The sequence below is a fragment of the Bacillus sp. GW823-FHT06A11 genome (genome assembly GCF_058795355.1).
Window position 1 is genome coordinate 1 of record NZ_JBXAHS010000002.1, and the last position, 46,568, is coordinate 46,568.

Genomic DNA, 46,568 nt, shown 5'->3' on the forward strand with positions numbered 1-46,568 from the left:
AACCTTTCCACCTATAACGATGGCGCCTTAGAACTGTTAGAAGGCTGCCAGCAGGATAGAGCCTATGCTATCTATACGTCAGGAAGCACTGGACATCCTAAGGGTGTTGTGATCACCCATGAAGCAGTAGTGAATACATTATTAGATATTAATGAGAAATTCCAAGTAAATAGCGAAGATAAAATCATTGCCCTATCATCGATGAGCTTTGATTTATCCGTCTATGATATTTTTGGAGCACTCATTAGCGGAGCTCAGTTAGTATTAATTCCAGATCTTTTAGATATGGCCAGTATTCATCAGATCATGATCGAAGAAGAAATCACGATATGGAATTCGGTTCCGGCAATTATGGATATATATCTAGAAAGCACAAAGCAAGACACGGTGCATAGCACTTCAGCAGAGCGCTTACGTATGGTAATGCTAAGTGGAGACTGGATTTCTCTTGGTTTGCCAGCGAAAATCAAAACAAGAATGCCAAAAGCACAAGTCATCGGGTTAGGTGGAGCAACGGAAGGCTCTATATGGTCCATATATTTCCCAATCACAGAAGTGAAGCCAGAATGGAAAAGTATCCCTTACGGATATCCGCTGAAAAATCAACAAATTTACGTACTGGATGAATGTGGGGAAGAATGCCCAGTAGGCGTACCAGGAGAACTGCATATTGGTGGAAAAGGAGTCGCCGTAGGTTATCTCAATGAAGAAGAGAAGACGAAGGCCGCCTTTATCAACCATAGATTAGGTTATCTGTACAAAACAGGTGATTATGGTGTCATGCGTCCGGAAGGATATGTAGAATTCCTGGGAAGAAAAGATAGTCAAGTTAAGATACGTGGACATCGTGTGGAACTAGGAGAAATAGAACACTGTATCAATCATTTGCCACGTATTCACCAGTCCGTCGTCGCTGATTACAGTGATTCACATGGAGAGAAGCAATTGTGTGGGTATATTGTTGCAGATGAGACCGTAGAATTGGCAGAAATAAAAAGAGAGTTAGCCAAACATCTGCCTGATTATATGATCCCGGCACAATTCATACAGGTAGATGAGATTCCACTATCTGCAAATGGTAAAGTAGATCGTAAATTATTGCCGAACCCGGAACAGTTTATTGAAGAAACTAAGATGATAAGGGGTTATGAGGCACCAAAGACCCAGACGGAAAAATTGGTAGTAGAGGCATTTGAACATGTACTTGGTATGGAAAGAGTAAGTGTAAATGACAATTTCTTTGATTTGGGTGGATACTCGCTTAATGTAATCCGGCTGTGTAATGAATTAGAGAAGAGCACAGGGGTAAGGTTACCACTTAGAGAAATTTTTGATTTAGTTACACCAAAAAATATTGCAGAACAAATAAAAAACTCAAAGGAGAATACGTTTGAAGAAATACCAGAAATAGCAGAAGCAGAAAGCTATTCTATAAGTTCAGCTCAAAAGAGACTTTATCTTTTGGACCAACTAACAGGCCCTGGTATAACTTATAATATTCCTTTAGTAATCAAGCTTAAAGTTAAACCAGACAATGAGCGACTTCAGAGGGCATTGGATCAATTAGTAGAGCATGAGGAAATTTTAAGGACAAGTTTCCATATCGTGAATGGTGAACCAATTCAAAAAATTTCTTCAGATGCAAGAATTGTGCTGGAGCACAGTGAAGTAAAGACAGCAGATTCACAGTATATCCAAGATGAATATAATACTTTCGTCCAACCATTTGACCTGTCAAAATCACCACTAATGCGTGCAAAAATACTGAATACTCCAAGTGATTCATATTTATTCCTGGATATTCACCATATTTTATGTGATGCAGGAAGCATGCCAGTTATGCTTTACAAAATACAAGAGTTATATGAAGGAAGAGAATTGTTAACACCACGAGTACAGTATAAAGGCTTTTCTGCTTGGCAAAATGCTAGAGATATCACAGAACAGGCAGCGTACTGGAAGAAAGAATTCTCCGGTGATATACCAGTCCTGGATTTAATCATGGATTATCCACGCCCTCATAAACAAAGCTTTAGAGGTGCTAATTTCCGAACACAGGTAGAAGAAAAAACGAGTATTAAAGTAAAAGAGTTAGCGAAGAAGTATGGTGCAACGGAGTTTATGGTGTTGTTATCCACCTTTTTCTCTATGTTAGGAAAATACAGTCGACAGGAAGAAATTATAGTAGGAACGCCAATATCGGGCCGAAACCATACGGATACCCAAAATATGTTGGGCATGTTTGTAAACACTCTGGCAATCAAAGGGAATGTGTGCGCTGATGATACATTTGAGGATGTATTATTACGTACAAAAGAGAAATGTTTACAGGCATACGATAACAAGGATTATCAGTTCGAGGATTTAGTTGAAGCAGTGGGAGTAAAGAGAGATTTCTCAAGAAACCCAGTATTTGATGTGATGTTTGTATTGCAGGACGATGAGAGAGAGAGTTATTCGGATCGTATTCATATTGGAACAAGGGAATCCGTTGAAGGTAGTATTTCTAAATTTGATCTTACCTTAACCATGATAAGTGATTCAGAAGGCTATAAGATTGATTTTGAATATTCTACAGACTTATTCAAACCAGAAACGATCGAGTACATGGCAAAACACTTCTTAACATTAATTGAAGGAGTTTTAATGTCTCCGGAAAAGAAGCTGCAGGAGCATGCCATGGTAGATCTGTACGAAGAAGCAAAAATATTGGATGAGTTCAATATGACGGATGCAGAATTCCCTCAAAATATGACGATTGTGCAGTTACTTGAAGAGCAGGCCGCCAGAATACCTAATAGTATAGCCATCACATTTAATGGACAACAGATGACCTATGCACAATTAAATGAACGGGCGAATGCTCTGGCAAGAAAGCTTCGAGAGGACTATAACATTCAACCCAATGACTTTGTGGTGATCTCAACAGAGAAGTGTTTGGAGATGGTGGTGGGTATATACGCTATTTTAAAGGCTGGAGCAGCTTACGTACCGGTTGATCCATCTTATCCAGAGGAAAGAATTAATTATATCATTAATGACTGTAAACCAAAGGTCGTATTATGCAGTACAAAAGAACCTGAAGTTGACATTCCTGTCATGCATCTTCATGATGAGGCAAATTATCAAATGGAATGCAGTAACCTTGTTCATGTAAATCACTCAAGTGATTTGATGTATGTTATTTATACCTCAGGTACGACGGGCCGGCCAAAAGGTGTTATGGTTCAGCATGTAAATGTAGTGCGATTACTCAAGAATGACAAGTTTAAGCTTGATTTATATGAAAATGATATTTGGGTTCAATTCCATTCTTATTGTTTTGATGTTTCGGTTTGGGAAATATTCGGAAGTCTATTGAATGGAGCAAAGCTTGTAATACCTTCTGAGGATACAGTAAAAGATGGATATGCCTTCGGAGAGCTGCTCCAAAAAGAAGCGGTAACCATCTTATGCCAGGTACCTTCACCATTCTATGCGTTGATCGATGCAACGACAGGACAAACCATAAATAGTTTACGATATGTTATTTTTGCAGGGGAGGCACTTTATCCAGCACATTTGAAGAAATGGCATGAGAACAATAGACATTGTCGTCTGGTTAATATGTACGGGCCAACAGAAACGACGGTATACGCTACTTATCGCGATATTGATGCTGAAGCCATCGAGAGAGGAATTAGCGATATAGGAATGCCACTTCCAACATTAAAGATTTATATATTAAATGGAAATGAACTTTGTGGAATTGGAGTTCCGGGTGAGGTATGTATAACAGGTGAGGGTGTATCTCAAGGATATTTAAATCGACAAGACTTGACAGACGAGAAGTTTGTACACAACCCATTTGGATCCGGAAAGATGTATCGGACAGGTGATTTGGCACGTTGGTTACCTAACGGAAACATTGAATATATTGGACGGATGGATGACCAAGCAAAAATCAGAGGATATCGTATTGAACCACGAGAAGTAGAAAGCCGTTTATTGGAGCTTGAAGGCATAAATGAAGCTGTAGTCATAGTGCGAGAAGACAAAAGGAATGAGAAATTCCTGTGTGCCTATGTAATAACTGAGACAGAAATAGAAGAAAAGGACGTTAAGATCAAGTTAAGTAAAGTATTACCAGATTACATGGTGCCTGCACATATTATTTCGGTTGATGCGATTCCACTTACAAGTAATGGGAAACTTGACAAAGCCTCATTACCACAGCCGCAGTATAAGTCAAAGGAATATATTGCACCACGAAATGAATATGAAACTCTGATCGTGCAGGCATTTGAGAACATTCTAGATATTGAAAAAGTCAGTGTAACTGATAGCTTCTTTGATCTAGGGGGATCGTCACTGAAAGCAGTGCTCTTGTGCAATGAATTGGAGAAGGCCATAGGAGTAAGATTGTCAATTAGAGATGTTTTTACTTTGGGTACGCCCGAGCAGATAGCGGGAAATATCGAGTCGATTGAGAGCGAGATGTTTGTGGCAATAGAACAAGCTTCAGCAGCTGAATACTACCCTACAAGTTCAGCTCAGAAACGACTCTATCTTCTGGACGAGATGACCGGACCTAATATTAACTACAACGTATCGGACGTTTATGCTTATGAAGAACCGCTAGATAAAGAAAGATTACAGAAGGCTTTGGATAAGCTGTTAAAGCAAGAAGAAATCTTGCGAACTAGTTTCCATGTTGTGGACGGTGAGCCTATTCAAACGATTTCTCCAGACGCAAGGGTTTTAATAGACTACAGCGAAGTGGACGAAATAGATATACAAACAGAATACGATAAATTTATACAACCGTTTGTTTTATCCGAAGCACCGTTGATGCGTGTGAAATTAATGAAGACAACAACGGCCTCCTATCTATTTGTTGATATTCATCACATTATATGTGATGGAGAAAGCCTGCCAGTTATACTGCAACAAGTGAACGAATTTTATGAAAATGATGGAACTGATCATGAATAAGAGGAGAACTTATGAATAAAAATTCTAACCGTGTTCAATATAAAGATTTCAGTGTATGGCAGAATTTTTATGACATCTCAAAACAGGAAGAGTATTGGAAGAGGGAATTCGCTGGTGAAATTGCTAGGGTGGATTTGAAGACGGATTTCCTCCGTCCTCAAATCCAGTCTTTCAGGGGAGACAATGTTGTAGCAAAGGTAAAGGAGCCATTAAGCTCAGGGGTTAAAAATCTAGCCCTAAAGCATGGTGCTACTGAATTTATGGTTACCCTATCTGTGTTCATTTTATTATTAGCCAAATATAGTCGCCAAAAGGATATTATTGTAGGAACTACCGTGTCAGGCCGAGTTCATGCAGATACTAAGGGTATGTTGGGGATGTTTGTCAATACTCTGGTGATCAAGGGAGAAGTTAGTCCGGATGAGACCTTTGAGCATTTGATATTAGCTGTGAAGGAGAAGTGTCTGCAGGCTTATGATAACCAAGAATACCAATTTGAAGATTTAGTTGAAGCCGTAGAGAAGAAAAGAGATCTCTCAAGAAATCCAATTTTTGATTTTATGTTCGGATTAAAAGAAAAGAAAAAACCGACGGAAATGCAAGGCCTATTGGGCGGAAAAAGTGCATTCATTAAAAGAAATGTCTCAAAGTTTGACTTATCCGTTCTGGTTGAATGTATGCCAGAAGGGTATGAGATAGATTTTGAGTATTGCACAGATTTATTCAAACAAGAAACGATTGAATATATGGCAAGGCATTATGTAACGCTGCTTGAGGAAGCCATAACACATCCAGGCAAAAAACTTAAAGATCTGCATATGCTTGATCTCAGAGAACAAGAGAAGATCTTGGTTGATTTCAATGCAACGAATGTAGAATACTCTCGAGAACAAACAGCTGTCAGCTTATTTGAGAATCAGGTAGAGAAAACAGCAGGAAATATTGCACTTAAATTTGATGATAATAAGATGACATATGCCGAGCTGAATGAAAGAGCAAATCAGTTGGCGCGAACTCTTCGGGATTTAGGAGTGGCTCCAAACGATCTAGTGGCTCTAGTGACAGAACGCAGCATGGAAATGATTGTAGGGATATTAGCCATCATCAAGGCAGGGGGAGCTTATGTACCCATCAATCCTGAATATCCAGATAATAGAATTCACTATATGCTGGAGGACAGTAGTCCAAAGATTGTATTGACGTATAAGAATAAGCTGCCAGGGAAGGTAGAGATACCAGTATTAGATTTAGAAGATGAGAATAATTATGCTAATGAAACGGACAATCTTTTGCACGTTAACAGGTCTAATGATTTAGTGTATTGTATCTACACCTCGGGTACAACTGGAAATCCTAAAGGAGTTTTAATTGAACATCGAAATGTGGTCAATATGTGGGTCACATATCAGGAGACATTTGCACTAAGCGACAAGGATACGGTGCTGCAATTTGCAAATATATCTTTTGACCAAGCGGTGGGAGATATCTTCCCTGCACTATGCAATGGTGCGGCATTATGCATTGTACCAAAACATTTAACCTATGATATGGAGCAACTACAAAAATATATCGATCGAAATAATGTTACAACAGCTTCATTGACACCTAAGTTAATAGACGGGTTGTGTGTTGACGCATTACCGACGCTTCGTTTGCTGGAGTCAGGTGGAGAGGCAGGTAGTCTAGAAAGCTTAAAAAAATGGGCGGAAAGAGTAGAAGTGCTTAACACATATGGGCCTACGGAGTCTACTGTAAATGCAACTAGTTTTAGAGTGAATACAGACTCTACTTCAATTTCCATTGGACGTCCGATTGCAAATACAAAGGTATATCTTCTAAATGAAATGGAGCTATGCGGGATTGGAATACCTGGTGAGTTGTGTATTGCAGGAGATGGTTTAGCAAGAGGTTATTTAAATCAGCCAGAATTGACAGATAAGAAGTTTATTAAGAATCCCTTCGGTGAAGGAAAACTGTACCGTACAGGAGATTTAGCACGTTGGCAGCCAGATGGAAATATAGAGTATTTAGGTCGAATAGATGAACAAGTGAAAGTCCGTGGTTACAGGATAGAGTTAGGTGAAATTGAAAGTGTATTAAGAAAGCAGAGTAATATTGCAGATGCTGTCGTTATTGTAAAAGAAGTTGGAAATGATGATATTCTCTGTGCATATCTCATTGCAGAAAAGGGGCAGGAACTAAGTATACCCCAAATTAAAGAAGCGGTAAGAGAAGAAGTAACAGAGTATATGATTCCTGCCTTTATGATCCAGATCGATGAATTTCCAATAACCATAAATGGGAAGCTGGATAAAACTAGGCTGCCAGAGCCAGATATGTTAGAAAGTTTGAACTACGTACCACCAAGTAATAAGACGGAGCAGGCAATCGTAGATGTATTTGGGGAAATTCTAGGAATATCTCCAGTCGGCATAGAGGATAGTTTCTTTGAACTGGGAGGACATTCGTTAAAAGCGACGGCAGCCATTAATGCCATCGAGAAGAAGACAGGGATTCGTTTGCCAGTCAAAGATATATTTAGTTCACCAACTCCTGTCATGTTGGCGAGAAAGATTGAGGCCGCGGGAGAAGGCGAATATAGTCCAATACCACAAGCAGAACAGAGAGAAGCTTATCCAGCATCCTCTACACAGAAACGATTGTTTATTCTGGATCAGATGGAAGGCAACAGTACTGCATATAACATGGCGTCAGCGCTAGAAGTAACGGGTAACCTTGATTTAGAAAAAATACAACAAGCCATAGATCGTCTGATTAAGCGTCATGAGTCGCTGCGAACAAGTTTTGTAATGACCGAAGAAGGAGCATATCAAGTCATTGCAGACGAGGTATTCTACCAAGTGGAATATGAAGAGACCGACAGCTACAGTGACGCTGACAGGGAACAATTTGTACGCCCGTTTGACATCGGAACAGCACCGCTCATGCGTTTTAAAGTAGTCAAAGAAAGAAATCAGAACAACTATATTTTACTATTTGATATGCACCATATTATTTCCGATCATCAGACGCTAAATATATTAATCGAAGATTTCTCACGATTGTATAACGGTGAAGAATTACAACCACTTGAAATCCAATACAAGGATTATAGTGAATGGATGCGTGGCAGAAACCTGGAGAGTCAGAGAAACTATTGGAAAGAAGTATTCAAAGAAGAGGCACCGGTTTTGGATTTGGTGACGGACTATCCACGTCCCAAAATCCAAAGCTACAAAGGAGCCCAAGTGTCTGTTCAGCTTAGCCAAGAGCAGAAAGCTGGCATTCAAAATATAAATAAACAACAGGGAACGACAGATTACATGACCTTACTGGCTGTATTTATGATAGAACTGCATAAATACAGCAGGCAACAAGATATCGTGGTAGGAACACCCATCTCAGGCCGAGTGCATCAGGACACCGAGACAATAGCCGGCATGTTTGTCAATACGCTGGCAATGAGAGGGTATCCAAGGGCTGAAAAAACGTTCTTAGAATTTTTAAGCGAGATCAAAGAGTTGGCATTGAATGCATATGAGAATCAAGAATACCCGTTTGAAGAATTGGTAGAGGAAGTAGAAGTACGCCGTGATCTGTCACGCAATCCGCTGTTTGACGTGATGTTTACCATGCAGAATAACGAGGAAATCCATCTTACGATGGGCGAAGCACAGGTAGAGATGCTGGGCATTCCTTTCATTGATGCCAAATTTGATTTGGATTTACAAGCTACAGCGTATGAAGAGGGGTACGCTTTAGATCTGGTATATTGCAGTGATTTATTTACCGAGACTTCAGCACAGGTCATACTGGAGCATTTTAAGGTGTTGCTGGACAGGGTGATTGCTAACCCTGAAATGAAATTGTCTGAACTCCACATGGTCAGTGAGGTAGAGCAACAAAGAATACTAACGGTTTTCAATAATACCCATACGGAGTATGCACAGCATCATACGGCAGTGGAACGATTCGAGAAACATGCGGAACAGACACCCGAGAAGACGGTAATCGAATACGAAACGGGAGTACTTCGTTATGGAGAAGTCAACCGCAAGGCCAATGCATTGGCATGGGAACTGATTTCGTTAGGTATTCAGCCCAATGATCGAGTGGCCATCATGACTACCCTGGAAGCGGAAACGATCATTGGCATTTTGGGCGTGCTAAAGAGTGGAGCCGCCTATGTCCCGATTGATCCAGCAACACCGAAGGAACGAATAGAGCATATCTTAAACGATGCAGCACCCAAGGTCATTTTAACAAGAGAGAAGACTATGGAAACGGAAGTCCCATTCATCTCGATGAATCTTGAAGATCTGGGTGAGAAGGAGACAAATCCAGCGTGTGCTGTTGAAAAAAGTGACATAGCCTATGTGATTTACACATCAGGAACGACAGGAAAGCCCAAAGGTGTGGCGGTGACACGAGGCAATCTGGATCATTACTTGTCGTATGCAGATCAAGAATACCAGAAGGAAGCTTGTACGACGGTATTAATTACAAGCTTAAGTTTCGACCTTTCCGTAACGTCCTTGTTCTTACCGCTGATTAGTGGTGGATCTCTTCTATTAAAGGGAGGAGACGCGGAGGAAAGGCTGCGTGCAGCATTCAAAGATAACAGGGTAACCTTCCTTAAACTTACCCCTACCCATCTAAAAATGCTGGAAACCTATGCAGACGGCGTAGATGTCCCAAATTTAGAAGCGCTAATTGTCGGTGGAGAGGAGTTCACCACAGATACGGCGTGGAAAACGCAGAAGCTATTAGGAGACAGGGTCAAGATTCATAACGAATATGGCCCTACAGAGACTACCGTAGGATGCTGTGACTATGTCTATTCCAGCGAAAAAGATAAGGGTTTAAGTGTAGGAATCGGACATCCCATTGCCAATATGCAGCTATATATACTGAATGAGATGGAGTTATGTGGTGTAGGCGTTCCTGGTGAGCTATGCATCGCAGGAGACGGAGTAGCCAAAGGCTATCTAAACCAGCCTGAATTAACAGCGGAGAAGTTTATCGACAATCCATATGGCGAAGGGAAGTTATACCGCTCTGGAGATTTGGCGAGATGGCTGCCTAACGGAGAGATGGAATACCTGGGAAGAATAGATGAACAGGTTAAAATCCGAGGATATCGGATCGAGTTGTACGAGATCGAGAGCGTTCTAAGGAATCAGCCGGGTATATCAAATGCGGCAGTCATTGCGTTGGAAACGAGAGGTGGCAAGAGCTTATGCGCATACCTAGTAGCGACAGACGGAACTCAGCAACTGGACATTTCTAAAATCAGGGGTGGGCTGAGAAAAGAACTGCCGGATTATATGATACCAGCATTCATGATGCAGATTGAGACAATACCACTGAACCAGAACGGGAAGCTGGACAGGAAAGCATTGCCTGAACCGGATGTTTTGGCGGGACGTGAATATATAGCACCTAGAACTAAAAAAGAGCAAGCAGTAGTCGAGGTATACGAAGAGATTCTGGGCGTGTCACCCATCAGCATTGAAGACAGCTTCTTTGAACTGGGAGGAGACTCAATCAAAGCAATTAGGGTGGTTTCAAAGTTGCGGCAACAAGGCTATGAAATTTCTGTTGCGGATTTAATGAATCAACAGACAGCAAGGCTGATCTGTGAAAATATGAAGGTGAGCAAAGTAAGTCAAGTGTATGAACAAGGAGAAGTCAATGGGGAAATTCCATTAATTCCGATACAACATGAATTTTTCAGCAAGAATCATGCGGTTTCAGGTCATTTCAATCAAGCGTTAATGTTAAAAAGTAAGGAAAGGTTTTATGTACCTTACTTGAAAGAGGCAATTGCTGAGGTCGTTAAACATCATGATGTGCTGAGGAATGTGTACCACGGACAGCGTCAAATCACGCTACCGATAGAAAAAAGCAAGTTGTACGACTGGTACGAGAATGATTATACCAACACAGAAGATGTAGCGAAAGAGATAAAGTGTGCAAGTAACAAAATACAGGCAAGCATAGATCTTGCGGAAGGCCCTCTGGTGAAAATAGGGTTGTTCCATACAGATAGTAGTGATCATTTACTGATCTGTGTACACCATCTGGTAATAGATGGAGTGTCATGGAGGATTATACTGGCAGATTTGTTTACCGGATATCGGCAGATGCAGGAAACGGGGAAAATCACATTGCCAAAGAAAACTGCTTCGTTCAAAGACTGGGCGGAGGCTCTGACGCAATATGCTGAGAGTGAAACACTCTTGGATGAGGCTGAATATTGGGGGAATATAGCAAAAAAATCGGAGAACACCGAGGCACTGAGCATTGGAACAGCGAGTGGCCGATACAAAACCAAAGTAGTGGAAATTAATTCTGAAACGACGAGGAAGTTGCTGTTTGAAGCAGGGAAGACATACGGAACAGAAATAAATGACTTACTATTGGCATCACTGGCAGTTGCGGTAAATCGATGGAAAAACACAAAACAGATAACCATAGAAATGGAAGGGCACGGTAGAGAGGCAATAGATAAAGAGATAGCCATAGACCGCACGGTTGGATGGTTTACGAGTGTATATTATGTGGTCTTGAAGACAGGGGCAACGGTAGAAGAAACAATCATTGAGACAAAAGAAGCCTTGCGTCAGGTTCCAAACCACGGACTTGGATATGGGGTATTGAAACATCTGGGTAACAAGGAAATACTTAGTATGAGTGCGGAAATAATGTTCAATTATCTCGGAGCACTGGATAACGAACTTGATAGCTATGAAGGTATATCAATGTCGGAAATGTCATTAGGCCGAAATATATCTGAAAAAAATTCAGAAAAAACAGGACTGTCTCTGAATGGAGCTATTTTGAATGGGCGATTAAGATTTGATTTGACATATGATATGGGACTGTATGCAGAAGAAGACGTTCAGGCATTTGTGTTGGCTTATGAAAGAGCGATTATGGATGTTGTCGAGACGAGTTTATCAAAACAAGGTGTGGTAAAAACACCATCGGATTATGGAATACCCGATATGTCATATAGGGAATTGAAAGAACTTGCGGTGACTGGTGAAATTGAAAAAATATACGGAATGACGCCACTACAGGAAGGAATTTTATTCCATAAATTGGTTGATAAAAGTGCGACAAGCTATGTGCTGCAGACAGTACTTAATATCCATAAAAATCTCAATATGGAAAATATGAGGACAAGTCTTGATATTCTAGCAGGAAAATATGAGGTATTGCGGACGAAAATATTGACAGATAGGGCTGAAAGGCCTTTGCAGGTAGTCGTACGGGATCGGCCCATAGAACTCCGTGAAATCAATGTTTACAGTCTGGAAGAAAAAGAAGTGTTAAAGAAGGCGGATATCGCACGCGGGTTTGATTTAACAGAAGATAGCTTACTGCGGCTTACAGTTTTGCGTATGGGGGAAAACCAATGTACGCTTTTGTGGACAAAACATCACATCATTATGGATGGATGGTGTACGTCACTACTGTTTCGGGACTTTATCAAGTATTACGAGCTGATAAACGGTGGTGCCAGCAGGGTACAGATGGAAAAGCTGTTGGAAGCAGAAAAGAAACAAATTTTACCATACAGCGAGTATATCAGATGGTTTGAGAAACAAAACAAAAAAGAAGCTCTTATGTATTGGAACAGGTTGCTGGAAGATTACAACTCCGTGATAACAGTCCCACCGTTGGGAATCGAGAATAATCAAGAAGCTGAATCTCGACTTGAGGAATTGGCGGTGTCGGGAGAAACAACAAAGGCGATAGAGAAAATGGCTAGTCAACTGAATGTAACGGTAAGTACTGTGGTTGAGGCGGCATGGGGGCTGTTGTTACAGAAATATAATGGAAGCAGAGACGTTGTTTTTGGTAAGGTTGTCTCGGGAAGGAACGCTAATCTACTAGGGATTGATCAAGCGGTAGGGTTGTTCATTAATACAATTCCTTCGCGTATAACGAGTAAGGATGGGCAAACAGTGAGCGAACTACTCAAGGGGATGCAGGCACAGGCAATCGAGAGCATGAAATACGAGTACAGTTCACTGACAGAAATGCAGAGCAGTAGTAGGATTGGAAACAATTTGATACAAACGCTGTTTGTATTCGAGAATTATTATGTTGACAAATCGGCATATGACGGAATATCTGGATTTAATATAGAACTGGAGAGTGAAAGGGAGGAGGTCAATTATGATATATCCATGACTGCGTTTATACAGGGAACTTTACAACTTGCTGTAATGTATAATTCGGGGAAATATGCATTAGACGAGGTAAGATGCCTTCTTGTTCGGATGTCGACTTTGCTTAAAATAATGGCAGCTAACCCCGAAATGAAATTGTCTGATTTAAACATGGTCAGTGAGGAAGAACAACAAAGAATATTAACCGCTTTCAATGATACACATACGGAGTATGCACAGAATCATACGGTAGTAGAGTTATTCGAGACACATACAGAACAGACACCCGAGAAGACGGTAATCGAATACGAAACGGGAGTACTTAGTTATGGAGAAGTAAATCGAAAGGCAAATGCATTGGCATGGGAACTGATTTCGTTAGGTGTCCAGCCCAATGATAGAGTTGCCATCATGACTTCACTGGAAGTGGAAACGATTATTGGAATTTTAGGCGTGCTAAAGAGTGGAGCCTCCTATGTCCCGATTGATCCAGCAACACCGAAGGAACGAATAGAGCATATCCTTAACGATGCAGCACCCAAAGTCATATTAACAAGAGAGAAGAATCTGGAAACAGAAATCCCATTCATCTCTATGAATCTTGAAGATCTGGGTGAGAAGGAGAAAAATCCAGAGCGTGCCGTTGAAAAAGACGACATAGCCTATGTGATTTACACATCAGGAACTACAGGAAAGCCCAAAGGAGTGGCGGTTACACGAGGTAACTTGGATCATTACCTGTCATATGCGAATAAAGAGTACCTGAAAGAAGCTTGTACGACGGTATTAATTACAAGCTTAAGTTTCGACCTCTCAATAACTTCCTTGTATTTACCGCTTATCAGTGGTGGATGTCTTCTACTAAAGGGAGGAGACACGGAGGAAAGGTTAAGGGCAGCATTAAAAGATAACAGGGTAACCTTCCTGAAGCTTACCCCTTCTCATTTAAAGATGCTGGAAACCTATGCAGACGGCGTAGATGTACCGAATTTAGAAACACTGATTGTCGGTGGAGAAGAGTTAACAACAGATACTGCATGGAAAACGCAGAAGCTATTGGGAGACAGCGTAAAGATTCATAACGAATATGGCCCTACAGAGACTACCGTAGGATGCTGTGACTATGTCTATTCCAGCGAAAAAGATAAGGGTTTAAGTGTAGGAATCGGACATCCCATTGCCAATATACAGCTATATATACTGAATGAGATGGAGTTATGTGGCGTAGGGATTCCTGGTGAGCTATGCATCGCAGGAGACGGAGTAGCCAAAGGATATCTAAACCAGCCTGAATTAACAGCGCAGAAGTTTATCGACAATCCCTATGGAGAGGGGAAGTTATACCGCTCCGGAGATTTGGCGAGATGGCTGCCTAACGGGGATATAGAATACCTGGGAAGAATAGATGAGCAGGTTAAAATCCGAGGATATCGGATAGAGTTGTACGAGATAGAGAGCGTTCTAAGGAATCAGCCGGGTATATCAAATGTGGCAGTCATTGCGTTGGAAGCGAGAGGTGGCAAGAGCTTATGCGCATACCTAGTAGCGACAGACGGAACTCAGCAACTGGACATTTCTAAAATCAGGGATGAGCTGAGAAAAGAACTGCCGGATTATATGATACCAGCATTCATGATGCAGATTGAGACAATACCACTGAACCAGAACGGGAAGCTGAACAGGAAAGCATTGCCTGAACCGGATGTTTTGGCGGGACGTGAATATATAGCACCTAGAACTAAAAAAGAGCAAGCAGTAGTCGAGGTATACGAAGAGATTCTGGGCGTGTCACCCATCAGCATTGAAGACAGCTTCTTTGAACTGGGAGGAGACTCAATCAAAGCAATTAGGGTGGTTTCAAAGTTGCGGCAACAAGGCTATGAACTTTCTGTTGCGGATTTAATGAATCAACAGACAGCAAGGCTGATCTGTGAAAATATTAAGGAAGTAGCAAGAACTTCAGCGGATGTAACATATACCGATAATAATTGGCTTGAGGATAACCGTGACAGTGATTTGAGGATCGCCATCCAGAAGGAATTGAATCATTATGGAAACAATTATCTTAAAGCACGTTGTTTTTCAAATTGCCAATTACTAGCGGGTCAGGAAGTGTTTTTACGTCAAGATACTGAGGCTATCACTAACATAATAAGCATAGAAAGCAGTGCGAGAAGTGTTTATTTAGCAATAAAGAAGATAATTTCCATGCATGGTGCATTAAGAACAAAGCTCAATCAGAAAATGCGTTATTTAGAAGAATACGAATATACTGATGATTGGGAAATTCCAATTATGAAAGGTAGTTTAGGGTTATTATCTGTTGGAAATCTCCAAAAAATTGTTAATGAATTAGATTTTCTGGCAGATGGCAAGCTATTATCTAGATTTTTGATTTGTGAAATAGATGAGAATAATTGCTTGGTACTTAGTGCGATTCATCATCTTGTATGGGACGGATTTTCGCAAGATTTGTTACAGACTATGATTTATGAAGCTTTAACGAACAGATTTAACACGCAAAAAGAGTATTCTTATATAAATTATTGCAAAATAATTCAAAATCAAGTTAAGAGTTTAGAAATCTCTGGGGAGCAAGAGATGGAGATTGAAAAATATCTTGAAGTTGCTAAGAAGGCATCTAGGTTGAACTCTCGAAGAGATTCTAAAATAGTTACAAAAATTGATATAAAACTAAATGATTTACAAATCCAGAAATTTAACGAATATCCCAATGAAACAGCAATGGAATTCTTATCAGGGCTTATGTACAGTGATTTATTTGAAAAATTACCTAGAATACCATTTGCCATTATGGAACATAACAGAAACGATCTAAACAAGAAAATGTTGGGATTATCTTTAAATTTGGATTATTTGACATTTGATATTAATACCAAAACGCAAGCGCAAGTTCTATTAGCATTAGGCAAAAATAGTGTTGATAAACGTGCAATTACAGAGAAGCTGTTGCTCATATCGCAAAAGTATGGTGTTGATTACATGATAAATCTAATTCCAATCATTAACTATCAAGGAATACTTCATAAATATGCAAGTAAAGATAGCATATTATCAGAGGAGATTTCTTTAGAAACAATGGTTGTAGATGGTGAAGACCTCGGAGTTGGAATGCACTTTTACACTCATAACGATATTCTGAGTGCCCGTGTTTCGGGTATTACAATTGAAGAAGAGCTCCTTAAGGATGTCATGAAGAATATTTAATGATGCCGGATCATGTGCTTATGCTCGTGGCGACCCCATCCAAAATATCTGAAAGGGGAAAGTACGCTATATATTCGAGAGCAATAAGCACATGATCTAGCAATAAACAATTGGAGTGTTAATTAAACATGCTCTAATTGAAATTAGAAACAAGAAGAGGGCTTATAGTATGAATGAAAAAATTTCAAAAAGCATATACAAAAAGAATATAGGCTTATTTATTTTTTCCTGCTTACTTGGTATCATGACATCTATTCTGTTTATTGCATTGGCAATTATACTACAAAAGTTTATTGATTATTCTATTAATAAAGATATTGACAATATCATTAAGGTGACTACTGTTTCCGTTATTTTATTGCCTTTAGGTGCAGTGGGAATGTATGTGGGGTATGCTGTTAAAAATTTATATACAAAAAGGGCAACGTTAAACCTGAAAAATACCCTTGTTGAAAATATTTTGCGGTTAGATATGAGAAGTTTCAACAAGGAGAGTAATGGAACCTACATATCACGATTGTCAAATGATATAACGGTAATTCAAAACGATTATATAAAAGGGACCGTGGAAATATTTGTTCAGCTAGCTATGCTTGTAGGTGGAGTGCTTGCGATGTTTATCATTAATTCATTCCTTGCATTGAGTATATTACTCACTTGTATCATTCCACTTGTAGTTTCGAGTATATTTAATAATCGTATGCAAAAAGCACAAGGTGAAGTGGCTGAGCAAAATAAAAATTATGTATCTTTCATTAAAGATATATTGTCTGGAAATCAGGTTGTTAAGAGCTTTAACATCGAAAAGGAGATTTTTGAAAGGGCAAAGGCAAAGGCGAACAAGCAGGAAAAAGCAAAAATGGTATACGAAAATCTGTTGTCACTCATTATGTCACTTACTGATATTTCAACTTTTCTTGTTGCTGTAGTCATATTTATTGTGGGTACTCAGCAGCTAATGAAAGGAGAAATTACAGTAGGAGAGATTATGGCTTTTATTCAATTGTTAAATTGCGTAACAGTTCCCATTAATAGACTCATAACCGGTTTTACCAAAAGGCAGGCCAGTCGGGCTTTATTAATGAATTTCAATAAAATTGGAGAGGCAAAAACGGATCAAACTCAAAGAATTGATATCCCTAAATTCAGTAATAAAATTTCTCTAAATGGGCTTTCGTTAAGCGTAGATGGGAAAAAAATTTTAGATGATATTAATTTTGAATTTGAATATGGAAAGTCTTATGCCATTGTAGGAACAAGTGGGAGTGGAAAGACAACCTTATTAAAGATGTTGACTGGGTTTTATGATGGGTATGAAGGAAATATCAGGTATGACGGGGTTGATCTTGAGAAAATAAGTGATCAGTCCATTTTCCAAAATGTTAGTTTTATTCATCAGGACTGTTTTATCTTTGATGATACGATTGAACAAAATATTAAATTGTTTCGTGAATGTGACACAGATGAGTTTGAGCAAGTAATAAAGAAGAGTATGTTACAGAAATTGATTCATGACAGAGGCGGCTTTGATGTATTATGTGGAGAAAATGGAATCCATTTTTCAGGTGGGGAAAAACAGAGAATTTCTATAGCAAGAGCACTCCTGAGAAAATCACCTATATTACTTATGGACGAGGCGACTTCAGCGTTGGACAATCAAACAGCTAGTGACCTTGAGTGTATGTTAAGTGAAATGCAGGGCATTACGAGAATTTCCATTACTCATAGGCTGGATGAATCAATTCTTAGTGGATATGATGAAATTGTCTTATTGAATAATGGGAAAATTGAAGAACACGGCACGTATCATAAATTAATGGAAGCCAAACAAAGATTTTATGCATTGAGTATGTTGAGTAGACATAATAATGATCTTTTAATAGAGAAAGGTATAACTAGTCTTGTATTTTAAATCTTGTATAAGATGAAAGGGGTGTCGTACGGATGGAGCAAATCGCAGTTGTTGGGTGTGGCGGAATGATCGGTGAAGTCATCTGTAAGAACTTATGTAAAGACTTTATTGTTAAGGGCGGACAGCGGCGTGAACCTACAGCATTAATGAACCTTAATAATTTTAACTACCAATTCCTGGATTTTTCTGACTGGGAGAACTTGATTGCGTTCTGTACTGATTGTACGGTTGTCATTAATTGTGCAGGGCCTGAATTTATAATTAAAGATAGAGTTGCTCAGGCAGCTATGGAAGTAGGAGCAAAATATGTCGATGCTTCCAATGCTTTATTATTGAGTCAGGAGCAAATAGAGCTTAAAGCTAACGGTGTAAATTACATAGGAGCTGGTTTTTGTCCTGGAATTACAGGTCTGCTATTAAAACGAGTAATAAATCATTTATTAGACGAAACGAAGTATGTGAATTGTTATATTGGTGGTGCGGAACATTATACGAAAACTTCTATCTCAGATATATTAATGAGTGGCCATAGTGTAATTGGAAAAACAGATTCTTATTGGAGTGATCATTGTGTTAAAACGGAAAATATAAATATGATGAAGAAAGAATTTGTACCTGAAGTGGATGTCCCTGTCTATAAGAAACCGTATTTAAGTCAAGAGATCATTGATATTCTGGAAGTTAGTTCGGTACAAGAACTCCACTGGTACAATATAGCAGCAAATGATAATATTTTTCGTTTAGCAATGCAATTTTATCAAATGCAACTTGAGTCTTCGGTTGAAGAAGCCCTGAAAAAACTAGACATTAGTTTAGAGGAGCAACCTAAAGAGGAATGGATAGCTTTAGTCATTGATGCTACAGGAGTGAAAAATGGAAAGGATGTTAGGTGCAGATTGAATTTACAAATGGAAACGAGTTCAGAGTTAACGGGTACAGTGGCTGCTGAAATCGCCCGACAAGTTATTTCAAGTAATAGACCTAATGGTACCTACTGGGCTTATGAAGTACTTCCTATAGATTTTATGAATCAATATGTTTTTTCTAATAAGCATGATTTTTATGAGGAAAAGTATGTTGAAATAAAGAAATGATATGACTAGGTTACATGGCGTACATCCGATATTTATTGGATAGGGGGAGTACATTATAAAAAAGTTTTTACTTAAGAGATTACCGTTGATCTCACTTGGAGTTATAGCTTACATACTGACAAAATACGCGCAGAACCATCAGGATTGGGCGGAAAAATACAGTAGGTCTGTATATCCGTTATTGTCAAAAATAGTAGGATTTGTACCTTCTTGGGTCAAGTTTTCTGTTAGTGAATGGCTCGTCGTGTTGGTTGTGTTACTTTTTCTATTTTATATCGTTTATTATGTGCGCAAGGTTATCATGAGTAAAGGTGTACGTAGGATGGTAGTTTATCGTGGTGCTCTAGGAATAGTTACGATCTGTAGCGTGATATATTTTTGTTATACTATTTTGGGTGGAATAAACTATCACAGATATTCTTTTTTGTCTTATACCGAATATAAAGAAGAGAACTACAGCAAGGAGGAACTGGTCAAATTGAGTAAGTCGCTTGCCGTTGAAATGGAGTTGGCAAGGGAAAAGTTAGCGGACACTGATCTTTTGGCTCAAGTACCAGAGGCTTTTGATTATTATGCACAACACGCAGTGTTCTCGATGCAAATGTTATCAAAGGAATATCCTATTTTGGAGCATTCTTTATACTCAACACCAAAACCAGTTGTGATGTCAAAGCTAATGTCGCATGCAGGGATAAATGGTATCTTTGTCCCTTTTACTTATGAATCCAATATCAATGTTAATGTGCCCGTTTTCTTGGTGCCTGCTACTATGGCACATGAATTGGCACATCAGAGTGGTTTCATGCATGAGGATGAGGCAAATTTTATAGCATATCTGGCATGTAAGCAGCAGGATGATCCAATGATACTTTACAGTGGTTTTTTTCTAGCATTTGATTATTCTATATCTGAGCTAAAGAAAGTGGATCCAGATCAGGCGTCTGATATAATGTCCAGTCTGTCCAAGGCGGTGCAGCATGATATAGAACAAAATGAGCAGTACCGGGATAAGTATGAGGGTGTTATTTCAAGTATTTCAAGAAATGTAAATGATGTATATCTGAAGGCAAATAATCAGACAGACGGTTTGAATAGCTATAGTGATATGGTGAATTTGTTGCTGGCAGAGCAGCGAGAGATAGAGAAGTACAATTAAATGTATCTTGAATACTTATAGGTTTATATAGTAATGATAGTGGGCCCAAGTTGAACATAGGAGTGAGTGAAATAAATAAAATAAAAGTATTTCCTATTCCATATGCTGGAGCGTCGGTAAATGCATATTATGAATGGAAAAAACTACTGCCGGATAGATATGAATTGTGTATATGTGAATTGGCTGGAAGAGGAACTCGATTCACAGAGCCTTGTTACCAGTCTGTTGGTGAAGCAAGTGAAGATATCGCCAAAAGAATAAGTGAACAATTAGAATATGACGATGAATATGTTATATTTGGACACAGCATGGGAGCCTTATTGACTTATGAGATATATTATAAACTTAAGCAAATGGGAACTAAGGAACCAAGGCATCTGTTTTTTTCTGGGCGAGATGCTCCACATATTTTTGAAAAGAGAGAAGACATTGAAAATATGACTAATGAAACTTTCTTGACAAAGGTGGAACAATATGGGGGAATACCAGAGGAGTTTTATACAAAAGAGATTATGGATATGTTTCTTCCGATTTTGCGAGCAGATTTTATAATTTTGGACAATTATAAGTTTCAGCCCAAAGCAGAAAAAATAAGTTGTGGAGTAAGCGTTTTTTATGCGGATAGCGATTTTTCGACTCATATCAATGAAATGCATAAATGGAGTGAAGTTGTTGAAGGAAACGTGAAATTTCATAAGTTTAAAGGAGAACATTTTTTTTTGAATCGGTATCCTAATGATATTGTAAATACTATTGTTAAAGATACAGAGACTCAAAATATTTACCAGGCCACCCACCTGGATCGCCTGGAAATACGGGGGTAATCTCCCCCATTAATTCTATTTTGAATTAATTCAAATGAGAGAAACGTTAAAGTCTCAAGTAGTGGTGTAAAAAAGAACTGTGCCTTTTGACAAGGGAAGCCACGGTATGATTCTACTAAAGTGACGCGACTCAACTTTAGAAGGAGGATCAAAACCGTGGCTTCTATAGATAGAATCTCACTTTTGGAGCTGTTACGCAAGAGCGGAAATGAAGGCAATGTCGATTTTTTAAGAGAAGCAATGCAAGTGCTGGTGCAACCCCAGATGGAGGCGGAAGTAGTTCAAGACATTGGGGCAGAACGCTATGAGCGGAATACAGAACGTGTGAATCAGCGTAATGCATACCGCGAACGCCGGTGGGATACACGGGTGGGGACAAGTGAAATTCATGGCCGGAAGTGCTTACAATTGACTTTTAGTATAAGTATAACGGAGGATATAGTAATGGAAGAACAATTATTAAGACAAATTGAAAGTATTGTTAAAAACAAAAAAATACATTTGAAAGTGAAGTGACAGATATTTTAGAATCTATTACTTTTATTAAAATTATTGTAGCGATCGAAAAAACATGTGGTTTTGAATTTGATGATGATATGTTGCTATTATCGGAATTCCCTACTATTGGGTCATTAATAAATTATGTAGTCTCTAAAGTTGAGAGTTTAAACGTACAGATTAAAAATGTGTAAATTATATTTTGCTAGTGTAACAGATAGAATAGATAATCCAAAGTTTGAATTAATGCAAACGTTTGTGTCTAATGAAAAACAAGAAAAAATTAAACGTTATAGGTTTGATATAGATAAAAAATTAAGTCTATATGCCGAATTGCTTACAAGAACTATAATATGCCGTAATATGGATATTGAGAACAAAGATATTGTTTTTGATATAACTTACTATGGTAAACCTATGTTAAGAAGTGTTTCTAAATTTGAATTTAATATATCTCATACGAGAAATGCTATTGCTGTAGCTATTTCAGACTATCCAATAGGAGTAGATATAGAATTAATAAAAAATGCAGAGCTAAATATAGCAGAAAGATTTTTCAACAATAATGAGATTTCATATATTACTGAGAACACTTCTTATCAGGATAAGCGATTTTATGAAATTTGGACCAAAAAGGAAGCCTACATAAAGTGTATTGGAAAGGGATTATCAATGAACTTAAACTCTTTTAATTCATTAGATCATAAGATTCCCTCTTATTTTTACAATGTTAATCGAGCAGAATATGTGATTTCTGTTTGCAATGGTATGCGAGAAATCGAATTAATTGAATTATCAGAGCGAGATATAGAAGACCAGTCTTTATCTGTTTTATTATAAGGGGCTTGTTTGTAATGGCTCAATCATTTTTTCTTTAGTTTTATGTAAAGCCACGTCTGTTGATTATCTAAATTCTACCAAAAAATGAATGCAAAAGAGAGATTCCTCTTGTACAATGTAAGTTACCACCCCAACATTGACGAAACGAGGAATCTCTCATGAACAAGAATACCACGTCCCACACATTGATTCAAAACTTTTTTTCAGAAGCAGAGCTCCAGGCGATTTTAATGGAGTTCAACCACACCGATACAGCCCGAAAATGCACGGTTTCTACTGTTATTTCTTATTTGATTAGTGCTGCGACAAATGAATGGAAAAGCTTGCGTCACGCAGCCGATGTTGGTCCGAGTGTTGGACTCATTTCCGTCGATCATTCATCCTTGTCAAAACACATGAAAGCGCTAGATTACGCCATTATGAAACGTATTTTCGAAGTTATTGTTGGCAAGTTAAATCGAGCTACACGTCGAACGCTAAAGATGCCGAGAACGCTTCTTTCAATTGATTCGACGACTATTACTGTCGGTAAAACACGTTTACCATGGGCCGTTTATCACGGCGAACGTTCGGGCATAAAACTGTATGTCAGCTTCACAAACGAAACAGTGATGCCTCTTCAAATCGTTGAAACAACAGGGCTCAAACATGACGGTCCCATCGGCGTAAGCCTTGAGGATAAACGCTTTATTCTCGTTTGTGATCGCGCGTATTTTTCAATTGATAAAGTGGATCGCTACGTGACTGAAAAAGAAAAGCAACATTTTGTTATCCGATTAAAAGACAATGTTCAATTGAATCGCAAGAAATCACTAAAAGGCACACGTCCCACGGATTCAAATGTGACAGCTGATTTCACGTGCACAATCGGTACGCCACAAAAACAGACGAAAAAACGCCATCGTGTCGTGACCAGTTTGATGAACGTGACAGCTGAAGAAATCGCCGCCATGTACAAATCGCGTTGGGCCATCGAGTCCTTTTTCCGCTGGATTAAGCAGAATTTGAACGTTCCCGTGCTATTTGGCACAACATCAAATGCGGTGTTCAATCAGTTGTTCGTAGCTATGATTGCCTACGTTTTACTAAAATTTCTTCACGTAAAAGGTAGTAAGAAAAAACATATCAAACCGTTGTCATTCGCAGGTTTCACACGCCTGTTTCTTTGTGATACTCTGCCGTTTGATTGGAGAATTTATTTGACAGAAATACTAGCATTCTATCGGCAAATAAACCAAATAAATACTGTATAATTTTGGTTAATCAACACGTGTGACTACGTATAAAAGATTTAGTGTAATTATGTTCCTTGTATTATTCCTCAGCTTGTTTATTAGCACGGCAATGAAATTTCATTTTGTAGTAGGTATTCTATGGATACTGTGTACATGCACTTTATTGTTGTATATCCCGCTGCGTTTTCAACATGAAGTGACGGCTTTTCAAAAGTATGTAGCGTGGATTAAACGTGGGAGTCGGTGGGGCGAGTAAAAATATATCTACTTACTGAAAAAAACTGACAACGATAGCAACTTAATAATAAAAAGGCGGTGTGCCAAAATGTTAGCACACCCTCTTTTTTCATAATGATTAATGAATATCACGTTTCTTGAAATTACCACCTTTTACTTCTGCTACATCATAAACGGTAATAAAGGCATTAGGATCGATTTCATTAATAAGTTCTTTCATTTTACTTTCTTCTAAACGGTTAATTACGCAAGAAATTTCTTTGAATTTCTCTCTTGAATAACCACCGTATACTTCGTTATATGTTGCACTTCTGCCTAAACGATCGCGAATGGTTTCTACCATCAATTCAGGCTCTTTTGTGATGATTTTAAATGCTTTCGAACCACTTAAACCAACTTCAACGATATGAATCACTTTCGAAGCGATAAAGTAAGCAATTGCCGAAAGGATAGCTCCTTGAAGACCGAATACCGTTGATACGAAAATAAATACGAACATGTTTAAAAATAAAATAAGGTCACTCGTTCCAAATGGTAACTTACGAGAAAGCAATACAGCAAGCATATCGATTCCATCTAATGCCCCACCGTTACGTAATGCTAGCCCCATACCAAAACCGATGATAATACCACCAACAACTGTAACTAATAATGTATCGCCTTCAATAATAGCTGGTATTCCGTGCATGACAACGGTACCTACTGCTAATGAAGCAATTCCAATAATAGAATAAATCGCAAAGCTTTTACCGATTTGCTTATATCCTAACCAAACGAAAGGAATGTTAATAACTGCGATTAGAGCTCCTAATGGCAATCCAAATAATCTTGAACTAACGATACTTAAACCAGTCACACCACCGTCTGATACGTTATTTGGAATTAATACTGCTTCTAATCCGTACGCTGTGATAAATGCCCCAATAATAATCATCAAAGCTTTCGAAGCAATTTTTAGCTTATTGGGCTTGTTTTTGATACTTTTCTCCATATAATTTCCTCGTTTCAAACTAGTTTCTTGTTTGTTACATAATTTACACCTAAATTTTATTTTAACATTTAATTTGAAAAATTTCTCCTTTAATGGATGTATGCAGGGAATATTATGACCATATTATCTTTAAAATATTTTTGAAATAAGTATAAGAAATCCCATCCTTTCAAAGGATGGGATGCTATTAAGAAAATATAAAACTAAGTACTGATACGAATACAGCGAAGCCTAAAATAGTTCCACATATTTTCATATGGCGCTTACGTCCCATTACGACAATCGCAACATATTCACGGATCATTGCGTTAGGCCAATAATAAAATGCAGTTTTTGATCCGATCCCTTGGCTGTTAAGACCAGCTTGTCTTGCATATATACCAGCGCGGAAAAGGTGAAAATTATTTGTGGTAAAAATACTTTTATATTTACCTTCAGGCTTTAAAGAATCCATAATTTCTTTAGAGAACAACATGTTTTGATATGTGTTTACAGAGCGATTTTCTTGCACTGTATGTTCAATCGGAATGCCTTTTTCAACAGCGTAATTTTGCATTGCTTCTGCCTCAGGAAGTCCTTCATCTGGACCTTGACCGCCAGAGAAAATAATTGTTGGTGGTGTATTCACAGCAACTTGTTTCCAATAAAAGTCGATAGCTTTATTAATTCGGCTTGCAAGTAAAGGTGGTACTTTATCATTAATTAAGCCGCTACCGAGAACGATAATGAAATCTTGATTACGTCTTGGTCTGTTGAATTGGTATAAAAAATATGCGCTTAAGAAGTTAGATAAGTGTATAAAGAAATAGAAGCTTATAAGAGAAATAGCTGCAAAAATAGGCTCTAAATGCGATGAGACCAAACTTGCTGGGTTTATGATAGGGAGTAACATAAAGAATAACATCCCTAAAGCAGCAAGGAGTGTTAAACAGTTAGTGAACCGTCTTCCTTCTCGCTTCATTAAAATTCTAGCATTAAGAAATAGCCCAAACATTAAAGCAACAATACCGAAAGGAAGCATAATAAGAAGTGCTAAAATAGGTAAAATTATAATATAGCGTAGGACATCACTACTTGAATTTACAGATATAATCACACAAAAAAGAAGGAAAAAACAGACAAAGGAATTAAATAAAAAGCCGTTTATTATTTTTCGCGGATCTTTTAAATAGGAAATAAGAAAAATAATAAATAGTATAAGAGGAATAATTCCGAAATACATCATAAATATAGTACACCTCAATTTGTATAAGAATTTGACATACCTTTTATATTACATGATTTTATAAGTAAAAATGAAAGAAAAAATGATTTTGAATTTTCTCAATAAAATATATAGATACGTATGTTACAATATATTCAAAGCGATATATTAAAAGTAAAATGGTTGAAAAGGCACTCAGTAGAGTGCTTTTTCTTTTTGTATGCAATTGTGCATATTATATTTTTTTTCAAATGAAGAGGATTACAATATAAGTTGTAGACAGACTTTATAAAGCAGAATTTCATACAAACATTTCCCTCTACTTTTTGTATCTAACAATCGTATAACAATAAATAATTCTGTTTTATAGTGTCTGTTTTTGAAAGGTGGCTTCTTTGAAGGCACCTTTTTTTTATTAGTATAGATAGTTTTCACTGTTAGCATAGTGTAAACTATCTATACTAAACATTAGCAATCTTCCGTATAAATATTATCAATTTACTATATATTCCAGTGGTGTTAACCTACATATGAAAGGCTTTCTTTTTCAAAATATTACCCCTAATAAAATTTTGAAGAAGTCAACTGTCTCCAAACTTGTCTTTATGCTTAAAGAAAAAGCACTCAATTTGAGTGCTTTTTCTTATTGAAACATGCTATTTTTCTAGGCGATTTTCATAAAATAAAAGTAAAGAAATGAAAGTGGGTGACAAAATGCCGGCAGTTGTGGAAGGTGTTATTATTGAAAACTGCAATGGAACAATTAATGTAGGTGACAAATATAACGTACAGCCGATTGAAAAGACGAAGGCTTATAATGGATCGGGATCTTCAAATACAGGAATGAAAGTACAAACGTTTAGCGGGATTAGTACAGCTGATGTATGGGATAATGATGCGAATGATCAGGGGATACAGTTTACTTTATAGTACAGTATGTAAAATTGCATAAAATGATGAAGTTGCCCTATGATACAATCTAGCTGTGAGCTGTTAATGATTCTTCTATAGTGTAGTTGTTAGATTAGAAATATAACATCTTATCGAAAATCATACGTACAAAAAAAGACACTTCAAACGAAGTGTCTTTTTTATTTTAGTGATATCCTTTAGCAGAGTCTTTATGAATTTTATTTTTAAAGATACTGTAGCTCCAAAGCTGATATCCAATAACGATTGGTACCATGACCATTGCTACGAAGAACATAATTTTTAAGTTTAATTGACTACCGGCTGCGTTGTATAACGTTGTACTGTATGCATCGTTAATACGAGATGGTAACATTCTTGGGAACATACCTGCAAAGCCAGTTGTCATAAACATTGCGATTGTTAGGCAAACGAATGTGAAGGCAAGGCCAATTTTATGTTTGTACACCATAATAAGTGCGAGTACACTCATTAGCATTGCAAGTACTGGAAGAATGAATAGTACCGGATATTCCGTAAAGTTTTGGAATAAGTTTGTCCGATTAGCAGTTGCTACATAGAAGATAGCTAAAATAATAGCTGCTGCCATTGAAAATGGTCTTGCGATTTTATAAGCGCGGTCGGATACTTCACCAGTCGTTTTAATCATGACCCAAAGGGCACCGGATACGACAAATATAGCAGTGAAGAACAACCCTCCTAAAATACCGTAATGGTTTAGTAAGCTAAGTAAATTTCCTTCATAACCATTTTTTCCGATTTGTAGTCCGTAATAAAGATTAGCGAACGTAACACCGAATAGGAAAGCAATTAAAAAACTGCCAATTGCAAATGCCCATTTACAAGTTTTTTGCCAAATCGGTGAATCATCTTTATGCATGAATTCCAGTCCAGCGGCACGCGCAAACAGTGCAAGTAATACTAAGAATAACGGTGTATATAGATAACTAAACATATTTGCATATGTGACTGGGAAGGCAGCAAATGTTGCGCCACCAGCTGTAATTAACCATACTTCATTACCGCCCCAGAATGGCCCAATTGCTTCTTGTAATTGATTTCGTTCTTGTCGATCTTTCGTAACGAAAGGAAAAATCATTCCATTACCAAGTGCATACCCGTCAAGAATGAAGTAAACTGTCCAAATCACGCCCCATAAACCAAACCAGATGATTGCAAGCATATCATGAGACATGAGCCACGCCTCCCTCAGTAGCAGGATCTTCTAATGCTGCAGGTCCTTTTTTCGCGAACTTCAGCATTAAGTATACGTCTGCTATTAAAAGTAAAGTGTAGAACAAAATTAAACTAATTAATGAGAACCAAATTTGTGGAACAGATATAGGTGATACAGATTCCGCGGTACGCATTAGTTTATATACTGTCCAAGGTTGACGACCTACTTCAGCGACAATCCAGCCAGCATTAATCGCAATGTATGGAAGTAAGACAGACCATATTGTAATTTTTAAATAACGTTTTGAGTTCTCTAGTTTTCCTTTTCGGTTTAAATAGAAGCCATACCAAGTTAATGCCATAAAGAACATACCAAGTGCAACCATTAAGCGGAAGCTATAATACACGAGGTTAACATTTGGACGTTCATCTTTCGGAATATCTTTTAAACCAACAATTTCGCCATCAAATGAGTTTGTATAGAAGAAGCTTCCGAGTTTTGGAATCGTAAGGAATTCAAAGTTTTTCTCATTTTTTACATCAGGAATTTGAACAATTGAGAAGCCTTGTCCTTTTCCAGTTTCCCAAACTGCTTCCATCGCAGCTCCTTTTGCTGGTTGATATTTAGCTGCTGATACACCAGATTGATGTCCCATAAACGGTGTAATTGTTGCGGCGAATAAGCCTAATATTAAACCAAACTTAAATGATTTTTTGAAGAATTCCACTTCATTTTTACGTAATAAGTGATAGGCACTAATTGCCATAACGAAGAAAGCACCTACGATATAACAACCAATGACAGTATGGAAGAACATATTCCAAGCATATGGATTTGTAACGAGTGCCCAGAAATCATTTAATTCAGCGCGGCCATTACGTACTACGTAGCCAACAGGGTTTTGCATAAATCCGTTTGCTGTAATAATCCAAAGTGCGGAAATGTTTGTTCCAAGTGCAACCATCCACATACAGAAGGCACGGAACTTTGGTGAAATTTTGTCTTTACCGAATAACCATATTCCCATGAAAGTAGATTCTAAGAAGAAGGCAACGAGTGCTTCGATTGCGAGAGGTGATCCGAAAATATCTCCCATATATTTGGAGTACTCAGACCAGTTCGTTCCAAATTGGAATTCCATCGTAATCCCAGTTATAATCCCCATTACGAAGTTAATTGTAAATAATTTACCCCAGAAATTTGCCATTTTACGGTATGTTGGATTCAATGTGCGGGCGTATTGAGTTTCCATACATGCTACTAAAATGACAAGTCCGATTGTCAAAGGTACAAATAAAAAGTGATAAAAAATAGTAATTGCAAATTGAAAACGACTCAGTAACAGAACGTCGGACATAATAAATATTCACTCCTTTTTTACATTATCTACAATCAGTTTATAGTGAAAAAACGTTTAAAGTATGTGAGACTTGTTACAAAGCTGTGTGTATATTTTGAAAGAATTATGTCGATTATCTGAAAATATCTTATTTTTACTATAAAGCGATATACTTTTTGAGTTTTTCATATTTTGGTACACTATATAAGTAATGTAAATGAGAGAAAAGAGGGTTTTTTACTATGAAGTCATTAGAAGAGATTTTACAATACAATGAAAAATTTGTTGAAGAGAAAAGATACGAAGAGTATGAAACGGGAAAATTCCCGAATAAAAAAATGGTAATTATCTCTTGTATGGATACTCGTCTTGTTGAATTATTACCAAAAGCAATGAATATGCGTAACGGTGATGTGAAAATTATTAAAGTAGCAGGAGCTGTTATCTCACATCCATTCGGAAGTATTATGCGTAGTATTTTAGTTGCTGTATATGAACTTGGTGCTGATGAAGTTTGTGTAGTTGGTCACCACGATTGCGGTATGGCAAAAATTCAAGCAAGCAGTACAATTGAGAAGATGAAAGAGCGGGGTATAACAAATGAGAAATTAGATACACTCCGTTATTCTGGAATCGATTTAGAAAGATTCCTACAAGGGTTCTCTAGTGTAGAAGAAAGTGTAGAACATAGCGTATCGATACTTCGCAACCATCCATTACTTCCAGAAGAAGTACCTGTTCACGGTCTTGTTATAGATCCTGATACAGGAAAATTAGATTTAGTTGTGAATGGTTACGACAATTAAGAATTTACTTTGTCATCCTTTTTATCTGGGACAGGATCAAATCCTCCCGGGTGGAAAGGGTGACATTTTAATATACGCTTACAAGTAAGCCAAAAGCCTTTGAGGGCACCATGTTTTTGAAACGCCTCTAATCCGTAATGAGAACAAGTCGGATAAAAGCGGCAAGTTGGTGGTGTCATCGGAGAAATGAACTTTTGATAAAAGCGTATAATCCCAATAAAAATCTGTTTCATAATGGTCTCCTTTTCAGCATAGTCTTAAAGTATTATAGCACGACTGTACATAATACTTTACTAATGTGAATTTCCGTTATATCATATTGGATATAACGGAATTAAATTAAAAGCGGGAGAGATGTTGTATGCCATCAGTAGAAAGCTTTGAATTAGATCATACGATTGTAAAGGCACCTTATGTAAGACATTGCGGAGTTCACAATGTAGGTAGTGACGGTATTGTAAATAAATTCGATATTCGTTTTTGCCAACCGAATAAACAAGCAATGAAACCAGATGTTATTCATACGTTAGAACATTTATTAGCATTTAATTTACGTAAATATATTGATCGTTATCCGCATTTTGATATTATCGATATTTCACCCATGGGCTGCCAAACAGGATATTATCTTGTAGTAAGCGGAACACCGACAGTACGAGAAATCATTGATTTATTAGAATTAACATTAAAAGATGCGGTTCAAATTACAGAAATTCCAGCTGCAAATGAAACACAATGTGGTCAAGCGAAGCTTCACGACTTAGAAGGAGCACAACGCTTAATGAACTTCTGGTTAAGCCAAGATAAAGATGAACTTGAGAAAGTGTTTGGATAAAATAAAAAACTGCCTGTGAAAGGGCAGTTTTTTATTTTATTAAGAGCGAACATGTTCTTTTTTTATGAAAGTATACTAGACACTCCAACATATAAAATAAAGGCAGAACAGAGAAAATAAACAAATGCTTTCGTTTTTTGCTGCTTCTTTATTTCATCGATTCCAAAAAGGATACACATAATACTTAAAAGGATAAACACGTAAGGTAAAAGAATAGTGAAGTTTGCAAAGAAGCTAAATAGGGCGAGAGAAAGAGCGATAGTGGCGATTATAATTTGAATGTTTTTTAACATGGAATCCCCCTTAAGTAGAAAGAAATAGTTACTGAGAGAAAATAATTATAAATGCTAAATTGGTCAAAATTTCATTCTACATATAGCGAAAGTAGTTTGATATTAAAAAGAAGCATATGAGACTGGAAACGAAAAAATACGGGATACTCATTGATTTTCGTCCGGATTTCAATTCATTAATTCCTAGAAGAATAAAGAAACAACTGAGAATAAATTGTACGTATGGGAGAAGTGAAAAATTATCGGTAACATGGATATAAGTGCTTAGAATGAGTAAGAGAAGCATGAGAAATGCTAAAAAACTCCGTAATATAGTTAGCATTGTATAGCCTCCTTTAGACCATTTATCGGAATATTTCTGTGAAACCAATAAATAAAGCAGCGGCTCCTGCTAGTAGAGCGAGCACACTACCTCCTGTTTGCCTTTTTAATATTTCCTCTAAACTTATGGTGAGGGCCATAACTCCTAAAGAGATAAACATATACGGCATTATTTCTCTATTACTAGTAAAAAATCCATAGATTGCTATACATAAAGCAATAAGTGATAAAGTAATCCGTACTCCTTTTAGCATGCATGTACCTCCTTTTATTTGATATAGCTAATGATGAGAACAATCCAAATGAAAGCACCGGCAATAATACAAATAAATCCAGTTGCTGCCTCCTTTTTCTTTATTTGTTCAAATGCGATGAGAAACATTAAAGCCCCTAATAGAAATTGTGAAAGAGGTAAAAAATTATTTTGACCTGTATATAATCCAATTGCCGACATAACGATCACAGTGAGTGCTACTATGATGCGAAGTATACGAAGCATATTAGGAATTCTCCTTATTCTTTTTTGTATAAGGATTGTCTTCTAGTTTATCGACGGAATGTTTATAAGCATAGCCTTTATTAATTGTCATGATGGAGAGTACGAGGATGATTAGGACGATGATAATACCGATAATTAATATTTTGAACATAAAATCCCTCCTTTTCTTTATTTTACATAATTTTGTAATTGATGAAAACAATAGAAAATAAAAGGATGAAAGAAGGGTGTTACATGGAGACGAAAAAAACATATTATATATCAATAGGAAATGGTCAAATTTCACAAGTGAAGACGGCGGATACGTATAATTTTGAGATTTCCGCAAATGATGAGGAAATTACGGAATTAAGAGAGCACTTTGATCAAGCATATGTAGAAGATTTAGGGTCATTTGTACGCTCCCACGTTCCATTTGTTGAGTATCATCACGATTCAAATAATGACCGATATGATGAACAACTACAAAAAGCATATAAAATGATTTACGATTTAGGAAATCATGAGACGAAAGAATTAGTCGCGCAAATGGGAATAATCAATGGATTGTAATTGGATAATATTATGCAGAAAAGCGAGAATATGCTACAATTTGTGGTAGGAAAAACTTGTAACCATCAATAGGGGAGTAATGGCATGTACAAATTTAAAGATTATTACCACAACACTGTACAATTATCGTTTGAACGTTATCCATTTTCTCCTGAGCCAAAGCATGTTTGGGTTGTATGCCGGTACGGGGATCAATGGTTATTAACACATCATTTACGTCGCGGTCTTGAATTTCCAGGTGGTAAAGTAGAAATAGGGGAAACACCGGAAGAAGCGGCAGTTCGAGAGGTTCATGAAGAAACCGGCGGCATAGTTTCTGATTTAACTTACTTAGGACAATACAAAGTATCTGGAAAAGACAAAATAATCATTAAAAACATTTATTTTGCAACAATTAGTGCGGTAGAAGAACATACGCATTACGAAGAAACGAAAGGGTCTGTTTTATTAAAAGACATTCCTGACAACATTAAAACGAATAGAAAATTTAGCTTTATAATGCGCGATGACGTATTAGCGCGTACGATGAAACATATAGAAGAAATCGGCTGTTTTACGAAGTAAAGTGGCCGGTTTCTTTTTTTTGTATGTAAGAATAAATGTAAATATATCTTTACATTATTTTGGGTATATTATACAATTTTGTAAAGATATATTTACATTTTAGGAGGGGGAAGATGGATAAAAGAAAAGAAACGACTGTTACTGTTTCGATGGTTAAATTAAACTTTTCTTTATTTTTTATAATAATTGCTTTGTCGTTTGGAATTGGTTATTTGCATATATTTCTTTCAGGTGGGGTTCAAGTTGAAGTTACATTATTAACGATGTTTCTTTTTATTATCGCAATGATTGTTCTCGTTTGTATTCATGAGGCGATACATTTAATTGGCTTTCGCTATATCGGAGGTGTTCCGTGGAGTGAACTAAAATGGGGCGTTAATTGGAAATTAGGTGTTGCATATGCTCATTCTAAACAGGCGGTTACAGTAAAGCAAATGAAGAAAGTGTTAATGCTTCCGTTTTTACCAACTGGAATTTTGCCAATTGTATTGGGATTAGCTATGAATCTGGAGCCACTCTCATTTTTAGGAATTCTACTAACAGCAGGTTGTATCGGCGACATTGTCTTATATCAAAAAGTTTCAAAATTTCCAGATGATGCGCAAGTGATAGATCATCCGAGTAAACCGCAGTTTACAGTATATGAATAATAAAGGAAGAGGAGGCGTTTTTGAACAACTGCCTCCTCTTATTATTTTTTGTCGGTGAATCAAGATATCGTGAAAATTGTTGATATAATTTAATTACTATTATTGTGTTTTTATCTCCACCTCTAAAAACAAAAGCACCTCCAACAAATCATCTACGATACGTGAATGCTTAAAATCACCCCAAAACGAATCTTTTTTCCAAACACCAAGAATCCCTACTTGTTCAGAACCAAGCACATCGTTTTCTGGATGATCTCCAACATAAAGACATTCTTCTGCCTTAACATCTAGTCTTTGCAAAGCACGTTCGAAAATTTCAGGGTGAGGTTTTTTAATTCCTTCAGCTTCTGAAACGAGAATGGTGTTTGTATACGTATGTATATGTAGTGCTCGAAGGTTGCTCATCTGAAATTCAGTAAAACCATTTGTGATAATACCAATTTTAATGTTTCGCTGTTTTAACTGTTGAAGTAGTTCATGCGTGTTTTTGAAAGGAATACAATGATGTTGGAAGTTTGTAATATAGTCGTGTAGCAGTTGCTCTTGCGTTAAAGTAGTAATGTTGTATTCGGAAAGGAGAGTAGCATATACTTTATCCTTCCACGTATAACCATTATTATCGAGTTCAAGAAATCGAGAACAATACTCTGATTTCTCTATACTCATCAAATGTGAGGAGAAGCGATTATATTGCTCACAAATAAATTGTTCTAAAGATTGGCGCCGATCTAATAGTGTTCCATCTAAGTCGAATAAGATTGCACGAATCATGAGAAGCCTCCTTGCAGTTTTTATAATTAATTATCGCATATTCGTAAAAAAATGATTATGATATTTTGTAGAATGGAATAATGGGGGATTGTATGAAGAAACTGTATGGTAAGTTAGTGTGTTGTATTATAGCAAGCAGTTTAGTTGCAGGATGCGATAGTGCTATCGAGATTACGAAAGAAAAAGAAATTTGTAAAACAGAAGAAGAGTGCACGCAAATAGGAGATAAAACATTACAAAAAGTATATAAAAAGATAGAGGGACTTTCAGAACTTGAAAAAGTAGAGGATTATGACATAGGAGAGTATGAAAGTATGAATATGAAAGAGGCGGAACAGAAAAAAGAAGAGGATGACAATTATTTCTTTTTAGCTTCTTATTATATCGATGGTGATGGAATTGTAGATCCTTATTTTGAGAAATTGGATCGTAAGAGGTTGAATAAAGCTTTTGCAGATGACGAAGTAGCAAAAGATGATTTGTTAAGCCAAAGGCAAGATAGAGAGTATCATGAAACTTTATGGGACATGTATCGCACTCTCATTCCAGTGAAATATCGTGAGAATATAACAGGGTTTGATCTAATAACGGATGGTTATGATGGCGTTGTTGCTCATGTCATGCCAAGTATGGATGACCCGAGAGATTGGTTGCTTAGTTTAGACGTGCTCGATTCTGGGGTGAATATAGATGAAGTGATGAAAACATTAATTCATGAAACGGCTCACGTATTAACGATTGGGCATAAACAAGTACCAGTGGATAGGAAATATTTAGAGGCGTTTGATGAAGAGAAAGACATTTCATCATATCGAAATAAATGTAAAACGGTGTTCTTGAAAAATGGATGTGCGAGAAAAACTTCGTATATTAACCAATTTTATAATGAATTTTGGAAACCAATTGAGCAAGAGTGGACAGAAAAGAAAGTAGAAGAAAGTGAAGAGGCACAAATTAAATTTTATAAAGAAAAGCATGATGAGTTTGTATCGTTGTATGGAACAACAAATGTAACGGAAGATATCGCAGATACATTTACAGCGTTCATTTTACAAGATTCAAAAAAAATGAAAGAAGGAACAGAGTTAAAATATAAGAAAATTGCTTTCTTCTATCAGTTCCCTGAGCTTGTAAAAATGAGAGCGGAAGTGCTGTCAGGATTATATGATGTTTCGAAAACGATAGAACAACAAAGTGGAGACTAATGTGAGTTATGCGTTCGATATAGTTTCGTTAAAGTAAAGCGTGAAGAATTTTTAATTCTTTGCGTTTTTTTATGTTGATAAAATTGAAAATTCTGTATTTTTCTTTAAAAGAAGAAGGAACTGGCGGTATAAAATAGAATTAGTATAAAAATGTCACAATTTAGACACAATTATAATGCGCGTGTTGTAGGGACTATAAGTTTACTCTCGAGGAGGTAATGAAACGTATGAAAACGATTCTTGCTGTTGCTGGTCTCATTTGGGTAATGTCTCACGGTTTTCCGATTTTTGAAGGGGAGCAAATTCGTAGTGCTTTGAATGAAAAGTTTAATGATTATCATGTGATAGATCGAAAAGATAATGTCGTTACAGTACGTGTGAAAGACTGTTTCCATACAGTTACGGTTGCGGATGGAAACATTACAAATGAAACGAAAATGTGTGATAAAAGGTAAAAGAAAGAAGCTGACTATAGCGCACTGTTTTGAGTCAGCTTCTTTTTCTTTTTCCAATTAGAATTTTTTCAAATGCCTCAACAAATACATACATAAGAGTTGCAAGAACACATGTGAGTAGTACGCTAAGTAAGACGAGTGTGAAGTTAAAGACTTGGAATCCGTAGCTAATTAAGTAGCCAAGTCCTTGTTTGGAAACGAGAAGTTCTCCGAAAATAACACCGACCCAGGATAAACCAACGTTTACTTTTAACGTTGAGATAATTGCTGGAAAGGATGCAGGGAGAACGACTTGCTTATAACATTGCCATTTATTTGCACCAAATGTGTCCATCACTTTTATATAGTTAGAATCGACTTCTTGAAATGCACTGTAAATAACGAGAATGGTAATGATGATGGAAATGATTACTCCCATTGCGATAGAAGATGAAATGTTTGGACCGAAAATAACGATGATGATTGGACCGAGTGCAACTTTTGGCATTGCATTTAGGACGACGAGATAAGGATCAAGTACGCGGGCTAGAAGTGGCATCCACCAAAGGAACGTGGCAATAATAGCACCAAGTACTGTTCCGAGAATGAAGCCTACTCCTGTTTCCAGTAATGTCGTCCATATGTGGACCCAAAGTGAACCGTCGATCCATTTCGTTAAGAAGAGATCCCAAATACTCGAAGGAGAGCTAAAGAGTAAAGGCTCAATCCATTCTTTTTTGCTAGCTATTTCCCATAGTGCAAAGAAAAGAATAAGTAATAAAAGTTGTAGCGAGCGAGCAATCCAAGCGCGTCTGCGTTCGTTCTTTCGAAATTGTTCATGTAGTTGTTTTATATTATCCAAGTCGTTCCAGCTCCTTCCATATATCTTGAAAGAGGGCTGGGAAATCGTAGTGATGGCGTGCTTCTAACGGTGATAAAGAACGGATACTTTCCGGGACGATAAAGGTTTTTGCGATTTTTCCGGGATTCGCTTGCAGTAAATAAATACGATCACTCATCGCAATCGCTTCTTCAATATCGTGAGTAACAAGTAGTGATGTTTTCTTATATTTATTTAGTAAGTTGAAAACGAGTTCTTCTAGTTTTAACTTCGTTTGATAATCGAGTGCGGAGAATGGTTCATCTAGTAATAAAATTTTCGGATCAGTCGCTAATGTTCGAACGAGAGCGGCACGTTGACGCATACCGCCGGATAGTTCACGAGGATATTGTTCTTCTACACCATGCAGACCGACTTGTTTTAAAAGGTTTAAAGTATGTTCTTTCATCTGCTCATCATAAATCTTTCTAATATGAAGTCCGAGCATAATATTTTCTTCAATCGTTTTCCAAGGGAATAAGTAATCTTGTTGCAACATATATCCCATAGATGATGTTTTCGTTGTAATCGGTTCACCATCTAAAAAGACGATACCGTCAATTGGATCAAGTAGTCCAGCAATGATTGAGAGGAGCGTTGTTTTACCGCAACCACTTGGACCGAGTATAGAAATAAATTCGCCTTCTTCCACTTGTAAGCTCATGTCTTCGAGAATAAGTTTGGCATTCTCTTTTGCAAAAAAGCAGTGAGAAACGTTACGTATTTGTAAAAAACTCATACACTTCGCCTCTATTTCTTAATAACGCTTTCGGCAATTTTTGTATTGACGAGCGCTTCATGTGGGACTTCTTTTTGTAATTCACCAGCGTCTTTCATAATAGTTTGGAGCTGTTTCCATTCTTCCGCATCTAGTAGTGGATTTGTCGCATAAGAATGCTGTTTTTTGTACCGTTCAATTACTTTTACTGTTATGTCTTTTGAAGTGTCTTTAAATAGCGGGGAAACAGTATCAGCAATCTCTTCTGGACTATGTGTATCAACCCATTGCTGTGCTTTATAGAGAGCACGTGTGAACTTTTCAGCAGCAGCTTTATCTTTCTTTAAGAAACTTTCTTTTGCCATGAACGTTGTATAAGGAACAGTACCAGATTCATTTCCGAATGAAGCGACGATATAACCTTTACCTTCTTTCTCAAGTATACTTGCAGTCGGTTCAAAGAGCTGTACAAACTCTCCAGTACCAGATGAGAAGGCATTTGCAATATTAGCAAACTCGATATTTTGAATTAAGTTTGTATCTTTATGAGGATCAATGCCATTTTTCTTTAAAACGTATTCTCCAACCATTTGCGGCATGCCGCCTTTACGCTGTCCTAAAAATGTAACACCTTTTACGTCATTCCAATTAAAAGAGTCTAGTTTTTTACGTGAAACTAAAAATGTCCCATCTGTTTGTGTAAGCTGTGCAAAGTTAATGACAGGGTCTTTCGCTCCTTGTTGATGAACGTAAATAGACGTTTCAGAACCGACGAGAGCGATATCAATTCCGCCAGATAATAGGGCGGTCATCGTTTTATCGCCACCAGCTGTTGTTTGTAGGTCAATATTTAGTCCTTCATCTTTAAAAAATCCTTTTTCAATCCCAACATATAATGGGGCATAGAAGAGAGAATGGGTAACTTCGCCGACGCGAATGTTTTGAGTTTGTTCTTTCGTACCTTCTTTTTTACTACTACAAGCAGCAAAAGTAAAAACAGCTAGTAACATGATGCAAAAAATCGCGATTAATTTTTTCACTATATAACACCTCCTAGAAGTCACTCTACAAGCATGATATGTAGGTAATTGCCCATATGTGAGTGTAGATAGCAGGAATTTTTTGGGTGATAAAGAAGTACAAATATAAGGGGTGATAAAATGGAGTACGAATACGATGATAGCGTACATTTACATCTTGATTATTTCGGGACAGAATGTGATATGGAATCGATTGCTTATAAGAGGAAGAATGAAGACGTATGGGATGTGTATTTTAATTTTGGAGTATACGGTATTGAGAAAGACGATGTAAAGTTAGGGAGATTTATGGATGAATATGCTGGCCATTACGTTTTTTCTGTACATGCTCGCGATCTTAGCTGGGAATTTGGAAGTGCCCAGTTTGAAGAGTGGGTTTTGAAAAATCGGATAGTAGAAAAAGCGCTACAAAAATAGGAGGAATTTTGTGATTGGATTTCTCATCTTATTATTTATTTTTGTGGCCGGATTTTTAATCATGCAAATGCTTATTTACCGATTTGCAAAGAAAAACATCCATAAATATACAAAAATAAAATGGTTTCATATGTGGCTACATATGAATATGGAAAAAGGTCCGAGATTAGATTTTTTTGATTTTGTAATTATAGTACTCGTATGTATCGTATGGAAAATATGGCTGCTTCCTTTTATATAATACACATGCTAATCATTTTCTCTTTTATCATAAAATAACGAAAAGAACCTGTCTTGTGGCAGGTTCTTTTCGTTATAGTAATAGTTGTTAAAAACGTGCAACGCCTTTTTATTAATTCTTTCGTATTTTCATGTGAAATCTTTAATAGCAGGACTTCTAAAAAATAGTTATTGTATCATAAAGTGGAATGCTGAAATTAAGTTTTTCAAGAATGAGTAATTTGTATGCCATAATTTAACGGTTGATTAAGGGAATATTAAGACAAAACATTTATGATAGAAGCAAGTATGCAGACGAAATATGTAATATATGTTATTTTAATAGAAATAGTTCTTTCGATGCGGGGGAAATTAAGACATAGAAACGAGGGAATGAATTGAAGTATGGTTCTACACTTTTTCATCTTCCAAAAAGAAATATATTAATTTCTAGCATTATAAGTAGTATGGTGACTTTATTTGTAATAACTATGCTGTTTATGATTTTAAAGGTTTTTAATTTAGACATGATGAAAGATCATTTAAATCAAAAGTTTGTTTTAAGTGTTATGATGATTTTCATATGGGGCATAACGTTTTATATTACGCATTTCAATAAAAAAGAGATGTCTATACTTAGAGCATCCCTGCGAGTGCATTTTATATTACTTTTACTAGCTCATACAGTGGCGTTATTTTATATTGTCATGCAAGTTAATATGATTTTCATAGAGGCAATGAATTGGATTTACTTTTATAATATGCAGTTTATATTAAGTTTTGTAGTAATTTATGCAATATATATTCTTGTATATAATTTAATAGGTAAGGTTTTTCTAAGTATGGTTTTAACGAGCTGTACGTTAGTCATTTTAGGTATTGTGAATTATTTAAAGCTTATTTTCAGAGGCGATCCGCTATATCCTTCTGATTTCACACAAATTACGCATATGCAATCTGTTATACCGATGGTGATGGACTATTTTAGTTGGAGTTATATTTTTATCATTATCGTAAGTATCGTAGCTTGTATTGTAGCAGGGATATATATGAGAAGGTATATTCAAAATGTAAAGATTCATCTAGGAATAAGAGCCTTATTAGTAGTAGGATCTATTTTTGTTCTATATGCGTATGGTAATTTTGCGAATACATTTATGAATAAAGTATTTCAAAAATCAGGTGTAGATTTTGTTTTGTGGAATCAAAATGAGAACTATGCTTCAAATGGTTTTGTACTTGGGTTTATTAGCAATTTAGATACAACAGTTATGGAAAAACCAAAAAATTATTCTAAAGAAAATATGCTTCAAATAGCAAACGATATAAAAAAACAATATAGTGGAAATATAGGGAGCCAAAAGAAAAAAGAGAAACCGAATATTATTTTTGTAATGAGTGAATCGTTTTGGGATCCGACGAAAGTAACTAACCTTTCTTTTAGTGAAGATCCTGTACCAAATTTACATCATTATATAGAAAACTTTCCTGGTGGACAAACTATTTCTCCTACATTTGGGGGAAATACGGCGAACGTTGAATTTGAGGCATTAACAAGTTATTCAATGAGTTTGTTAAAGCCAGGTTCTATACCATATCAGCAGGTTATTACAAATAAGAAAGAAATTCCATCAATCCCTACGGCGTTGAAAAAAGAAGGTTATTATACAAGTGCAATTCATTCATTTGGTCGCACATTCTTTAAACGTGACGATGTATATAAGGTGTTAGGATTTGATAAGTTTAATGCAGAGGACACGATGGAAAATGTGGATATTGATGGAGATTATATTAGTGATTTAGCGATGAGTAAAGAGATAATTGCTGAGTTAGAGGAACAAAAACAGCCAACATTTATTCATGCAGTTACGATGCAAAATCATTTTCCATTTACAGAAGGCCGATTTGGTGAAAACCTAATAGAAATTAGCGGTCTAGAAAATGAAGAATCAAAGGGAGAATTAGAGACGTATACAGAAGGATTAAGACGTTCAGATGAGGCCCTTCAATATTTAATAGAGCAACTAGATAATTTAGATAGACCTACATTATTAGTATTCTTTGGAGATCATCTTCCATCATTAGGAACAAATAAATCTTTTTATAAAGAAAATGGGTATATAACGAATGAAAAAACACCGAGCGAACGTTTAGCGATGGCGCAAACTCCGTTATTAATGTATGCAAACTTTGATATGCCAAATGATAATTTAGGTTTAGTAAGCCCAATTCATTTTTCTAATCTTATTTTTGATTATGCAGGATTAAATAAATCCTTATTTTATCAATTTTTATCGGAACTTTACAAGGAAATACCAGTGCTTAGAGATGAATTAAAAGTTGATAAAAATGGAGAAGTAATCAATGATTTAACAAAGAAACAAAAAGAAATGTTAGAGCAATATAAAATGCTTCAATATGATTTACTCGTTGGAAATCAATATAGTAAAGATATCCTCTTTAAATAAAAGAAACAAAAAGAACTTGTATAACGATACAAGTTCTTTTTTCATAGTATTTAACGGGGTAACCAGACAAGCTGGGTTTAGGGAGTATTACTTGTACATTTAGTATATATGAAAATATAATCGTTTTATTTGTGTATTTGTGAGAAATGTGTGAATTTTATGTTTTATAAAAAACGATTATGTTAACGTTCATTCTTATATTGCAGTTGTTATGTTTGTAAAAATTTTATCAGTTCTTTATTTAATTCATCCGCGTGATCGATTGGTGAACCATGACCACTATTTGTAAGAGCATGTAACTGAGAATTTTTAATTCGTTGTTGCGTAAGCTCAGCACTTTTGTAAGGAATTAGTTGGTCGTGAACGCCGTGGAAGATTTTTGTTGGGACGTTAATTTTATTTAAATCTTTCGTTACATCTTCATTTGCAGCTGCTTGTAAAATTTTGATAAGGGCATAAGAAGCGGACTGCATACCGAGATAAGAAAACCATTCAAGGGTTGCAGCTCCTAAGTTTCTATTGAAAAAGGATAAAGATACATCATTTAAAAATTTTGGTAAATTAGCATACATTTGATTAATGAGAGCATCTGCTTGTTCTTTTGGTACACCGTAAGGGGACTCTTGATTTTTAACGAAAGAGGGAGAGACAGCGTCAATTAATGCGAGCTTAGAAATGCGGCGCCCATTATAGCGAGACATATATCGAATAGAAAGAGCACCACCAACTGAGAAACCGACTAACGTAGCGTTCTCTACTTGGAGTGCTTCTAGAACAATTGCGATATCATCGGCTAATCGATCATACGTGTAACCAGTCCATGGCTTATCAGATTGTCCATTCCCTCGTATATCCATGGCGATACAGCGAAAGCCATGCTCTGGTAAAACATTGAGTTGATATTGATACATTTGATGATTTAAAGGCCATCCGTGAACGAAGAAAACAGTCTTACTACCTGGACCAGGATTAACGTCTTGCACAAAAATATGCACATCTTTCTCGACAGTAATAAACATAAATTTCCCCCTGTTCTATCAATAGGCTCCATTCTAAAAGCTTTGTTTTACTTTTTAGGCCGTCTATATAAAACATCCTCCATAATATACGTATTAATGATCATAGATTTTATGCTCTGTATATAGTCTAAATATATTGCGTTTTTGGTACGATTTTCCTCAAATGTTCGATTTATCTTTGTTTGTCTATGAAAATCATTTATTATAATAAATGGTATTCTTCGAGATATTATTTTGAAGGGGTGTTGAAGTGAAAGAAAGTTTTCTATCATATAAAGAAGAAGAAAAGAATGCAAAAATCCTTTTATGGGTGTTATATGTCATTGTTATTGTATATCAAATTTTCTATGCAATCGTATTAGAAGAGAAATCAATAATGGATAAGGGATACAACATAATATGGCAAGTTATTTGCGGAGTAGCAATACTGTGCGTGAATATATATTTAATGAAAAAAGAGAAGGCAAACCTTGTTAAATATGCATGGATATTTGCATACATAGCGATAGAAATCGCTAATATATTTGCATATGTTTTTTATAATAAAGCGGCGTTTGATGCGACAAATATAATAGAAATTATTCTCATTTTCTTTGTACCTATATTTTTAAATAAAAAATTCTATGTGTTTTTACTTTCCTCTATTGTAGGAAAATATTTAATTTATTTATTTGTATTAGAGGAAGTAAAAGCATTTATGTTCCTTATTATGTGTACGCTTATGTTAATAGCTGCATATATCATTTTAAATCGATTTTTACAATATCTTTCAGCCGTAAAGGAAAGTATTGCGATTGCTAGCGAATCACAGAAATTAGCAGTAATCGGAAAAATGGCAGCGACGGTTGGACATGAAATTAAAAATCCACTCGCTTCATTAAAAGGATTTACGCAATTACAACGAGAGAAGCATGAAGAGGATCCTATTTATAAACGTATGATTTTTGAAATAGAAAATATGAATAATATGATAAGTGAGTTAATGGAAGTTGCTACATGCAAACCTTCTATTTATAAGAAACATGATGTAGGAAAAATTGTATTACAAGTAATAACAAGTCTTCGCGAAAAAATGAATGAATTAAACGTACAGTTTATTTCTAATGTGGAAGAAAAAACAATAGAAGTTGAATGTGATGAACGAAAAATAAGAGGAGTCTTTTTATATACGATAAAAAATGCTTTAGAGGCAATGGAACAAGGTGGCATATTACATTTGCAATTAGAGAATAAAGGGAAAGAATATGTAATAATCAGCGTAATCGATAATGGTTATGGTATTAAGCAAGAAAACTTAACCCGTGTTACAGAGGCCTTTTATACAACGAAACAAGATAAAATTGGTCTGGGACTTACGGTAGCGAATCGAATTGTCGCCGAGCACCTTGGTGAGCTGCATATTTCAAGTGAAAGAGATACTGGAACGAGAATAGACATCATTCTCCCAAGGGAGTGTGGAAATACTGAAATCCAAGTGGAAGAAAAGCTAGGAGTTACCATATGAATAAAGGCTATATATTTAAAAATGAAGAAATAAAGGCGTTGAAAGTATTTTTAAGTTTATTTTTTATTATATTTTTTGTGTATGATCTTGCCTATGAATTTATCGTACCTTTAATCGCGGGAGAGCAAGAAGGCGTAGGAAAGTTTGAAGATGGTTTAGGTTTATGGCTTTACTTTTTGACGGTAGTATTGTTTTGCATTGGAATATACTTTATGAAATGGAAGAATGTTTTTGTGGTAAAGTATATTATTCTAATTGGCTATAATGTATTAGATTGTATCCATAACATTATGATTTATTATGGTAGCGATGCGGAATTTGACGGTGGAAATATAGTAGAAGTATTTTTTATTTTGTTCGCACCAATCTTTGTGAACAAAAGATATTTCTGGTTAGTTCCAGCGATACTTGTCGGGAAGTACGCTCTTACAGGAATCATTATTCAATCTTCTCTCGTTTTAATCCCAATGGCATTATATAGTGTATTTACTATCATATGTTGGATTATATTTTTGAGGGTTCAGTCTTACGTTCGTACGCTTGAGATGATGGACAAAGAAATAAAACAGACAGAAAAACTAGCAGCTGTTGGAAAAATGGCGACGGTTATTGGTTATAAGATTAGAAGACCTTTAGCAAACTTAAAAAAACTTGTGAATAAACAAGCAGACAAGCATCCAGAGGATAAAATTTATAGTGATATTATGAAACAAGAAGTAGATCGGATCCATATAATTGCTACAGAACTTAGTGGATTTGAGAAATCTAAATCACTAGAATCAGAAACTCATAACATACAAGAAATTATCTCTTATGTTATTCGAGTTATGGAAAAGCCTGCTTTAAAACAAGGAGTCTACATACAAGGTATTTACAGTAAAGACTTACCATCAATTACATGTGATGAAAAACGATTAAAACAGGTCTTTTTTAATTTAATTAAAAATGCAATTGAAGCAATGTCAGTTGGCGGAACAATTACGATTAAAGTTACTGTAAAAGATGGAATCATCATTCAAGTGAAAGATGAGGGATGCGGCATTCCGAAAGATAAAATTCCAAAGTTAAATGAAGCCTTTTATACAACGAAAGAAACAGGAACTGGTCTAGGTTTAGTAGTTACAGAAAAAATTATTAAAGACCACAACGGTAAAATGAATTTTGAAAGTGAAGTTGGGGTTGGAACGACGGTTGAGGTTATGTTACCACTGCATTAAATAGAAAAAACATCACTTCCAAATAAGTGATGTTTTTCTATTTTATCTTGCTATTTGTGGATAGTAAAAATCTCATTTTATCGATAAAGAATGTATGATGTATTTCTAAGATCAAAATGTTTTTTTTTAGTTTTTATTATGGATTTTTCAGTGAAAAATTTAGACTATAAAAATTAATTGTTTTTTTCTAAAAAAACTATTTTCTTTTTTGGGTTTTAATGGTATATTCAAAACACGATAAATAAATACCTATTTTTGGCACACTATTCGAAAGGATAGGTCGCAAAGCTAAGAGTCTAAGGTAATGAAAATTACTATGATAGTCTGGTTGCAG

The 46,568-nt window shown here is 36.4% G+C and carries 36 protein-coding genes, 2 pseudogenes and 1 riboswitch; of the genes and pseudogenes, 24 read left to right on the forward strand and 14 right to left on the reverse strand.

Annotated features, from left to right (window positions below):
• Positions 1 to 33 precede the first annotated feature (33 nt).
• From AC1Q8L_RS08495 to AC1Q8L_RS08545, 11 genes and pseudogenes are all read left to right on the forward strand, one after another.
• Positions 34 to 4,974: an amino acid adenylation domain-containing protein gene (locus AC1Q8L_RS08495; protein ID WP_492339446.1), complete on the forward strand. Its 4,941-nt coding sequence runs from the start codon at positions 34 to 36 to the stop codon at positions 4,972 to 4,974.
• Positions 4,975 to 4,985: 11 nt separating this feature from the next.
• A complete protein-coding gene (locus AC1Q8L_RS08500; protein ID WP_492339425.1) occupies positions 4,986 to 16,385 on the forward strand; it encodes an amino acid adenylation domain-containing protein in 11,400 nt (3,799 codons plus the stop codon).
• A gap of 169 nt (positions 16,386 to 16,554) precedes the next feature.
• On the forward strand, positions 16,555 to 18,297 hold the full coding sequence (locus tag AC1Q8L_RS08505) for an ABC transporter ATP-binding protein (protein WP_098311944.1): 1,743 nt from the start codon (positions 16,555 to 16,557) through the stop codon (positions 18,295 to 18,297).
• Positions 18,298 to 18,329: 32 nt separating this feature from the next.
• The gene (locus tag AC1Q8L_RS08510; protein ID WP_492339426.1) at positions 18,330 to 19,391 is read left to right on the forward strand and encodes a saccharopine dehydrogenase NADP-binding domain-containing protein; all 1,062 of its coding nucleotides are present in this window, start codon (positions 18,330 to 18,332) and stop codon (positions 19,389 to 19,391) included.
• 85 nt (positions 19,392 to 19,476) lie between these two features.
• Entirely contained in the window at positions 19,477 to 20,547 is a 1,071-nt protein-coding gene (locus tag AC1Q8L_RS08515) for a DUF3810 domain-containing protein (RefSeq protein WP_016512206.1), read from the forward strand.
• 50 nt (positions 20,548 to 20,597) lie between these two features.
• Complete coding sequence (locus AC1Q8L_RS08520; protein ID WP_042635520.1) at positions 20,598 to 21,371, forward strand: thioesterase II family protein; 774 nt, start codon at positions 20,598 to 20,600, stop codon at positions 21,369 to 21,371.
• Positions 21,372 to 21,527: 156 nt separating this feature from the next.
• Positions 21,528 to 21,753: pseudogene (locus AC1Q8L_RS08525) on the forward strand (transposase); the annotation flags it as partial.
• A 130-nt stretch (positions 21,754 to 21,883) separates the two neighbouring features.
• Positions 21,884 to 22,063, forward strand: coding sequence for an acyl carrier protein (locus tag AC1Q8L_RS08530; protein WP_016512209.1), 180 nt, complete (start codon positions 21,884 to 21,886; stop codon positions 22,061 to 22,063).
• Positions 22,056 to 22,709 carry a 4'-phosphopantetheinyl transferase family protein gene (locus AC1Q8L_RS08535; RefSeq protein ID WP_000335226.1) on the forward strand — a complete coding sequence of 218 codons (654 nt, stop codon included), beginning with the start codon at positions 22,056 to 22,058 and terminating at the stop codon, positions 22,707 to 22,709. The genes AC1Q8L_RS08530 and AC1Q8L_RS08535 overlap by 8 nt, the downstream gene beginning before the upstream one ends.
• 158 nt (positions 22,710 to 22,867) lie before the next feature.
• Positions 22,868 to 23,972 (forward strand): annotated as a pseudogene (locus AC1Q8L_RS08540) (IS4 family transposase).
• Between the two features lie 9 nt (positions 23,973 to 23,981).
• Complete coding sequence (locus tag AC1Q8L_RS08545; protein ID WP_080017659.1) at positions 23,982 to 24,200, forward strand: hypothetical protein; 219 nt, start codon at positions 23,982 to 23,984, stop codon at positions 24,198 to 24,200.
• Between the two features lie 99 nt (positions 24,201 to 24,299).
• Here the strand turns inward: AC1Q8L_RS08545 and AC1Q8L_RS08550 are convergent, their stop codons facing one another.
• Positions 24,300 to 25,172, reverse strand: a complete 873-nt coding sequence (locus tag AC1Q8L_RS08550) for a YitT family protein (RefSeq protein ID WP_000415678.1) — start codon at positions 25,170 to 25,172, stop codon at positions 24,300 to 24,302.
• A gap of 187 nt (positions 25,173 to 25,359) precedes the next feature.
• Positions 25,360 to 26,397 (reverse strand): YdcF family protein, encoded by a 1,038-nt coding sequence (locus AC1Q8L_RS08555; RefSeq protein WP_016512210.1) that lies wholly within the window; start codon positions 26,395 to 26,397, stop codon positions 25,360 to 25,362.
• A 675-nt stretch (positions 26,398 to 27,072) separates the two neighbouring features.
• Between AC1Q8L_RS08555 and AC1Q8L_RS08560 the strand changes: the two genes are divergently transcribed.
• Complete coding sequence (locus AC1Q8L_RS08560) at positions 27,073 to 27,306, forward strand: spore germination protein (RefSeq protein ID WP_002001299.1); 234 nt, start codon at positions 27,073 to 27,075, stop codon at positions 27,304 to 27,306.
• Between the two features lie 166 nt (positions 27,307 to 27,472).
• Here the strand turns inward: AC1Q8L_RS08560 and cydB are convergent, their stop codons facing one another.
• A complete protein-coding gene (gene cydB / locus AC1Q8L_RS08565) occupies positions 27,473 to 28,501 on the reverse strand; it encodes a cytochrome d ubiquinol oxidase subunit II (protein ID WP_000017662.1) in 1,029 nt (342 codons plus the stop codon).
• Positions 28,491 to 29,840: a cytochrome ubiquinol oxidase subunit I gene (cydA, locus tag AC1Q8L_RS08570; protein WP_001286159.1), complete on the reverse strand. Its 1,350-nt coding sequence runs from the start codon at positions 29,838 to 29,840 to the stop codon at positions 28,491 to 28,493. Before cydA ends, cydB begins: the two co-directional genes overlap by 11 nt.
• Before the next feature lie 224 nt (positions 29,841 to 30,064).
• On the opposite strand from cydA, the gene AC1Q8L_RS08575 reads away from it, so the two are divergent.
• Positions 30,065 to 30,628 carry a beta-class carbonic anhydrase gene (locus AC1Q8L_RS08575; RefSeq protein WP_000838173.1) on the forward strand — a complete coding sequence of 188 codons (564 nt, stop codon included), beginning with the start codon at positions 30,065 to 30,067 and terminating at the stop codon, positions 30,626 to 30,628.
• On the opposite strand, the gene yidD is transcribed toward AC1Q8L_RS08575, so the two are convergent.
• Complete coding sequence (gene yidD / locus AC1Q8L_RS08580; RefSeq protein WP_000809334.1) at positions 30,625 to 30,861, reverse strand: membrane protein insertion efficiency factor YidD; 237 nt, start codon at positions 30,859 to 30,861, stop codon at positions 30,625 to 30,627. The genes AC1Q8L_RS08575 and yidD overlap by 4 nt on opposite strands.
• Positions 30,862 to 30,989: 128 nt before the next feature.
• Here yidD and luxS point away from each other — a divergent pair, with 128 nt between their 5' ends.
• Positions 30,990 to 31,463: an S-ribosylhomocysteine lyase LuxS gene (luxS, locus tag AC1Q8L_RS08585; protein ID WP_001141371.1), complete on the forward strand. Its 474-nt coding sequence runs from the start codon at positions 30,990 to 30,992 to the stop codon at positions 31,461 to 31,463.
• Positions 31,464 to 31,525: 62 nt separating this feature from the next.
• Here luxS and AC1Q8L_RS08590 read toward each other — a convergent pair whose 3' ends face one another.
• The 4 genes from AC1Q8L_RS08590 to ytzI form a co-directional block, all read right to left on the reverse strand.
• Positions 31,526 to 31,756 (reverse strand): YczI family protein, encoded by a 231-nt coding sequence (locus AC1Q8L_RS08590; protein WP_098311943.1) that lies wholly within the window; start codon positions 31,754 to 31,756, stop codon positions 31,526 to 31,528.
• A 344-nt stretch (positions 31,757 to 32,100) separates the two neighbouring features.
• Positions 32,101 to 32,331, reverse strand: a complete 231-nt coding sequence (locus AC1Q8L_RS08595; RefSeq protein WP_000912054.1) for a DUF3953 domain-containing protein — start codon at positions 32,329 to 32,331, stop codon at positions 32,101 to 32,103.
• Between the two features lie 14 nt (positions 32,332 to 32,345).
• Positions 32,346 to 32,576, reverse strand: coding sequence for a DUF3953 domain-containing protein (locus tag AC1Q8L_RS08600; protein WP_000944455.1), 231 nt, complete (start codon positions 32,574 to 32,576; stop codon positions 32,346 to 32,348).
• A 1-nt stretch (position 32,577) separates the two neighbouring features.
• Positions 32,578 to 32,727: a YtzI protein gene (ytzI, locus tag AC1Q8L_RS08605; RefSeq protein WP_000472791.1), complete on the reverse strand. Its 150-nt coding sequence runs from the start codon at positions 32,725 to 32,727 to the stop codon at positions 32,578 to 32,580.
• An 83-nt stretch (positions 32,728 to 32,810) separates the two neighbouring features.
• On the opposite strand from ytzI, the gene AC1Q8L_RS08610 reads away from it, so the two are divergent.
• The 3 genes from AC1Q8L_RS08610 (at position 32,811) to AC1Q8L_RS08620 (ending at position 34,342) form a co-directional block, all read left to right on the forward strand.
• The gene (locus AC1Q8L_RS08610; RefSeq protein ID WP_000448409.1) at positions 32,811 to 33,128 is read left to right on the forward strand and encodes a hypothetical protein; all 318 of its coding nucleotides are present in this window, start codon (positions 32,811 to 32,813) and stop codon (positions 33,126 to 33,128) included.
• Positions 33,129 to 33,212: 84 nt separating this feature from the next.
• Complete coding sequence (mutTA, locus tag AC1Q8L_RS08615) at positions 33,213 to 33,692, forward strand: antimutator 8-oxo-(dGTP/GTP)ase (RefSeq protein WP_000276382.1); 480 nt, start codon at positions 33,213 to 33,215, stop codon at positions 33,690 to 33,692.
• 113 nt (positions 33,693 to 33,805) lie between these two features.
• Positions 33,806 to 34,342 (forward strand): DUF3267 domain-containing protein, encoded by a 537-nt coding sequence (locus AC1Q8L_RS08620; protein WP_090976819.1) that lies wholly within the window; start codon positions 33,806 to 33,808, stop codon positions 34,340 to 34,342.
• Positions 34,343 to 34,441: 99 nt separating this feature from the next.
• Here AC1Q8L_RS08620 and AC1Q8L_RS08625 read toward each other — a convergent pair whose 3' ends face one another.
• Entirely contained in the window at positions 34,442 to 35,113 is a 672-nt protein-coding gene (locus tag AC1Q8L_RS08625; protein ID WP_000617258.1) for an HAD family hydrolase, read from the reverse strand.
• Between the two features lie 92 nt (positions 35,114 to 35,205).
• Between AC1Q8L_RS08625 and AC1Q8L_RS08630 the strand changes: the two genes are divergently transcribed.
• Both AC1Q8L_RS08630 and AC1Q8L_RS08635 read left to right on the forward strand, forming a co-directional pair.
• Positions 35,206 to 36,318, forward strand: a complete 1,113-nt coding sequence (locus AC1Q8L_RS08630; protein ID WP_142317980.1) for a recombinase family protein — start codon at positions 35,206 to 35,208, stop codon at positions 36,316 to 36,318.
• Between the two features lie 227 nt (positions 36,319 to 36,545).
• The gene (locus AC1Q8L_RS08635; RefSeq protein ID WP_000849112.1) at positions 36,546 to 36,773 is read left to right on the forward strand and encodes a hypothetical protein; all 228 of its coding nucleotides are present in this window, start codon (positions 36,546 to 36,548) and stop codon (positions 36,771 to 36,773) included.
• Between the two features lie 34 nt (positions 36,774 to 36,807).
• Here AC1Q8L_RS08635 and AC1Q8L_RS08640 read toward each other — a convergent pair whose 3' ends face one another.
• The 3 genes from AC1Q8L_RS08640 to AC1Q8L_RS08650 are packed head-to-tail and all read right to left on the reverse strand — an operon-like array spanning position 36,808 to position 39,390.
• Positions 36,808 to 37,614: an ABC transporter permease gene (locus AC1Q8L_RS08640; protein WP_098311941.1), complete on the reverse strand. Its 807-nt coding sequence runs from the start codon at positions 37,612 to 37,614 to the stop codon at positions 36,808 to 36,810.
• A complete protein-coding gene (locus AC1Q8L_RS08645) occupies positions 37,607 to 38,371 on the reverse strand; it encodes an ABC transporter ATP-binding protein (RefSeq protein WP_000009022.1) in 765 nt (254 codons plus the stop codon). The genes AC1Q8L_RS08640 and AC1Q8L_RS08645 overlap by 8 nt, the downstream gene beginning before the upstream one ends.
• An 11-nt stretch (positions 38,372 to 38,382) precedes the next feature.
• On the reverse strand, positions 38,383 to 39,390 hold the full coding sequence (locus AC1Q8L_RS08650; RefSeq protein ID WP_000733142.1) for an ABC transporter substrate-binding protein: 1,008 nt from the start codon (positions 39,388 to 39,390) through the stop codon (positions 38,383 to 38,385).
• 120 nt (positions 39,391 to 39,510) lie between these two features.
• Here AC1Q8L_RS08650 and AC1Q8L_RS08655 point away from each other — a divergent pair, with 120 nt between their 5' ends.
• The 3 genes from AC1Q8L_RS08655 (at position 39,511) to AC1Q8L_RS08665 (ending at position 42,494) form a co-directional block, all read left to right on the forward strand.
• Entirely contained in the window at positions 39,511 to 39,807 is a 297-nt protein-coding gene (locus tag AC1Q8L_RS08655) for a DUF3986 family protein (RefSeq protein ID WP_000455577.1), read from the forward strand.
• Between the two features lie 10 nt (positions 39,808 to 39,817).
• Positions 39,818 to 40,048 (forward strand): hypothetical protein, encoded by a 231-nt coding sequence (locus AC1Q8L_RS08660; RefSeq protein WP_061660252.1) that lies wholly within the window; start codon positions 39,818 to 39,820, stop codon positions 40,046 to 40,048.
• Positions 40,049 to 40,424: 376 nt separating this feature from the next.
• Positions 40,425 to 42,494, forward strand: a complete 2,070-nt coding sequence (locus tag AC1Q8L_RS08665) for an LTA synthase family protein (RefSeq protein WP_000873614.1) — start codon at positions 40,425 to 40,427, stop codon at positions 42,492 to 42,494.
• Between the two features lie 209 nt (positions 42,495 to 42,703).
• On the opposite strand, the gene AC1Q8L_RS08670 is transcribed toward AC1Q8L_RS08665, so the two are convergent.
• The gene (locus tag AC1Q8L_RS08670) at positions 42,704 to 43,513 is read right to left on the reverse strand and encodes an alpha/beta fold hydrolase (protein ID WP_098311940.1); all 810 of its coding nucleotides are present in this window, start codon (positions 43,511 to 43,513) and stop codon (positions 42,704 to 42,706) included.
• 250 nt (positions 43,514 to 43,763) lie between these two features.
• On the opposite strand from AC1Q8L_RS08670, the gene AC1Q8L_RS08675 reads away from it, so the two are divergent.
• Complete coding sequence (locus AC1Q8L_RS08675) at positions 43,764 to 45,017, forward strand: ATP-binding protein (RefSeq protein ID WP_016512215.1); 1,254 nt, start codon at positions 43,764 to 43,766, stop codon at positions 45,015 to 45,017.
• Positions 45,014 to 46,234 (forward strand): ATP-binding protein, encoded by a 1,221-nt coding sequence (locus AC1Q8L_RS08680; RefSeq protein ID WP_001032635.1) that lies wholly within the window; start codon positions 45,014 to 45,016, stop codon positions 46,232 to 46,234. The genes AC1Q8L_RS08675 and AC1Q8L_RS08680 overlap by 4 nt, the downstream gene beginning before the upstream one ends.
• A 247-nt stretch (positions 46,235 to 46,481) precedes the next feature.
• A riboswitch (cyclic di-GMP riboswitch) is annotated at positions 46,482 to 46,568 on the forward strand.

What these genes read in the sequence shown, in the direction of transcription:
- AC1Q8L_RS08670 (WP_098311940.1), bottom strand. Translation starts at nt 43,513, where the DNA reads ATGTTTATTACTGTCGAGAAAGATGTGCATATTTTTGTGCAAGACGTT.
- AC1Q8L_RS08500 (WP_492339425.1), top strand. Translation starts at nt 4,986, where the DNA reads ATGAATAAAAATTCTAACCGTGTTCAATATAAAGATTTCAGTGTATGG.
- AC1Q8L_RS08620 (WP_090976819.1), top strand. Translation starts at nt 33,806, where the DNA reads ATGGATAAAAGAAAAGAAACGACTGTTACTGTTTCGATGGTTAAATTA.
- AC1Q8L_RS08590 (WP_098311943.1), bottom strand. Translation starts at nt 31,756, where the DNA reads ATGTTAAAAAACATTCAAATTATAATCGCCACTATCGCTCTTTCTCTC.
- AC1Q8L_RS08505 (WP_098311944.1), top strand. Translation starts at nt 16,555, where the DNA reads ATGAATGAAAAAATTTCAAAAAGCATATACAAAAAGAATATAGGCTTA.
- luxS (WP_001141371.1), top strand. Translation starts at nt 30,990, where the DNA reads ATGCCATCAGTAGAAAGCTTTGAATTAGATCATACGATTGTAAAGGCA.
- AC1Q8L_RS08555 (WP_016512210.1), bottom strand. Translation starts at nt 26,397, where the DNA reads ATGATGTATTTCGGAATTATTCCTCTTATACTATTTATTATTTTTCTT.
- AC1Q8L_RS08645 (WP_000009022.1), bottom strand. Translation starts at nt 38,371, where the DNA reads ATGAGTTTTTTACAAATACGTAACGTTTCTCACTGCTTTTTTGCAAAA.
- AC1Q8L_RS08560 (WP_002001299.1), top strand. Translation starts at nt 27,073, where the DNA reads ATGAAAGTGGGTGACAAAATGCCGGCAGTTGTGGAAGGTGTTATTATT.
- AC1Q8L_RS08535 (WP_000335226.1), top strand. Translation starts at nt 22,056, where the DNA reads ATGTGTAAATTATATTTTGCTAGTGTAACAGATAGAATAGATAATCCA.
- AC1Q8L_RS08635 (WP_000849112.1), top strand. Translation starts at nt 36,546, where the DNA reads ATGAAAACGATTCTTGCTGTTGCTGGTCTCATTTGGGTAATGTCTCAC.
- AC1Q8L_RS08575 (WP_000838173.1), top strand. Translation starts at nt 30,065, where the DNA reads ATGAAGTCATTAGAAGAGATTTTACAATACAATGAAAAATTTGTTGAA.
- AC1Q8L_RS08625 (WP_000617258.1), bottom strand. Translation starts at nt 35,113, where the DNA reads ATGATTCGTGCAATCTTATTCGACTTAGATGGAACACTATTAGATCGG.
- AC1Q8L_RS08680 (WP_001032635.1), top strand. Translation starts at nt 45,014, where the DNA reads ATGAATAAAGGCTATATATTTAAAAATGAAGAAATAAAGGCGTTGAAA.
- AC1Q8L_RS08550 (WP_000415678.1), bottom strand. Translation starts at nt 25,172, where the DNA reads ATGGAGAAAAGTATCAAAAACAAGCCCAATAAGCTAAAAATTGCTTCG.
- cydA (WP_001286159.1), bottom strand. Translation starts at nt 29,840, where the DNA reads ATGTCCGACGTTCTGTTACTGAGTCGTTTTCAATTTGCAATTACTATT.
- mutTA (WP_000276382.1), top strand. Translation starts at nt 33,213, where the DNA reads ATGTACAAATTTAAAGATTATTACCACAACACTGTACAATTATCGTTT.
- cydB (WP_000017662.1), bottom strand. Translation starts at nt 28,501, where the DNA reads ATGTCTCATGATATGCTTGCAATCATCTGGTTTGGTTTATGGGGCGTG.
- AC1Q8L_RS08630 (WP_142317980.1), top strand. Translation starts at nt 35,206, where the DNA reads ATGAAGAAACTGTATGGTAAGTTAGTGTGTTGTATTATAGCAAGCAGT.
- AC1Q8L_RS08510 (WP_492339426.1), top strand. Translation starts at nt 18,330, where the DNA reads ATGGAGCAAATCGCAGTTGTTGGGTGTGGCGGAATGATCGGTGAAGTC.
- AC1Q8L_RS08655 (WP_000455577.1), top strand. Translation starts at nt 39,511, where the DNA reads ATGGAGTACGAATACGATGATAGCGTACATTTACATCTTGATTATTTC.
- AC1Q8L_RS08595 (WP_000912054.1), bottom strand. Translation starts at nt 32,331, where the DNA reads ATGCTAAAAGGAGTACGGATTACTTTATCACTTATTGCTTTATGTATA.
- AC1Q8L_RS08610 (WP_000448409.1), top strand. Translation starts at nt 32,811, where the DNA reads ATGGAGACGAAAAAAACATATTATATATCAATAGGAAATGGTCAAATT.
- AC1Q8L_RS08600 (WP_000944455.1), bottom strand. Translation starts at nt 32,576, where the DNA reads ATGCTTCGTATACTTCGCATCATAGTAGCACTCACTGTGATCGTTATG.
- ytzI (WP_000472791.1), bottom strand. Translation starts at nt 32,727, where the DNA reads ATGTTCAAAATATTAATTATCGGTATTATCATCGTCCTAATCATCCTC.
- yidD (WP_000809334.1), bottom strand. Translation starts at nt 30,861, where the DNA reads ATGAAACAGATTTTTATTGGGATTATACGCTTTTATCAAAAGTTCATT.